The 57,671-nt window shown below is 52.9% G+C and carries 48 protein-coding genes and 3 tRNA genes (2 of these 51 only partly in view); 32 read left to right on the top strand and 19 right to left on the bottom strand.

All coding sequences use genetic code 11. The features are described from left to right. Positions 1-817, top strand: partial view of an exodeoxyribonuclease V subunit beta gene (recB, locus tag HV352_RS04440; protein WP_181635226.1) — the final stretch only. Its footprint begins 2,729 nt before the window's first position; the window shows 817 of its 3,546 coding nt (coding positions 2,730-3,546); the start codon falls outside the window, past its left edge; it ends in the stop codon at positions 815-817. Beyond that, positions 814-2,634 carry an exodeoxyribonuclease V subunit alpha gene (gene recD, locus HV352_RS04445; RefSeq protein ID WP_181635227.1) on the top strand — a complete coding sequence of 607 codons (1,821 nt, stop codon included), beginning with the start codon at positions 814-816 and terminating at the stop codon, positions 2,632-2,634. The genes recB and recD overlap by 4 nt, the downstream gene beginning before the upstream one ends. A gap of 46 nt (positions 2,635-2,680) precedes the next feature. Here the strand turns inward: recD and argA are convergent, their stop codons facing one another. Beyond that, entirely contained in the window at positions 2,681-4,012 is a 1,332-nt protein-coding gene (gene argA / locus HV352_RS04450; RefSeq protein ID WP_008785703.1) for an amino-acid N-acetyltransferase, read from the bottom strand. Positions 4,013-4,247: 235 nt separating this feature from the next. On the opposite strand from argA, the gene amiC reads away from it, so the two are divergent. Beyond that, positions 4,248-5,501: an N-acetylmuramoyl-L-alanine amidase AmiC gene (gene amiC / locus HV352_RS04455; protein ID WP_016154266.1), complete on the top strand. Its 1,254-nt coding sequence runs from the start codon at positions 4,248-4,250 to the stop codon at positions 5,499-5,501. A gap of 74 nt (positions 5,502-5,575) precedes the next feature. On the opposite strand, the gene HV352_RS04460 is transcribed toward amiC, so the two are convergent. From HV352_RS04460 to HV352_RS04470, 3 genes are all read right to left on the bottom strand, one after another. Continuing rightward, positions 5,576-5,652: transfer RNA gene (locus HV352_RS04460), tRNA-Met, on the bottom strand. 34 nt (positions 5,653-5,686) lie between these two features. Continuing rightward, positions 5,687-5,763, bottom strand: a tRNA-Met gene (locus tag HV352_RS04465). A gap of 34 nt (positions 5,764-5,797) precedes the next feature. After that, a tRNA-Met gene (locus HV352_RS04470) sits at positions 5,798-5,874 on the bottom strand. 205 nt (positions 5,875-6,079) lie between these two features. On the opposite strand from HV352_RS04470, the gene mltA reads away from it, so the two are divergent. Continuing rightward, complete coding sequence (gene mltA, locus HV352_RS04475; RefSeq protein ID WP_019077597.1) at positions 6,080-7,177, top strand: murein transglycosylase A; 1,098 nt, start codon at positions 6,080-6,082, stop codon at positions 7,175-7,177. Between the two features lie 39 nt (positions 7,178-7,216). Next, the gene (tcdA, locus tag HV352_RS04480) at positions 7,217-8,023 is read left to right on the top strand and encodes a tRNA cyclic N6-threonylcarbamoyladenosine(37) synthase TcdA (protein WP_019077596.1); all 807 of its coding nucleotides are present in this window, start codon (positions 7,217-7,219) and stop codon (positions 8,021-8,023) included. Between the two features lie 47 nt (positions 8,024-8,070). Here tcdA and csdE read toward each other — a convergent pair whose 3' ends face one another. Beyond that, positions 8,071-8,514, bottom strand: a complete 444-nt coding sequence (csdE, locus tag HV352_RS04485; protein WP_016154263.1) for a cysteine desulfurase sulfur acceptor subunit CsdE — start codon at positions 8,512-8,514, stop codon at positions 8,071-8,073. After that, positions 8,514-9,719, bottom strand: a complete 1,206-nt coding sequence (gene csdA / locus HV352_RS04490; RefSeq protein WP_047414363.1) for a cysteine desulfurase CsdA — start codon at positions 9,717-9,719, stop codon at positions 8,514-8,516. Before csdA ends, csdE begins: the two co-directional genes overlap by 1 nt. Positions 9,720-9,911: 192 nt before the next feature. On the opposite strand from csdA, the gene HV352_RS04495 reads away from it, so the two are divergent. The 4 genes from HV352_RS04495 to rlmM all read left to right on the top strand — a co-directional run bounded on the left by HV352_RS04495 (position 9,912) and on the right by rlmM (position 12,927). Next, entirely contained in the window at positions 9,912-10,139 is a 228-nt protein-coding gene (locus HV352_RS04495; protein ID WP_016154261.1) for a YgdI/YgdR family lipoprotein, read from the top strand. A 363-nt stretch (positions 10,140-10,502) separates the two neighbouring features. Then, positions 10,503-11,420, top strand: coding sequence for a glycine cleavage system transcriptional regulator GcvA (gene gcvA, locus HV352_RS04500; RefSeq protein ID WP_016154260.1), 918 nt, complete (start codon positions 10,503-10,505; stop codon positions 11,418-11,420). A gap of 18 nt (positions 11,421-11,438) precedes the next feature. Further along, complete coding sequence (locus HV352_RS04505) at positions 11,439-11,834, top strand: DUF423 domain-containing protein (protein ID WP_003034037.1); 396 nt, start codon at positions 11,439-11,441, stop codon at positions 11,832-11,834. Next, on the top strand, positions 11,827-12,927 hold the full coding sequence (gene rlmM / locus HV352_RS04510) for a 23S rRNA (cytidine(2498)-2'-O)-methyltransferase RlmM (RefSeq protein WP_003034040.1): 1,101 nt from the start codon (positions 11,827-11,829) through the stop codon (positions 12,925-12,927). Before HV352_RS04505 ends, rlmM begins: the two co-directional genes overlap by 8 nt. Positions 12,928-12,962: 35 nt before the next feature. On the opposite strand, the gene fucR is transcribed toward rlmM, so the two are convergent. The 4 genes from fucR to fucI all read right to left on the bottom strand — a co-directional run bounded on the left by fucR (position 12,963) and on the right by fucI (position 17,466). After that, positions 12,963-13,691, bottom strand: a complete 729-nt coding sequence (gene fucR, locus HV352_RS04515; protein WP_016157366.1) for an L-fucose operon activator — start codon at positions 13,689-13,691, stop codon at positions 12,963-12,965. Between the two features lie 57 nt (positions 13,692-13,748). Further along, positions 13,749-14,171, bottom strand: coding sequence for an L-fucose mutarotase (gene fucU, locus HV352_RS04520; RefSeq protein WP_019077593.1), 423 nt, complete (start codon positions 14,169-14,171; stop codon positions 13,749-13,751). Position 14,172: 1 nt separating this feature from the next. Further along, positions 14,173-15,591, bottom strand: a complete 1,419-nt coding sequence (gene fucK, locus HV352_RS04525) for an L-fuculokinase (RefSeq protein WP_155574338.1) — start codon at positions 15,589-15,591, stop codon at positions 14,173-14,175. 99 nt (positions 15,592-15,690) lie between these two features. Then, positions 15,691-17,466 (bottom strand): L-fucose isomerase, encoded by a 1,776-nt coding sequence (gene fucI / locus HV352_RS04530; protein WP_047357907.1) that lies wholly within the window; start codon positions 17,464-17,466, stop codon positions 15,691-15,693. Positions 17,467-17,929: 463 nt separating this feature from the next. Here fucI and HV352_RS04535 point away from each other — a divergent pair, with 463 nt between their 5' ends. From HV352_RS04535 to fucO, 7 genes are all read left to right on the top strand, one after another. Next, a complete protein-coding gene (locus HV352_RS04535) occupies positions 17,930-19,429 on the top strand; it encodes a sugar ABC transporter ATP-binding protein (protein ID WP_046276142.1) in 1,500 nt (499 codons plus the stop codon). Positions 19,430-19,432: 3 nt separating this feature from the next. Further along, on the top strand, positions 19,433-20,416 hold the full coding sequence (locus HV352_RS04540) for an ABC transporter permease (protein WP_003034055.1): 984 nt from the start codon (positions 19,433-19,435) through the stop codon (positions 20,414-20,416). A 73-nt stretch (positions 20,417-20,489) separates the two neighbouring features. Continuing rightward, the gene (locus tag HV352_RS04545) at positions 20,490-21,440 is read left to right on the top strand and encodes an ABC transporter substrate-binding protein (RefSeq protein ID WP_016157361.1); all 951 of its coding nucleotides are present in this window, start codon (positions 20,490-20,492) and stop codon (positions 21,438-21,440) included. A 53-nt stretch (positions 21,441-21,493) separates the two neighbouring features. Continuing rightward, positions 21,494-23,074, top strand: a complete 1,581-nt coding sequence (locus HV352_RS04550) for an FGGY-family carbohydrate kinase (RefSeq protein WP_181635228.1) — start codon at positions 21,494-21,496, stop codon at positions 23,072-23,074. A gap of 66 nt (positions 23,075-23,140) precedes the next feature. Continuing rightward, positions 23,141-24,139, top strand: a complete 999-nt coding sequence (locus HV352_RS04555) for a LacI family DNA-binding transcriptional regulator (protein WP_016154251.1) — start codon at positions 23,141-23,143, stop codon at positions 24,137-24,139. A 141-nt stretch (positions 24,140-24,280) separates the two neighbouring features. Next, a complete protein-coding gene (fucA, locus tag HV352_RS04560) occupies positions 24,281-24,928 on the top strand; it encodes an L-fuculose-phosphate aldolase (protein WP_003034062.1) in 648 nt (215 codons plus the stop codon). 27 nt (positions 24,929-24,955) lie between these two features. Further along, positions 24,956-26,104 (top strand): lactaldehyde reductase, encoded by a 1,149-nt coding sequence (gene fucO / locus HV352_RS04565; protein WP_103928541.1) that lies wholly within the window; start codon positions 24,956-24,958, stop codon positions 26,102-26,104. Between the two features lie 91 nt (positions 26,105-26,195). Here fucO and xni read toward each other — a convergent pair whose 3' ends face one another. The 5 genes from xni to queF form a co-directional block, all read right to left on the bottom strand. Further along, positions 26,196-26,951 (bottom strand): flap endonuclease Xni, encoded by a 756-nt coding sequence (gene xni, locus HV352_RS04570; RefSeq protein ID WP_016154249.1) that lies wholly within the window; start codon positions 26,949-26,951, stop codon positions 26,196-26,198. Between the two features lie 137 nt (positions 26,952-27,088). After that, entirely contained in the window at positions 27,089-28,456 is a 1,368-nt protein-coding gene (locus tag HV352_RS04575) for an L-serine ammonia-lyase (RefSeq protein ID WP_016154248.1), read from the bottom strand. Between the two features lie 53 nt (positions 28,457-28,509). After that, positions 28,510-29,799: an HAAAP family serine/threonine permease gene (locus HV352_RS04580; protein WP_016154247.1), complete on the bottom strand. Its 1,290-nt coding sequence runs from the start codon at positions 29,797-29,799 to the stop codon at positions 28,510-28,512. Positions 29,800-30,361: 562 nt separating this feature from the next. Further along, entirely contained in the window at positions 30,362-31,726 is a 1,365-nt protein-coding gene (gene ppnN, locus HV352_RS04585; RefSeq protein WP_003840366.1) for a nucleotide 5'-monophosphate nucleosidase PpnN, read from the bottom strand. Between the two features lie 113 nt (positions 31,727-31,839). Continuing rightward, positions 31,840-32,688, bottom strand: coding sequence for an NADPH-dependent 7-cyano-7-deazaguanine reductase QueF (gene queF, locus HV352_RS04590; RefSeq protein WP_016154246.1), 849 nt, complete (start codon positions 32,686-32,688; stop codon positions 31,840-31,842). A 68-nt stretch (positions 32,689-32,756) separates the two neighbouring features. On the opposite strand from queF, the gene syd reads away from it, so the two are divergent. The 8 genes from syd (at position 32,757) to HV352_RS04630 (ending at position 41,160) form a co-directional block, all read left to right on the top strand. After that, entirely contained in the window at positions 32,757-33,302 is a 546-nt protein-coding gene (gene syd, locus HV352_RS04595; RefSeq protein ID WP_181635229.1) for a SecY-interacting protein, read from the top strand. Positions 33,303-33,933: 631 nt separating this feature from the next. Continuing rightward, the gene (locus HV352_RS04600) at positions 33,934-34,263 is read left to right on the top strand and encodes a YqcC family protein (RefSeq protein WP_016154244.1); all 330 of its coding nucleotides are present in this window, start codon (positions 33,934-33,936) and stop codon (positions 34,261-34,263) included. Beyond that, positions 34,263-35,045, top strand: a complete 783-nt coding sequence (gene truC, locus HV352_RS04605; protein ID WP_016157356.1) for a tRNA pseudouridine(65) synthase TruC — start codon at positions 34,263-34,265, stop codon at positions 35,043-35,045. Before HV352_RS04600 ends, truC begins: the two co-directional genes overlap by 1 nt. Before the next feature lie 19 nt (positions 35,046-35,064). Continuing rightward, the gene (locus tag HV352_RS04610) at positions 35,065-35,514 is read left to right on the top strand and encodes a flavodoxin (RefSeq protein ID WP_109017665.1); all 450 of its coding nucleotides are present in this window, start codon (positions 35,065-35,067) and stop codon (positions 35,512-35,514) included. A 365-nt stretch (positions 35,515-35,879) separates the two neighbouring features. Next, positions 35,880-37,235: a galactarate/glucarate/glycerate transporter GudP gene (gudP, locus tag HV352_RS04615; protein WP_049040362.1), complete on the top strand. Its 1,356-nt coding sequence runs from the start codon at positions 35,880-35,882 to the stop codon at positions 37,233-37,235. Continuing rightward, positions 37,235-38,575, top strand: coding sequence for an enolase C-terminal domain-like protein (locus HV352_RS04620; RefSeq protein ID WP_181635469.1), 1,341 nt, complete (start codon positions 37,235-37,237; stop codon positions 38,573-38,575). The genes gudP and HV352_RS04620 overlap by 1 nt, the downstream gene beginning before the upstream one ends. A 20-nt stretch (positions 38,576-38,595) precedes the next feature. Further along, a complete protein-coding gene (gene gudD, locus HV352_RS04625; RefSeq protein WP_016154239.1) occupies positions 38,596-39,936 on the top strand; it encodes a glucarate dehydratase in 1,341 nt (446 codons plus the stop codon). A gap of 81 nt (positions 39,937-40,017) precedes the next feature. Further along, positions 40,018-41,160 (top strand): glycerate kinase, encoded by a 1,143-nt coding sequence (locus tag HV352_RS04630; protein WP_094168804.1) that lies wholly within the window; start codon positions 40,018-40,020, stop codon positions 41,158-41,160. A gap of 59 nt (positions 41,161-41,219) precedes the next feature. Here HV352_RS04630 and barA read toward each other — a convergent pair whose 3' ends face one another. After that, positions 41,220-43,967, bottom strand: a complete 2,748-nt coding sequence (gene barA, locus HV352_RS04635; RefSeq protein WP_181635230.1) for a two-component sensor histidine kinase BarA — start codon at positions 43,965-43,967, stop codon at positions 41,220-41,222. A 57-nt stretch (positions 43,968-44,024) separates the two neighbouring features. On the opposite strand from barA, the gene rlmD reads away from it, so the two are divergent. From rlmD to eno, 5 genes are all read left to right on the top strand, one after another. Next, on the top strand, positions 44,025-45,323 hold the full coding sequence (rlmD, locus tag HV352_RS04640; RefSeq protein WP_016157350.1) for a 23S rRNA (uracil(1939)-C(5))-methyltransferase RlmD: 1,299 nt from the start codon (positions 44,025-44,027) through the stop codon (positions 45,321-45,323). A gap of 100 nt (positions 45,324-45,423) precedes the next feature. After that, positions 45,424-47,658, top strand: coding sequence for a GTP diphosphokinase (gene relA, locus HV352_RS04645; RefSeq protein ID WP_016154235.1), 2,235 nt, complete (start codon positions 45,424-45,426; stop codon positions 47,656-47,658). Between the two features lie 130 nt (positions 47,659-47,788). Further along, positions 47,789-48,580: a nucleoside triphosphate pyrophosphohydrolase gene (gene mazG / locus HV352_RS04650; RefSeq protein WP_016154234.1), complete on the top strand. Its 792-nt coding sequence runs from the start codon at positions 47,789-47,791 to the stop codon at positions 48,578-48,580. Positions 48,581-48,804: 224 nt separating this feature from the next. Continuing rightward, a complete protein-coding gene (gene pyrG / locus HV352_RS04655) occupies positions 48,805-50,442 on the top strand; it encodes a CTP synthase (glutamine hydrolyzing) (protein WP_016154233.1) in 1,638 nt (545 codons plus the stop codon). A gap of 87 nt (positions 50,443-50,529) precedes the next feature. Then, a complete protein-coding gene (eno, locus tag HV352_RS04660; RefSeq protein ID WP_003034129.1) occupies positions 50,530-51,828 on the top strand; it encodes a phosphopyruvate hydratase in 1,299 nt (432 codons plus the stop codon). A 60-nt stretch (positions 51,829-51,888) separates the two neighbouring features. Here eno and HV352_RS04665 read toward each other — a convergent pair whose 3' ends face one another. Next, on the bottom strand, positions 51,889-52,713 hold the full coding sequence (locus tag HV352_RS04665; RefSeq protein WP_049040365.1) for a MurR/RpiR family transcriptional regulator: 825 nt from the start codon (positions 52,711-52,713) through the stop codon (positions 51,889-51,891). Positions 52,714-52,878: 165 nt separating this feature from the next. Here HV352_RS04665 and HV352_RS04670 point away from each other — a divergent pair, with 165 nt between their 5' ends. The 3 genes from HV352_RS04670 (at position 52,879) to queE (ending at position 55,867) form a co-directional block, all read left to right on the top strand. Continuing rightward, complete coding sequence (locus HV352_RS04670) at positions 52,879-54,435, top strand: maltose/glucose-specific PTS transporter subunit IIC (RefSeq protein WP_181635231.1); 1,557 nt, start codon at positions 52,879-52,881, stop codon at positions 54,433-54,435. Next, positions 54,435-55,124 (top strand): N-acetylmannosamine-6-phosphate 2-epimerase, encoded by a 690-nt coding sequence (locus HV352_RS04675; RefSeq protein WP_016154230.1) that lies wholly within the window; start codon positions 54,435-54,437, stop codon positions 55,122-55,124. Before HV352_RS04670 ends, HV352_RS04675 begins: the two co-directional genes overlap by 1 nt. Before the next feature lie 71 nt (positions 55,125-55,195). Then, positions 55,196-55,867, top strand: a complete 672-nt coding sequence (gene queE, locus HV352_RS04680) for a 7-carboxy-7-deazaguanine synthase QueE (protein WP_016154229.1) — start codon at positions 55,196-55,198, stop codon at positions 55,865-55,867. 52 nt (positions 55,868-55,919) lie between these two features. Here the strand turns inward: queE and HV352_RS04685 are convergent, their stop codons facing one another. Then, positions 55,920-57,398: an FGGY-family carbohydrate kinase gene (locus HV352_RS04685; RefSeq protein ID WP_181635232.1), complete on the bottom strand. Its 1,479-nt coding sequence runs from the start codon at positions 57,396-57,398 to the stop codon at positions 55,920-55,922. Positions 57,399-57,424: 26 nt separating this feature from the next. Further along, positions 57,425-57,671, bottom strand: partial view of an MFS transporter gene (locus HV352_RS04690; RefSeq protein WP_103284164.1) — the end only. It continues 1,052 nt past the right edge of the window; 247 of the gene's 1,299 nt are visible here — the last part of the coding sequence; the start codon falls outside the window, past its right edge; it ends in the stop codon at positions 57,425-57,427.

Consider the following 57,671-nt stretch of genomic DNA (forward strand, 5'->3'; position numbering starts at 1 on the left):
ACAGCGTGGGCATGGAATCGCGCAGGATCTGATCCCGCGACTGGATATTGATGCCGCAGGCGTTGGTGAGGTTATTGAAGAGTCAGGGCTTACACCGCATCAGTTCCCGCGCGGCGCTTCGCCAGGTACATTCTTGCATAGCCTGTTTGAAGATCTCGACTTTACTCAACCGGTAGATCCGAGTTGGGTCGAGGAAAAACTGGCGTTGGGCGGTTATGACGCGCACTGGACGCCGGTTTTGACCGAATGGCTGGATGCCATTTTGCAGGCGCCTCTCAACGAGACGGGCGTAAGTTTGAGCCATCTTTCCGCGGGTGAAAAACAGGTGGAGATGGAGTTTTACCTGCCGATTTCGCAGCCGCTGATGGCCAGCCAACTTGATGCGTTAATTCGCCAATACGATCCGCTCTCCGCGGGGTGCCCTGCGTTGGAATTTATGCAGGTACGCGGCATGCTGAAAGGATTTATTGACCTGGTTTTCCGCCACCAGGGGCGTTATTACCTTCTCGATTACAAATCGAACTGGCTGGGGGAAGACAGCTCAGCGTATACGCAGCAGGCGATGGCCTCTGCCATGCAGGCGCATCGCTACGACCTGCAGTATCAACTTTATACCCTGGCGCTGCATCGCTACTTGCGCCATCGCATTGCTGATTACGATTATGAACGCCATTTTGGCGGCGTTATTTATCTCTTCTTGCGTGGCATTGACAGTGAAAATCCGCAACAGGGAATTTACGCGACCCGACCAGACGGGGAGTTAATCGCCTTGATGGACGAGATGTTTGTCGGTGCGCCACTGGAGGAGATGTCATGACAATCCAGAAACGATTACTGGAAGCTGTGGAGCAAAAACAGCTCCGGCCTCTGGATGCCCAGTTTGCGCTGGCGGTTGCCGGAAATGACAACCCTGCCGTTGCGCTGGCGGCGGCGTTGCTCAGTCGTGAAGCAGGAGAAGGGCACGTCTGCTTACCACTTTCGCGGTTATCCCTGAGCGAGGACGCCCATCCCCTTTTAAGCGCCTGGCTCGCTGAAGTAGGGGAGCCAGAAGACTGGACGGAATGTCTGCTGGCCTCCGGGGCGGTAAGCCGTGGTGAGCAACCCACGCCGCTGGTGCTGCACGGCGATCGCTTGTATCTGAACCGGATGTGGCATAACGAACGGGCGGTGGCTCGCTTTTTCAGTGAAGTTAACCACGCCATTGAGGTGGATGAACAACGGCTTACCCACACGCTGGCGGCGTTGTTTCCACCAGCGGAAGGTGTTAACTGGCAAAAAGTGGCCGCTGCGGTGGCGTTGACCCGTCGTATATCGGTGATCTCCGGCGGGCCGGGGACCGGAAAAACGACAACAGTTGCGAGGCTTCTGGCGGCGTTGATTCAGATGGCGGAGGGAGAACGCTGCCGTATTCGCCTGGCGGCTCCTACTGGAAAGGCGGCAGCGCGCCTGACTGCCTCGCTGGGCGCAGCGCTACGAGAACTGCCGTTAACCGAAGAGCAAAAGAAACGCATTCCCGATGACGCCAGTACGGTGCATCGATTATTAGGCGCTCAGCCAGGCAGTCAGCGCCTGCGCCATCATGCGGGAAACCCGCTGCATCTGGATGTGCTGGTGGTGGATGAAGCCTCGATGATTGATTTGCCGATGATGTCTCGCCTTATCGATGCGCTGCCGCCACACGGGCGGGTGATTTTTCTTGGCGATCGTGACCAGCTCGCTTCCGTCGAAGCGGGGGCGGTGCTGGGGGATATCTGTGCTTTCGTCGGTGACGGGTTTACCCCGGAACGCGCCCGCCAGCTCAGTCGTCTGACCGGAAGCGCTATTCCGGCAGGTCCGGGAACTCAGGCCGCCGCTTTGCGCGACAGTTTGTGTCTGCTGCAAAAGAGTTACCGTTTCGGTAGCGATTCGGGAATCGGTCAGTTGGCTGCTGCGATTAATCGTGGTGACAAAGCCGCGCTCAAAACGGTCTTCCAGCAGGGGTTTAGCGACATCGAAAAACGCACGCTACATAGCAGCGAAGATTACGCCGCGATGTTGGATGAGGCGCTGGCGGGTTATGGGCACTATCTGGATTTACTGCGCGAGGGCGCTGAGCCGGATGCCGTCATTCAGGCCTTCAATGAGTATCAGCTGTTGTGTGCCCTGCGTGAAGGCCCGTTTGGCGTGGGTGGTTTGAATGAACGCCTTGAGCAGGTGATGGCGCAAAAACGTAAAATTCATCGTTCGACGCATAGCCGCTGGTATGAGGGAAGGCCGGTGATGATCGCGCGCAATGACAGTTCGCTGGGATTATTTAACGGTGATATCGGCATTGCCCTCGATCGTGGACAGGGCCTGAGGGTGTGGTTTGCGCTGCCGGACGGTTCTATCAAATCAGTCCAGCCCAGTCGCTTACCTGAACATGAAACCACCTGGGCGATGACCGTGCACAAATCGCAGGGATCTGAGTTTGACCATGCGGCGTTGATTTTACCCAGCCAGCATTCACCCGTGGTTACCCGCGAGCTGGTCTATACCGCCGTCACCCGCGCGCGCCGGCGTCTGTCACTGTATGCCGATGAGCGGATATTAAGTAACGCCATTGCCACCCGCACTGAACGTCGCAGCGGATTGTCGGCGTTGTTTAATCAATAAAATTCGTCGCCGGATAAGGCATTTATACCGCATCCGGCAACGACCACTACCCCAAATCCGCCATCAGCACCTTTGACCGCCGCTGATAGTTGTACATCTCTTTCTTGCTTTCCGGCAGCAGGTCGATATCCACCGGCGTGAAACCACGTTCCTGGAACCAGTGGATGCTGCGCGTGGTCAGCACGAACAGCTTGCTCAGTCCCATTTGCCGGGCCTGCGCGGCGATCCGCTCCAGCAATACTTCCCCGCGCGATGAGCTACGGTAGTCCGGATGCACCGCCACGCACGCCATTTCGCCAATTCTCTCCTCCGGGAAAGGGTACAGAGCGGCGCAGGCGATGGTCAGGTTATCGCGCTGAATAATCGTGAATTTGTCGATCTCCATTTCCAGTTGTTCGCGGGAGCGACGTACCAGAATGCCTTGCTGCTCCAGCGGGCGGATCAGCTCCAGAATCCCGCCGATATCGTTAATGGTAGCGCGGCGGATCTGCTCGGCGCTTTCCATTACGATCTGCGTACCGATCCCGTCACGGGAGAACAGTTCCTGCAGCAATGCGCCATCTTCCTGATAGCTGATCAGATGGCAGCGCCGTACCCCACTGCGACAGGCTTTCACTGCCCCGCGCAGGAAGCGCACTGTGCCGGAGCTGTAATCGCCTTTCTCTTCCTGCAGCTCAACGCGCGCCTGGGCTTCGTTAGGAAACAGCTCGGAAATAATATCGCCATCATCGTTGGTGACGCCCTGAGAGGAGCAAAAGCCGATCATTTTCTCTGCCTTCAGTTTGATAGCCAACTGCGTGGCGACCTCTTCTGAAGTCAGGTTAAAGCTCTCACCGGTGACGGAAACGGCGACCGGACCCATCAGCACAATCGCGCCACTGTCTAACTGGCGGTGAATGGCATCTTCATCAATACGACGAATACGTCCGCTATGGCAGTAATCCACGCCGTCATCAACGCCCAGCGGCTGGGAGATAATAAAATTACCGCTGACCACATTGATGTGCGCCCCCTGCAATGGCGTATTATTCAGGCTCATTGACAGGCGGGCGGTAATATCAAGCTGAAGTAACCCTGCCGCCTGTTTGACCAGCTCCAGGGTTTTAGCGTCGGTAACGCGCGTATTCTTGTGGTACACCGGTTCATGATGATGCGCCGCAAGATTGGCATCAATCTGCGGTCGTGCGCCATAGACCACGACAAGGCGGATGCCGAGGCTATGAAGAAGGCCAATGTCATTGACGATACTGGAAAAGTTTTCATGCTCGATGGCTTCGCCGCCCAGCATAATGACAAACGTCTTTCCCCGATGGGTATTGATATAGGGAACAGAATGGCGGAATCCCTGTACCAGTTCGGTTCTACGCTCCTTCACCACGGCACACCCTCATTGCATGATTATTCGTAATTTATGTATTTTTATTCTGTTTTGACGCTGTGCGCAAGCGTAATTTTTACCCATGCCGAAGATTTTTCTCAGTAATGCCGTGAATATAAAAAGAATGTTTACCCTTTTATAGATGACAGATTATGCGTCATTCGCTAAAGTTTCCGGTCAATTCAGACGTTTTACGTATTACCTCAATAAAGATTTCTTTTTGCTCGGGAGAAGCATGTCGGGATCCAATTCAGCAATCAGTCGCCGCCGTTTACTGAAAGGTGCGGGTGCTATGTGGCTTTTGAGCGTCAGCCAAGTTGGTCTGGCTGCCATGAGTCAGGTCGTTGCCGTACGTGTCTGGCCAGCGTCCAGCTACACCCGCGTCACGGTAGAATCTAACCGTCTGCTGAAATACAAACAGTTTGCCCTGAGTAATCCTGAGCGTGTGGTTGTGGATATTGAAGGCGTTAATTTGAACTCGGTGCTCAAGGGCATGGGTGCGCAGATCCGTCCTGACGATCCGTATATTAAATCGGCGCGCGTCGGGCAGTTTGACCCACAGACCGTGCGGATGGTGTTCGAGCTGAAACAGAATGTGAAGCCGCAACTTTTTGCGCTGGCTCCGGTGGCAGGCTTTAAAGAACGTCTGGTGATGGATCTCTATCCCGCGAATGCCCAGGATGTTCAGGATCCGCTGCTGGCGTTGCTGGAAGAATACAACAAGGGCGATCTGGACAAACAGGTGCCGCCTGCGCAAAGTGGCCCGCAGCCGGGTAAAGCGGGGCGCGATCGTCCCATTGTCATTATGCTCGACCCAGGACATGGCGGAGAGGACTCCGGTGCGGTGGGGAAATACAAGACGCGTGAAAAAGATGTGGTGCTGCAGATTGCCCGACGCCTGCGAGCCCTCATAGAGAAAGAGGGCAACATGAAGGTCTTTATGACGCGGAATGAAGATATCTTCATTCCGCTTAAAGTCCGCGTGGCGAAAGCGCAGAAGCAGCGTGCAGACCTGTTTGTCTCTATTCACGCCGATGCATTTACCAGTCGACAGCCCAGAGGTTCGTCGGTGTTTGCGCTCTCGACCAAAGGGGCGACCAGCACCGCCGCGAAATATCTGGCGCAAACTCAGAACGCCTCGGATTTGATTGGCGGCGTCAGCAAGAGCGGCGATCGCTACGTCGACCATACCATGTTTGATATGGTGCAATCGCTGACCATTGCCGACAGCCTGAAGTTTGGTAAAGCGGTATTGAATAAGCTCGGTAAAGTCAACAATCTGCATAAGAACCAGGTTGAACAAGCCGGGTTTGCGGTACTAAAAGCGCCGGATATTCCGTCTATTCTGGTGGAAACCGCATTTATCAGTAACGTTGAGGAAGAGCGCAAGCTCAAAACTGCGACCTTCCAGCAGGAAGTGGCAGAGTCGATTCTGGCGGGGATCAAAGCCTACTTTGCCGATGGCGCGACGCTGGCGAGAAGGGGATAACAAAAAAGCGCTGAAAAGCGCTTTTTTTATGGACCGCAGATACAAAAAAACACCCTTTAGGGTGTTTATAATGTTGGTTGCGGGGGCCGGATTTGAACCGACGACCTTCGGGTTATGAGCCCGACGAGCTACCAGGCTGCTCCACCCCGCGTCACCGTACTGCTTTATATTTTATCAAATTTGATTGGTTGCGGGGGCCGGATTTGAACCGACGACCTTCGGGTTATGAGCCCGACGAGCTACCAGGCTGCTCCACCCCGCGTCACCGTACTGCTTTTATTTCATCAAATTTTAATTGGTTGCGGGGGCCAGATTTGAACTGACGACCTTCGGGTTATGAGCCCGACGAGCTACCAAGCTGCTCCACCCCGCGTCCGTGGATGCGCACTATACTCTGCTCGCATTTTCATGCAACCCTTTTTTCACCTTGATCACGTTTTTAAGGTGAAAATGAACAAAAACAACGCATTCTGGATTGTTTTTTGCTCAAAATTTGCGTTCGGGTATGTATACGCATTTCATTAGGTTCGGGGGTTTGTTATCTTCGTCTCGCATTCAGGCAACATAAGACGAGAACAATGAAAGGACGTTGGGCAAAGTATCTTCTTGCGGGAGCAGTCGTCGCGATGCTCGCCGCGTGTTCCTCAAAACCCACCGATCGTGGGCAGCAGTATAAAGACGGGAAATTTACCCAGCCTTTCTCACTGGTGAACCAGCCTGATGCGGTTGGCGCACCAATCAATGCCGGTGATTTCGCCGAGCAGGTTAATCAAATTCGCAGCGCTTCGCCACGTTTGTACGGCAACCAGAGCAACGTTTACAACGCTATCCAGCAGTGGTTACGTGCGGGCGGTGATACGCGCAGTATGCGCCAGTTTGGTATTGATGCCTGGCAAATGGAAGGGGCGGACAACTACGGTAACGTCCAGTTTACCGGTTACTACACACCGGTTATTCAGGCGCGCCATACGCGCCAGGGCGAGTTTCAGTATCCTATCTATCGCATGCCGCCAAAACGTGGCCGCTTACCAAGCCGTGCCGAGATTTACGCGGGTGCGCTGAGCGACAACTACATTCTGGCATACAGCAACTCCCTGATGGATAACTTCATTATGGATGTGCAGGGCAGTGGTTACATCGATTTTGGTGATGGCAGTCCGCTTAACTTCTTTAGCTATTCCGGGAAAAACGGCCACGCCTATCGCAGCATCGGTAAAGTGCTTATCGACCGTGGCGAAGTGAAAAAAGAAGATATGTCGATGCAGGCTATTCGCCATTGGGGTGAAACGCACAGCGAAGCCGAAGTGCGCGAGCTGTTGGAGCAGAACCCATCGTTTGTCTTCTTTAAACCGCAATCTTTTGCACCGGTCAAAGGGGCCAGCGCGGTACCGTTGATTGGCCGCGCGTCTGTGGCTTCTGACCGCAGTATCATTCCGGCGGGCACAACATTGCTGGCGGAAGTCCCGTTACTGGACAATAACGGCAAGTTTACCGGCCAGTACGAACTGCGCCTGATGGTGGCGTTAGATGTGGGTGGCGCTATTAAAGGGCAACACTTCGATATCTATCAGGGCATTGGTGCTGACGCCGGACACCGTGCGGGGTGGTATAATCACTACGGTCGCGTGTGGGTACTGAAAACAGCGCCGGGTACGGGTAACGTGTTCAGCGGTTAATAGCCGGATGGCGCTCGATATTAATGAATTTGAGGTGTTATGTCTGTGGTTATCAGTGATGCCTGGCGCCAGCGTTTTGGCGGTACGGCGCGTCTGTATGGCGAAAATGCGCTGCAGTTGTTTGCCCAATCGCACGTTTGCGTGGTCGGGATTGGCGGGGTAGGGTCGTGGGCGGCGGAAGCGCTGGCGCGTACCGGTATTGGCGCCATCACGCTCATCGATATGGATGATGTGTGCGTCACCAATACTAACCGCCAGATCCATGCTCTGCGCGATAACGTCGGCCTGGCAAAAGCTGAAGTGATGGCTGAACGTATCCGTCAGATTAACCCGGAGTGCCGGGTGAACGTGGTCGATGATTTTGTCACGCCGGATAATGTTGCTGAGTATATGAGTGCGGGTTATTCGTATGTCATTGATGCGATTGATAGCGTGCGCCCAAAAGCGGCACTGATCGCCTGGTGTCGGCGTAACAAAATTCCGCTGGTGACCACCGGTGGTGCGGGAGGGCAGATCGACCCGACGCAGATACAGGTCGTTGATTTGGCAAAAACTATCCAGGATCCGCTGGCAGCCAAGCTACGCGAGCGGCTGAAAAGCGATTTTGGCGTGGTGAAAAACAGCAAAGGCAAGCTGGGCGTGGACTGTGTGTTCTCGACCGAAGCGCTGGTTTACCCGCAGGCAGATGGCTCGGTATGTGCGATGAAGGCGACGGCGGAAGGGCCGAAGCGAATGGATTGCGCATCCGGTTTTGGCGCGGCCACTATGGTGACCGCCACCTTTGGCTTTGTTGCCGTCTCACACGCGCTGAAGAAGATGATGGCGAAAGCGGCGCGCCAGAGTTGAGTGTGTTGTGCCGGATAAGGCGCGTTCGCGTCGCCATCCGGCAACCATCAAACCTGTCGGGCAGCCTCAAGAATCGCCTCGTTCAGAGCATGCAGCCCCTGGGTACGCGAGGCGCTGAGCTGCGCGCGTAAACCTAGCTCGTCAAATAATGCCATAGGCGAATGCGCCAGTAACTCGGCTGCAGTTTTACCTTCAACCGCCGTGAGTAATACCGCCAGCAGCCCGCGTACAATGCGACCTTCGCTGTCGCCGAAGAAATGCAAAGTACCATTCTCATGAAGGGTATGCCCCAGCCAAACGCGGTTTTCGCAGCCCGCGATCTCTTTGGCCTGTGCCTTTAGCGAATCCGGAAGCGCTGGCAACTGCTTACCCAGCAGAATCAGCTGGCGATATTTATCTTCCCACTGGGTGAGCGGGGTAAAGGTATTGCGTAACGTCTCTTCCGTTACGGTTGTGCCAAACGGGTGTCCGGCGAACAGAGGGCTTGTCATTAATCCACCAATATTTCCAGCGCGCGGTCAACGGCTGCGACCAACGCATCTACATCACTTTGCGTATTATAAGGTGCAAATGAGGCGCGTAGCGTCCCGGATACGCCCAGTTCTGCCAGCAGCGGTTGCGCACAGTGTTGTCCTGCACGCAGTGCAATGCCATATTCGGCCAGCAACGTCACCATGTCGCTGTGATGAACCCCTGCGAAATCAAAGGCTAACAGACTGGAGTCCTGGCAGCGGAAGGAGCGAAAGCCGGGGCGTTTCGCCAGTGCATCTTCTGCCAGCGTCGCCAGACCCCGGCTCCAGTTTTCGGCCTGCACCACGTCAATGTCCGCCAGCCATTCGAGCGCCGCGCTTAGTCCGATAACGCCAGCAACGTTAGGCGTACCGGCCTCCAGCTTCCATGGAGCAGCCTGGGTGGTAAAACCGTCAAAACTGACTTCGCTAATCATTTTACCGCCACCGAGCCAGGGAGACATGGCATCCAGCAGTTCCGGTTTACCGTACAGCACGCCAATGCCGGTGGGGCCATACAGCTTGTGGCCCGAGAACGCATAGAAATCAATGTCTAATTGCTGTACGTCGGCGGGGAAATGGACAATCCCCTGTGCACCATCCACCATCACCACCATGCCAGCCGCATGGGCGAGCGTAATGGCGCGGGCCAGATCCGGGCAACCGCCGGTAACGTTCGACATCTGCCCAAGCGCCAGAATGCGGCTGCGTGGAGTGATGAGTTGCGCGAGGCTTTCAACGTCTGGCAATAAATGGGCGTTAAGCGGCAGCCTGACGACCTTCGCCCCCGTTTGCTCTGCCACCATCAGCCAGGGCACGAGGTTGGCATGATGTTCTGCTGCGCTAACGATAATCTCATCACCCGGTTGTAAGCGCGGTCGCGCATAGCTTTGGGCAACCATGTTGATCGCTTCCGTCGTACCGCGGGTCCAGACGATTGTTTTGTCATCCGGCGCATTAATCAGGCTTGCGACTTTTTCCCGTGCGGCTTCATAGCGTGCGGTCAGGCGCTGTGCTTCGGCAAACTGGCTGCGGTGGACGTTCCCGGCGCTCAGGCTATAAAACTGATGGGTGGCCTCAATCACTGCCTGCGGCTTCAGTGCGGTAGCAGCGCTGTCGAGATAGACGCCAGCATCGTTGAGTGCGGGAAATTGCGCGCGAAACTGCGCGGGGTTAAAAGCGTTCATGGTATTCCTCAGTTCAGTAAACCGATCGTGGCGCAAAAAGGGCGCTGATACAAGGGGGGGGCTAACCATCGGAATACTCTGGATATCCTGGCAAAGTCCACGCAGTGTCTTATGCTATATACCGTTAGGCGAGCAATTTAGCCTGTTACGGAGTGTGTTTTTAATAGCATAAATCGCTTTAAGGAGAAAAAGATGAAAAAGACTGCCGCAATTATCTCTGCTTGTATGCTGACTTTTGCCCTGAGCGCCTGTTCTGGTTCGAATTACGTGATGCACACCAATGATGGTCGATCAATCGTATCTGATGGTAAGCCACAGACCGACAATGAAACGGGGATGATTTCGTATAAAGACGCTAACGGCAACAAACAGCAGATTAACCGTACCGATGTGAAAGAGATGGTAGAACTGGATAACTAACCGGTCGTCCATCGACAAAGAGTCGGACAAAAAAAAGCACCGCAATTTGGCGGTGCTACATTAATCACTATGGACAGACAGGGTAAATGTACAGGAAGTGAAAAAGGGTAGCTTTGCTACCATGGTCTGAATCGCAGACCAATTGCAAACACAACAACACAACATCACAACCGTAAGCCAAAAGCCCACCAGAACACGCATTCCGATAAAACTTTTCGTTCCGGCTTCAGGAAGTGCCGCCACTATAGGTATTTGCTGGTAGAACCTCAACGGACAATTTATAATGGCTCAGATAAAAAAAACTAATAGGTTACAACCTGTTGGTTAATTGTTAAATTCATTTAACATCAAAGCCTAAAAGTCATGTCAAAACGATTACCACCCCTAAATGCGTTGCGTGTTTTTGATGCTGCAGCGCGTCATTTGAGCTTTACTCGCGCAGCAGAAGAGCTTTTTGTGACGCAGGCCGCAGTAAGTCATCAAATCAAGTCACTTGAGGATTTCCTGGGGCTGAAGCTGTTTCGTCGACGCAATCGATCTTTGCTGTTAACGGAAGAAGGCCAAAGCTACTTTCTCGACATCAAAGAGATTTTTTCGCAATTAACCGACGCGACGCGTAAACTTCAGGCACGCAGTGCAAAAGGTGCGCTCACTGTGAGTTTATTGCCCAGTTTTGCAATCCAATGGATGGTTCCCAGACTCTCTAGCTTTAACTCAGCTTATCCGGGAATCGATGTCAGGATCCAGGCGGTGGACCGTCAGGAAGACAAACTGGCTGACGACGTTGATGTGGCGATTTTCTACGGACGTGGCAACTGGCCGGGTCTGCGTGTTGAAAAATTGTACGCAGAATATCTATTGCCGGTCTGCTCGCCGCTATTACTCACCGGTGATAAACCGCTAAAGACGCCCGAAGATCTGGCGAAACACACATTATTGCACGATGCGTCGCGCCGTGACTGGCAAGCCTATACGCGCCAGCTTGGCCTGAATCATATCAACGTACAGCAGGGACCCATCTTCAGCCATAGCGCCATGGTGCTCCAGGCTGCTATCCATGGACAGGGAATTGCGTTGGCTAATAACGTCATGGCGCAATCCGAAATAGAAGCCGGACGTCTGGTCTGTCCGTTTAATGATGTTCTGGTCAGCAAAAACGCATTTTATCTGGTTTGTCATGACAGTCAGGCAGAACTGGGTAAAATAGCCGCCTTCCGTCAGTGGATTCTGGCGAAAGCGGCCACGGAACAAGAAAAATTCCGCTTTCGTTATGAACAATAATTTACGTAGGGTATTCACATGACCAGCCGTTTTATGCTGATTTTTGCCGCCGTAAGTGGCTTTATCTTTGTGGCGTTGGGCGCCTTTGGGGCACATGTTCTGAGTAAAACCCTCGGTGTCGTTGAGATGGGGTGGATCCAGACTGGCCTCGAGTATCAGGCGTTCCATACGCTGGCTATATTTGGCCTGGCCGTCGCCATGCAGCGGCGCATTAGCATTTGGTTTTACTGGAGTAGCGTGTTTTTGGCATTAGGAACGGTGCTGTTTAGCGGCAGCCTGTATTGCCTCGCGCTCTCGCATTTACGCCTGTGGGCGTTTGTTACCCCCGTCGGCGGTTTCAGCTTCCTTGTGGGCTGGGCGCTGATGTTAGTGGGCGCTATTCGATTGAAACGTAAGGGCGTTAGCCATGAATAAGGTTGTATTGTTGTGTCGCCCAGGTTTTGAAAAAGAGTGCGCCGCAGAAATTACGGATAAAGCAGGACGCCGGGAAATCTTCGGTTTTGCCCGCGTGAAAGACAATGCGGGTTACGTCATCTTCGAATGCTATCAGCAGGACGATGCCGAAAAGTTAGTGAAAGAATTGCCGTTTAGCTCGCTGATTTTTGCCCGTCAAATGTTTGTGGTGGGCGAACTGCTGCAATATTTACCGCCGGAAGACCGCATTACGCCGATTGTCGGCATGTTGCAGGGCGTGGTAGAGAAAGGCGGCGATCTGCGCGTTGAAGTTGCTGATACCAATGAAAGCAAAGAGTTGGTTAAATTTTGCCGTAAATTTACCGTACCACTGCGCGCGGCGCTGCGGGAAGCGGGCGTGCTGGCAAAATATGAAACGCCAAAACGTCCGGTGGTTCATGTGTTCTTTATCGCACCAGGCTGTTGCTATACCGGCTATTCCTGGCCCGACAATAACTCCCCGTTCTACATGGGCATTCCGCGTCTGAAGTTCCCGGCCGATGCGCCGAGCCGTTCAACACTGAAGCTGGAAGAAGCGCTGCACGTGTTTATTCCTGCCGATGAGTGGGATGAACGTCTGGCTAACGGAATGTATGCGGTGGATTTAGGGGCATGCCCGGGCGGTTGGACCTATCAACTGGTTAAACGCAACATGTGGGTTTACTCCGTGGATAATGGTCCGATGGCGCAAAGCCTGATGGATACCGGACAAGTTACCTGGCTGCGCGAAGACGGATTTAAGTACCGGCCAAATCGCAATAATATTTCGTGGATGGTTTGCGACATGGTGGAAAAGCCCGCGAAGGTTGCCGCCCTGATGGCGCAATGGCTGGTCAACGGCTGGTGTCGAGAGACTATCTTCAACCTCAAGCTGCCGATGAAAAAACGCTACGAAGAGGTGTCGCAAAACCTGGCTTATATTCAGGCACAGCTTGACGAGCATGGCGTAAATGCCCAGATTCAGGCGCGTCAGCTGTATCATGACCGTGAAGAAGTCACCGTGCACGTCCGTCGCCTGTGGGCTGCTGTTGGTGGTCGTCGCGACGAGCGATAAGGTAAAATTGCAGGCCGGATGAAGGCGTAAATGTCTCATCCGGCCTGCATTGTTTCAATCAGCGGCGTATCTGAAATAATATGCGTCACATCATCCAGATGCCCAATCCGGGCCTCTCCCGAACGATTAAATTTACTTTTATCGATCAGCAATAATGACTGCGCTGCGCGCTTAAGCAGAATGGACTTGAAGTCGGCATTGGTCGCGTTAGAGTCCCAGAGTGCGCCGTCGCTGTCGATCCCTACGCAGGAAAAAATAAACAGATCGATCTCGAGTGGTTTGAGCTGCGAGATGAGCGAGGGGTTAACATAGCAACCGTATTTACGCTCAAGGCGACCGCCGGAGCTGATGAGCTGAAGGTGTTCGCGTTTAGCCAATTCCTGGCAAATGGGCTGGCTGTTGGTAAAGACGTGAATGTTGATGTCCGGTAACTGTCGCGCCAGGTACCAGCACGTTGAGCTGGCGTCCAGGGCTATCACCATACCTTCTTCGATCCATGCCAGCGCTTCGCGGGCAATATTCGCTTTGTGGGCATAGTGGCTTTTGAGTCGCATATGAAACGGGTCGCCGCTGTCCTGATTTTGCCGATGAATCACTTTGGCCCGTCCGTGATTGCGCAGCACTTTTCCCTGGGCTTGTAGCTCGCTGAGATCGCGGCGGATGGTCTCTTTGCTGACCTTAAGTTGCAAAGCAAGGGTTTCGGTTGTCAGATTTTTGTGGTTGGTAAGCAGATCTACGATCGCCTGCTGGCGCGCCGCTTTCATGTTCTGATCCTCATTTTATGATGAATGCCCGTAGCTGACGGGCATTCAGACCAGAGATTACGGGGTTACTCCTTTTTTTAATAGAATATTCCCGTACTTTGCCCGCTCTCCTGTGATAACGATCGCAAACGCCTGTTGCGCGCGTTCATAGAAGGCATAGCGGTCAATACGCGTGATGTCCGGGCAGGGGGTTTGCAGTGAAAGCGCCTGACGATAGCGGGCCTCGACGTCAGGATCGAGGGCATCGCCTTCAACAGCCGCCATCATCACCAGCGGTGGGGCATAGCTGTCCAGTTCAAAGAGCGGAATAATTGCCTGTAGCAGGTCGCTGACCAATAGACCGTCGGCGCGGATAACCTGCGGTCCCATGCTGTGGGCCGGGAAGTGGGCATCGGAAAATATAATCTCATCGCCGTGCCCCATTTCAGCCAGTACCTTCAGCAGGTCGGGCGAAATTAAGGGAGATATTGTTTTGAGCATGTTACTCAACTCCTGTTAGTTCGGATTCGGTTTTCGGATAGAAGTAACGGTACTGGTAGCGTACCTGCCCGCGTGCCTGTTCCGGTGAGGCAAATTCCCCAATGCCCGACCACGCAAACATTGCGGCACCTGCCACGGTGGTTTCGGCGTCATCCAGCACTTTGACAGGTATCCCGAGAACATTCGCTTTGATCTGATTCCACAACGCGTTGCGGCTTCCCCCACCAACCAATAGCAGTTCTGTGGCCTGGAAATGACCGATTTTTTCCAGCGTATGGAGGTTTCGCTGCAGCTGTTCTGTCAGTCCTTCCAGCGCGGCGCGATAAAAGTGCCCACGGGTGGTATTGAGCGTAACCCCTTGCCAGCCCGCATTCTGACAGGCCAGCAGGTCGCAGTGCATCTTCACGCCTTCGGCGCCTGCCGGGATGGCCCTGGCTTCGTCGATCAGCGTCTGCCAGGGGGTGTCGGCAGTCCACAGCAGCTTACGCACCCACTCGAGTACACCGGAAGCCAGCCACTGCATGCCGGGGTTATTCAGTCCAGCCTGGCTATCCAGCTCACAAGTGGAACCCGCATATTGGCTGAGCTGGGAGGTATCCACCTGCGCACTGCGCACCATCAGAATTTCCCATGTGCCGGAAGAGAGCACCGGTTCATCTGGTTGGGCTCCAGCGCCAAATAGCGCAAACTGCGTGTCGTGTCCGGCAGAGATGACCGGAATTCCCGCCGTAAGCCCGAGCAAGCTGGCAGCCTCTGGTTGCAAAACCCCAATCTGTTCGCCTGCTTCAACCAGGCGCGGGAACAGACGGCGCGGTATGCCCGTAGCCTGCAAAATGTCATGACTAAAATCGCGCTGCCGGATGTCCAGCAGCTGACTGGTGCCCGCCATGGTGATATCTGTAGTGAACTCGCCGGTTAAACGGTGGTTGATAAGCGACGAGATAAACAACCAGGCGTGCGCCTGCTCCAGAAATTGCGGATGGTTTTCTTTCAGCCACACCAATTTATACAGCGTGTTGAAACTAAATGCGCCGACGCCGGAAATTTCCTGCAATTGCTGCGGTGATATGTAGCGGTTAATATTCTCCATCACCGCTGCGGTGCGTGGGCATTTCCAGCTAATCACCGGATACAGCTGCTTGCCGTTCTTATCAACCAGCGCGCCGTCTACGCCAAAAGTGGTGACGGCGATCCCGCGGACATGGAAGGCGGCCAGTTGCGTGCAGAGGCGCTGACAGCAGTCGGCGAAGCGTTGCAGAATGGCCTCCAGCGACCATTGATGCCAGGTACTGTTTTCTGTTGCGATGTCACTGGCGTTCGGGGTTGCTGCGCGGGCGACAATCTTTCCCTGTCGGTCAACGGCGATAGCCCGCACGTTGGTCGCGCCACAGTCGAGAACCAGGATAACGTCTTGTTTCATAATCGCTCCCCAAACGTAGCCGGATGGCGCAGCGCTTACCCGGCCTACAAAATTCACTGCGCAGGCCCGGTAAGCTTGCGCCACCGGGCCTGAGTCGCATTAACGCTTATACAGCGGGCCGTAGTTCTGGCAGGCGCGATAATCCTGGCCTTCCATATCCATACCATGGGCTGCCCAGGCTGAAGGGCGGTAAATTTTTTCGTCTTCCACGTTGTGCATACAAACCGGGATACGCAACATGGCGGCGAGCGTAATAAAGTCCGCGCCCACGTGACCAATCGTCAGTACGCCGTGGTTTGCGCCCCAGTTAGCCATGACGGAATAGACATCGCTGAACGGGCCTTTACCGGTTAAGCGCGGGGCGAACCAGGTGGTTGGCCAGGTGGAGTTGGTGCGCGCATCAAGCTGGTCGTGCATCTCTTTCGGCAATTCCACGCTCCAGCCTTCCGCGATTTGCAGCACCGGGCCCAGGCCTTTGATGATGTTGATGCGGGTCATGGTGAACGGCACGCCGCCCTCGGTCAGGAAGCGAGAAGAATAGCCGCCGCCGCGGAAGTATTCGTGAATAGCCGGACACCATTCGGTAGCCGCCAGGCAATCATCAGCCTCTTTCTGTGAGATTTCCCAGTGCGGCTTCATGGTCGGTTTCCCTTCGCCGTCGCGCTGTTTGCAGGAGCCATCCAGCGCTGCCGAGCCGGAGTTAATCAGGTGAATAATACCGTGCTCAGCAAGGCCGGTTAGCGGTTTACCCGTGACGCGTTCAACCGCCTCTGGCGACCAGTAGGTGCGCACATCGGCAAAGACCTGCGCTGTGCCGGTGAGTTGATGACCAAACAGCATCGCCACGCCGTTCAGGCTGTCGTTTTCGGTGGCGACAACGAACGGTTCGCGAATGCCGTTCCAGTCAAAGGAGCTGTTGAGCAGTGCTTCGGCGGTATCGCCATTCGGGTATTGATCGGTCCAGTGACGCTGGCCCTGGAAGCCTGCGGCAATCGCGTTGTACCCCAGCGACTCTTCAACCCGACCTTTGTCTGCCAGTTTCTGGTTACCCTGCATCATGTCGCGAATGCACATGGCCATCAGCAGGCTCTCTTTCAGCACCGCACGGCTCTGCTCTGCGTTACGCTTATATTGCTGTGCGTTCTGATCTTCACCGTAGCGGAAGTTTTTATCCGCCCACGCCAGCGCCATTTCCAGCTCAGCTTCGTCATAGATTTTTTGGTCGATGCGACGACGCAGTTCGGTCATATCAACGGGTTGAACCTTCATTCCCAGCCAGGATTCAAAGAAGTTATGATCGACAATCGAGCCAGCAATGCCCATTGAAACGCCGCCTACGGACAGGTAGCTTTTGCCTTTCATACTGGCAACCGCCAGGCCCGCACGGGCAAAGCGCAGCAATTTTTCTTCAACATCGGCAGGGATCGTGGTATCGCCGGCATCCTGTACGTCATGGCCGTAAATAGAGAAGGCGGGAAGTCCTTTTTGATTATGCGCAGCCAATGCTGCGGCCAGATAAACTGCGCCGGGACGTTCTGTTCCGTTAAAGCCCCAGATAGCTTTCGGGCGCATCGGATCCATGTCGATGGTTTCGCTACCGTAGCACCAGCATGGGGTCACAGTAATCGTCACGCCTACGTTCAGGCTGCTGAATTTTTCTTCACAGGCGGCAGATTCAGCCATCCCGGCAATGCAAGTGTCGGCAATCACACATTCAATTTGTGCGCCACAGGCGTGACGAAGTTTCTCTGTGATCAGCGCAGCAGTGGCTTTGGCCATATTCATGGTTTGCTCTTCGAGCGATTCACGAACACCCATACGGCGCCCATCAATCACCGGACGAATTCCAATTTTCGGTAAGCTATTTTTGTTCATTCGAGGTTCCTCATCTCACTTTATGCCGTGCTGCAAAAGCGGATGTTGAACACCACCGTCGCAGTTGGCTGAATAACCCATTTTTGCTAACTCGAGTTAGCTTAGGTATTGGAGAGTTTTTTGCACAACTTTTTTGTTGTGGAACTGTGAGAGGCTTCACGAGAAGTGGTTAAAATTCGATCTGCGTCAAATAAACCAGGACGGGTATTTTCAATAAATCCTTTTTAAATTAATTGGTTGTAATAAATTGTCTGTTCAGCGTCACAGTTTTAAACCAAATGATTTGGCTATTTTGAGTAGCTAAAATAGCTTTAAAAGGCACTTCGCTAACTCGAGTTAGCATAATTGATAAAACGCATATGAACTTATAGGTAGTATTCGCATTAACGGTGACGATGGCTTCCTGGCAACGTTTTGCGCCTGATTCACTGATTGCAGTTTCTGTATATTGAGGAAAGCAGCAATGTCTGAAACATTTTTACAGATGAGTCATATTACGAAACGTTTTCCCGGCGTATTAGCGTTGAGTAATGTGGATTTTGCTTTACGCAAAGGAGAGGTTCATGCGCTGCTGGGTGAGAATGGCGCAGGAAAGTCTACGTTGATGAAGATTTTATCCGGTGTTTATCAGCCTGATGAAGGGGATATTATTTTTGAGGGACAACCTGTTACTTTTGCGAATCCGTTGAGTGCACAAAGCGCAGGTATCACCATCATTCACCAGGAGTTTAACCTTTTCCCTGAACTCACGGTGGAAGAAAATATATTTATTGGCAGGGAGTTTTGCAAAAATAATCGCTGGCGTCTGGATGAAAAACAACAGCGACAGGCAGCTATCGATATTTTGCAAAAATTAAACCTGAATATCTCTCCAGAAACGCTGGTGGCCGATCTGACCGTCGCGCAACAACAAATGGTTGAGATTGCTAAAGCGATATCGGTGAATGCCAAGATTCTTATTATGGATGAACCGACGGCAGCGCTGACCGAAACGGAAATTGACAGCTTATTTCAGGTAACTCGTTTGCTGAAAGAACAGGGAACGGGCATTGTTTATATCTCGCACAGATTAGAGGAACTGGCGCTGATCGCCGATCGCGCGACGGTGATGCGGGATGGTCAGTTTATTGCCACTGTGGATTATGATGCGGTTAAAATTAGCGATCTGATTGCCATGATGGTTGGGCGCGATCTTGGCAATATCTATCCTCGCCGCGAACCTTTGGCTCAACGCAAACCGGTGTTGGAAGTAAGCGGTCTGACGCGCAATGGCGTATTAAACAATATTGATTTCACTCTGTATCAGGGCGAAATTTTGGGCTTCGCCGGTCTGATGGGGGCAGGACGTACTGAGCTGGCGCGGGCGATTTTTGGTGCGGATCCCATTGATGGCGGAACCCTCAAGCTGAACGGTAACGTGACGGTAATTAAAGATATTCCTGATGCTATCAAACAGGGTATCAGCTATTTAACCGAGGACAGGAAAAAAGAGGGGCTGGCATTAGGACTGTCCGTTGAGCGCAATATTATGTTGGGCAATTATCCTGAGTATTCCGATCGTTATGGCAACGTGGACAGCAAACGTTGTCAGAAAACCAGCGAAGAACAGGTGAAAGCCCTACGCATTAAAACACCACATTTAGAACAGGCTGCTCTGAATTTAAGTGGTGGTAATCAGCAGAAAATTATTATTGCCAGATGGGTGTGTAAAGACACCGATATTCTCATCTTTGATGAACCCACTCGCGGTATTGATGTGGGTGCCAAACTTGAAATTTATGAATTAATGAATCGACTGGTGGCAAAAGGGAAGTCAATTATCATGATCTCCTCTGAATTACCGGAAGTGCTGGGTATGTGCGATCGCATTTTAGTGATGCGTAATGGACGTATTACCGGGGAGTTAGCTTCTGATGACGCCACACAAGAAAAAATCATGCAATATGCGACGTTAGAGGACTAATTTATGACTATCTCTGTAACCTCTTCAGACAGCAATAATAAGAAAATAAAAATTAACAAAGAACTTTTAATGCGCCTTGCGCCGCTTTTGAGTCTGATTATTTTAGTAATATTTTTTAGCTTTGGTTCGCCATTTTTCTTTAACACTGAAAACATCATGACAATCGCTCTGCAAACTTCAGTGATTGGCATTATGGCGATTGGCGTTACCTTCGTCATTATCACGTCAGGAATCGACCTTTCTCTTGGCTCGGTGGTGGCCTTTTCGGGTGTTGCGGTAGGCATCAGCGCCACGCTGGGATTGCCTCTGCCCGTATGTATTCTGGCCGGGGTGCTGGCCGGTGGATTATGCGGCTATATCAATGGTCTGCTGGTCACCAAAATGACTATCCCGCCTTTTATCGCCACGCTGGGCCTGATGATGTCCGTCAGAGGCATCAATATGGTGATGACAGATGGTCGTGCGATTTATTTCGCTGATTACCCCACCTTCAAAATGCTGGCCCAGGGACGTCTGTTCGATGTGTTGCCTTATCCCGTTTTTTACCTGGTGGTGGTGGCGCTAATCGCCGCCTACATCCTGAAGAAAACGGTGATTGGTCGCTATGTTTACGCTGTGGGTAGCAATGAGGTGGCCGCACACCTTTCCGGTATTAAAGTTCAACGCGTCAAAATTTTCGTCTACGCCTTTTGTGGTCTGCTGACCGGGATCGCCGGGGTTATTCTGGCCTCACGTTTGAACTCTGGTCAGCCAACGGTTGGCGTGGGTTATGAACTGGAAGCCATCGCGGCGGTTGTTATTGGCGGTACGAGCCTGATGGGAGGAATTGGCACCATCGGCGGGACTATCATCGGCGCATTCATTATGAGCGTGTTGAAAAACGGTCTGAACCTGATGGGGGTTTCCCAGTTCTGGCAAATGGTGGCCATGGGCGTGGTGGTCATTGCTGCGGTTTATCTCGATACATTACGCAAAAAAATTCGTTGATTTACGCTCCCGGAAGTCACGGGGCATCATAACCCTGACGTTTAGGGTGACTCACTCAGAACGGAGTAAAACAATGAGAACCAGGAATTTTGTCTATGCGTTATCCCTGCTGGCCTGTATGACATCCAGCGTATTGGCTAAAGATATGAACCTTCCGGTGGTCAGTAAAGGTTTCCAGCATGAATTCTGGCAAACCGTAAAAATGGGGACGGAAGCGGCAGCAAAAGAGTCGGGTGATAAAACCAGCTATGTTGGCCCGGCGGATGAAACTCAGATTGCCGAGCAGATTCAGCTAGTTGAAAACGCGATGGCGCAAAAACCCAATGGGCTATTGCTGGCAGCGTTAGATGCCAATGCGCTGGCGCCATTAGTTGAGACCGCAAATTCACGCGGCATTAAAGTTGTGACGTTTGACTCCGGCGTGAATTCCGATATTCCAGTGAGCTTTGTCGCCACGAATAACCGTAAAGCCGGTGCTGAAGCGGCGGATGCACTGGCAGCGGAAGTGGGCAGCAAAGGTAAAGTGGGCATTATTGCGCACGTAGCGGGGACCTCCTCAGCGATTGAGCGTTCGGAAGGGTTTATTGCCCGCATGAAGGAGAAATACCCGGAAATCCAGGTGCTACCGGTCCAGTACAGCGATGGCGATCCGCAAAAAGCGATGGATAAAACCATCGATATGATCCAGGCCAACCCTGATATTGCAGGGATTTATGGCACCAATGAAGGCTCAACGCTGGGCGTAGCAAACGCCATTGATAGTCAAAACCTGAAAGGCAAAGTGAAAGTGATTGGTTTTGATAGCACCGAGGCAATCATTGCTTTCCTGAAGTCTGGGGTCATTCAGGGCTTTGTCGTGCAGGACGCTTATCAGATTGGCTACCAGGGTATCAAGACACTAAATGCAGCGGTATCGGGTCAGTCTGTACCGAAAGAAATTGATATTCCGGTTAAATTCGTTAATGCGAAGAACATTGACACCCCGGAAATTGACAAGCTGTTACACCCATTCGGTAAAAAATAACACCGTTGGGGCGACGTGCTCGCCCCATCATTCGCCAGCGTCAGGGAGTTACTATGGGCAGTGGATATTTCCTCGGTGTGGATGTCGGTTCCGCCAGCGTCAGGGCTGGTGTCTTTGATGCCAGTGGCAAACGGCTGGCTTTTGCGACACACGCCATCTCGCAGTTTCGACCCGGTCCTGAGCGGGTTGAGCAGTCATCTGCAGAAATCTGGCAGCAGGTTTGCCATGCAGTGAAGGAGGCGGTGTCGTCATCCGGGGTTCGCATTGAGGAGATCCGCGCATTGGGATTTGATGCCACCTGTTCATTGGTGGCACTGGATGAACAGGGGCGGGGTCTGGCAGTTTCGCCAGGCGAGCCATCAGACCATAACATCATCATGTGGATGGATCATCGTGCGGCGCAGGAGACGCAACGTATAAACGCCACGCAGGATCCGGCTCTGCGCTACGTTGGCGGTGAAGTCAGCGTCGAAATGGAGCTTCCTAAAGTACTGTGGCTGAAAAACCATTTTCCAGCCACCTGGCAGAGTGCGTATCGCTTCTACGATCTGGCGGACTTTCTGGTCTCTAAAGCTACCGCCTGTGATGTTGCTGGTCTGTGCACGCTGACGTGTAAATGGAACTATCTGGCACATGAACAACGCTTTAGCCACTCCCTGCTTGACGCTGTTGAGCTAACGGATTTGTTGGGAAAAATCCCGTCGCGGATCCTGCCGCCAGGCGCTGCCGTTGGAACGCTTAGCGCCGATGCGGCCCAGGCGCTGGGGCTGACGACTGCAGTGGTCGTCGCCAGCGGAATGATTGATGCCCATGCGGGCGGAGTAGCGCTTGCCGGTGTTGAGCCTGAGGGGACGTTGGCGTTGATCAGCGGAACGTCAAATTGCCATATGCTGTGCAGTGAGCAGGAGATTCATACACCTGGTGTATGGGGGCCGTACTGGTCAGCCATGCTGCCAGGCTACTGGCTGACAGAAGGGGGGCAAAGTGCCGCTGGGGCGTTAGTCGACTGGACACTTCAGGAGTCAGGAGCCAGCGCGGCACTATTTCACAAGGCTGAGGCGCGGGGTTGCCATCCCATCGTTTTAGTTAATGAATGGGTTGCCGCACTTGAGGCGCTGGAGCCAGAGCCTGGTCGTTATTTGCATGTGCTGGCCGATCACCACGGCAATCGTTCACCGCGCGCGCGACCCGATGCCCGGGGGAGTGTTTGCGGTTTGACTCTTGAGCGAGGCGAGATGCAGGTTGCTCGTCTGTACCTGGCGACATTACAGGCGATCGCCTGCGGTACGCGGCATATTATGGAAGTGATGCGCGAAAACGGTCACACCATTTCCCGACTGACGCTGTGCGGCGGCGCAACGCATAACCCACTGTGGTTGCGAGAATATGCCGATGCCACCGGATGCGATATTCATCTGATGCAGGAAGAGGATGCGGTGACGTTAGGGGCGGCCATCACTGGCGCGGTTGCCTGCGGCGCGTGGGAAAATATTCCATCTGCATGCCAGGCGATGGTTCGATCAGGCGAGGTGATTAAGACTAACCTGGCACGGCGGAACTTCTATGACCGCAAATATCAGGCTTATCTGATGATGTGGGATCAGCAGCAGGCGATTAACCAACTTATGCAGTAAGACAAAAGTTTAAAATACTTTTATGATTGTAGATTGACGTTTTTGGATGTGAACTGGGGCATATAAATGGCTAAAACAGTAGAACAGATAGCCAGCGATCTGAATTTATCGGTTACGACCGTACGACTGGTGCTGAACGGGAAAGCAGAGCAATATCGAATCAGTGTCAAAACCCAAACGCGTATTAATGAATATGTCGAGCGCTATGGTTACGTCATTAACCATTCAGCACGCAGCCTGAAATTGAATAAAACGGATACGTTGGGATTGATTGTGCCCAATATTTCCAACGTGTTTTTTGCCACACTCGCAGAAAAACTTGAGCAACGCTGTCGTCGTTCCGGTTATCAGCTAACGATTAGCTGTACCTATGACGATGTTGATTACGAAAATAAACTGACCAAAGCGTTAATAGCTCGCAATGTCGATGGCCTTTTTATTGTTCCCTCAACATTAGAGAATCAGCAGCACCATTTACGTCAGGTCAGAAAACCGATGGTGTTACTTGACCGTGATTTTAAGTATACCGATAACGCTCTGGTAGAAAGCCATAACATTTTGGGCGGCGAAAAATTGACGCAAAGTTTGTTTGACGCTGGAAAGTCGCCGATCTGGTTTTTGGTGGGAGATACCGGATTACCCAGCATCGGCGACCGTTTGCAAGGTTATCTTAATGCATTGAACAATAATGGTATTTTGCATAGCGATTGGGTGCGCGAAGGGCCGGACAACACGCCCGAGGGGGGTTATCGACTGATGGATGAGTTGATCGGCGAACAGGGCTGCCCACAGGCATTTATCGCCTCATCATTACCCGTACTGGAGGGGGCCATTAACGCTATTCGTAATCGTTTTGGCACAATTCCACCTGAAATTAATATTGGGACATTCGATGAACACCCAATGCTGGGATTCCTCGCCAATAATGTCTGGTCAATGCAGCAGGATGAAAATGTTTGGGCGGAAAAAGCGTTCGATATGATGATGAGTGCTATTGATGACCAGCCAATTAAAGAAACTGTAAAAGTTGAGATGAAACTTATTAAGCGCGTAAGACAACCTTAATACGCCGCTATAAATAAATCGGCCTACTGAACCTGAATATATACGTTCAGTGGCTGCCTGTATCTGAAACCTGACCCGTCTTACTCTGCGGCTGCATTTTTCGCAATAAAGACGAGGGGAAACTGTACCCGGAGAATCATTATGGAAAGAATGCGTTTGTCGCGAGAAATCATTGAAACCTGCCTTGAAATGACCAGCCTTGGATTGAATCAGGGGACGGCGGGAAATGTGAGTGCGCGTTATGAAAATGGGATGCTGATCACGCCCAGCGGTATTCCTTACGAAAGACTTACTGAAAATATGATCGTGTATGTAGATAACGACGGGAAATATGATAAAGGACAATTACCCTCCAGTGAATGGCGTTTTCACCTGGCGGCATACCAGACGCGTCCCGATGCCAATGCGGTTGTCCATAACCATGCCGTACATTGCACGGCCGTTTCTATTCTTAATCGCCCTATCCCGGCAATTCACTACATGATTGCGGCGGCTGGGGGGAACTCTATTCCGTGTGCGCCTTATGCGACGTTTGGTACACGAGAGCTGTCAGAGCATGTGAGCGTCGCCCTGAAAAACCGTAAGGCAACGCTTTTACAGCACCATGGGTTGATTGCTTGTGAAGCGAATTTGGAAAAAGCACTGTGGTTGGCGCATGAAGTGGAAGTTCTGGCCCGCCTTTATCTGAGCACGCTGGCGATTGTTGACCCGGTGCCGGTGCTGGATGACGAGGAGATCGCCATTGTGCTGGAGAAATTCAAATCTTACGGATTACGCATTGAAGAGTAATTTCGCATAGCGAAAAGGAGAAATACGATGGCGAACAGAATGATTCTGAACGAAACGGCATGGTTTGGCCGGGGAGCTGTTGGTGCATTAACCGATGAAGTCATCCGTCGTGGTTATCGCAAAGCGTTGATTGTGACTGATAAAAATCTGGTGCAGTGCGGCGTTGTCGATAAGGTGACTTCCCGAATGGATGCTGCTGGTCTGGCATGGGAAATCTATTCAGGCGTTATTCCTAACCCAACCATTGCGGTGGTGCAGGAAGGGTTGGGTGTCTTTCAGCAAAGCGGCGCAGACTATCTGATCGCCATCGGCGGAGGCTCCCCTCAGGATACCTGTAAAGCGATTGGCATTATCAATAATAACCCTGAGTTTGCGGATGTACGCAGCCTTGAAGGGTTATCGCCAACGCGCAACCCGAGCGTGCCGGTTATGGCTATCCCCACCACCGCGGGAACGGCAGCGGAAGTGACCATTAACTACGTGATCACTGACGAAGAAAATCGGCGTAAGTTTGTTTGTGTCGACCCCCATGACATCCCACAGGTAGCGTTCATCGATGCAGACATGATGGACGGCATGCCAGCGGCGCTAAAAGCTGCCACCGGAGTGGATGCCCTGACCCATGCTATTGAGGGGTACATTACGCGGGCTGCATGGGCGCTTACCGATGCGCTGCACATTAAAGCCATTGAAATGATAGCCGGGGCATTACGTGGTTCCGTTGCGGGCGATACCCAGGCCGGGGAAGCGATGGCGCTGGGCCAGTACGTGGCAGGGATGGGCTTTTCCAACGTTGGTCTGGGATTAGTGCATGGAATGGCACACCCGTTAGGCGCGTTTTATAACACGCCGCACGGCGTAGCAAATGCCATTTTGCTGCCGCACGTGATGCGCTATAACGCCGAATTCACCGGGGAAAAATTTCGCGATATCGCCCGGGTGATGGGAGTTAAGGTTGAAGGACTGACGCTGGCTGAGGCACGTAAAGCGGCAGTGGATGCCGTCTTCGCCCTTAACCGCGATGTAGGGATCCCACTGCATTTACGCGATGTTGGCGTACGTAAAGAGGATATTCCTGCGCTGGCGCAGGCGGCATTTGACGATGTTTGTACCGGGGGAAATCCCCGTGAAGCGAATCTTGGGGATATCGTTGAGCTGTACCACACCGCCTGGTAATTTTTCAGCGTGACGGCGTGAAAGCCTTATCCGGCCTACCGGGGTGTTCGACGTGTAGGCCAGATAAGCACAGCGCCATTCGGCAACAGACCTATCGCACCAACCGTAATTGCTGCAGGTTTCCGTCGATATGTAAGTCCGTTTGCAGCCGTGCGATATCGCGACACAGAAACGCCATCTCCTGGTGCATCTCTAGTTTTTTGCGCCACTTGTCCGGTACTTCATCAAGATGCGCGTAAATGCCTTCTAGATGTTGAAACTGTACGAGCAGCTGCGTGGCGCTTTTGGGACCAATACCTGCAACCCCCGGTACTTTCGAACTGCTGATCCCGGCCAGTCCCCAGTAATCAGGCAACTGCTGCGGCAGCACGCCAAACTCTTTCTCAATAAACGGTGCATCCAGCCAGCGTTTTTGGAAGTAGTCACGAATACGCAGCGTCGGGGAGAGCAACTGACAATAGCCTTTATCGGTTGAGACGATGGTAGCCTGATGTCCCGCCTGGCTCACTTTAACCGCCAGGGTTGCGGCTAAATCATCGGCTTCATTCCCGCTGGAGACCCAACAGCAGACGCCGCGCTGTTCAAAAGCGGCGCGTAAGGCGGGCATTTCCTGGTGCAATTCATCAGGCATCGGGGGGCGACCTGCTTTGTAGTCAGGCAACCGTTGGTGACGCCAGCCGCTGTTGCGCGCTTCATCATCGAATACCGCCACGGCGTGCGTAGGCTGACTGTGCACAATCAACTGATCGAGCGCGTGCTGGCACGTCTCTACGCAGGGTGAGCCCTGTACGGCGTGAATGCGGCGGATAAGGTTCAGTGCATCGACAATGAGCAGGTGGACGGCCACGGTGTTCTCCCTAACAAATAAGTTTGTAGGGTAACATTCACGGCGAGGGGAGGCGAGTGTTGCGAAATAGCGTTATCCGTAGACCGGATGGCGGCGAGCGCCTTATCCGGCCTACAGACTCTGAAACGTGGTGGGACTTAATCGCAGGTGACAATCTTCATCGCCAGACCGCCGCGAGATGTTTCACGGTATTTGGCGTTCATGTCTTTACCGGTTTCGTACATGGTCTCGATGACTTTATCAAGGCACACGCGCGGTTCGCTGGTACGGCGCAGCGCCATACGTGCGGCGTTCACTGCTTTAACCGAAGCAATGGCGTTACGCTCAATGCACGGTACCTGCACCTGACCGGCAACCGGATCGCAGGTCAGACCCAGGTTATGTTCCATACCGATTTCCGCCGCGATGCACACCTGCATTGGGCTACCGCCCAGCAGTTCAGCCAGACCGGCCGCAGCCATGGAGCAGGCAACGCCGACTTCACCCTGACAGCCCACTTCGGCGCCAGAGATAGAGGCGTTCATCTTGTACAGCGAACCAATGGCGCTCGCGACCAGCATGTAGCGTGCCAGCGAGTTAGCGTTCACTTCGCGGATAAACTTGTCGTAGTACGCCAGCACGGCAGGAACAATCCCGCATGCGCCATTAGTTGGCGCCGTAACCACGCGTCCACCGGCAGCGTTTTCTTCGTTCACGGCCAGCGCGAACATGTTGATCCAGTCAACAACCGCCATCGGATCAGTGGTGGTTTTGTCGCTGCTGACTAGCATACGACGCAGCGCCGCCGCGCGACGTGGAACGCGCAGTTTGCCCGGCAATACACCTTCGGTGGTGATGCCGCGCTCAATCCCGCTGCGCATGACGTCCCAGACGTTGGCGAAGTGTTGTTCCAGCTCTTCTTTGCTGTGCAGCGCCAGTTCGTTTTGCATCATCAGACCGGAAAGTGACAGGCCGGTTTCCTGGCAATGACGTTGCAAATCAGCCGCAGATTTATACGGATACGGCACGTTTACCGGAGAGTTGTTCGGTAAACCAAAATGTTCTTCATCAACGATGAACCCACCGCCAATGGAATAGTAAGTCTGGCTGTAAATGGCTTTTTCGCCCGCCAGTGCGGTAATACGCATCCCGTTTTCGTGCAGGGACAGATTGTCCGCATGGAAATTCATGCACTTGTCGACCGGGAACTCGACCTCATGTTGACCGTCCGCCAGCAGCAAACGTCCATGAGTATTCACATCCTGGATAAAGGCCGGGATGGCATCAATGTCTACGGTATCCGGCAGATTACCCGCCAGGCCCATAATAATCGCGATGTCGGTATGGTGACCTTTCCCCGTCAGAGACAAAGAGCCATAGACATCAACCACTACGCGGGTTACGTCAGTGAGAATTCCGCGTGCAATCAGGTCATCCGTGAATTGTTTGCCTGCTTTCATCGGGCCAACAGTGTGGGAGCTGGAAGGGCCAATGCCGATTTTGAAAATATCGAATACGCTAATCATGAGGCGTCCATTGTGTATCGAGGTGCGCCGCCCCGAGGAGCGGCGCAGGGGAATTAACTGAACAGAGAGTAGAAAATAGCGGAGATAGCGATCAGGCCCATAATCACAACGAAGACGTTGCTGATATGGCCGCTGTATTTACGCATTGCCGGTACTTTCTGAATTGCATACATCGGCATCAGGAACAGAATCATCGCGATGATTGGGCCACCCAGGGTTTCAATCATACCGAGGATACTTGGGTTCAGCGTCGCCACAATCCAGGTGGTTACCAGCATGAACAGCGCAGTGATTTTGTTCAGTTTGTTGATTTCGATGGTTTTGCCTTTGCCGCGCAGAGACTTAATCACCATGCCGTTGAAACCTTCACGTGCGCCCAGGTAGTGGCCGAGGAAGGATTTGGTGATAGCGATAATCGCGATGATCGGTGCCATCCAGGCAATGATCGGCGCGTTAAAGTGGTTTGCCAGGTAAGACAGGATAGAGATGTTCTGCTCTTTCGCTGCAGCCAGATCCGCTGGGGTCAGGCTAAATACGCAGCTGAAGACGAAGAACATAACGGTCAGCACCATCATGATGTGAGCGAATGCCAGAATCTTAGAGCATTTCTTCTCAGCTTCATCACCGTATTCTTCACGCTTCGCCACGGCGAAGGAGGAGATGATCGGTGAGTGGTTGAAGGAGAACACCATTACCGGAATTGCCAGCCACAGGGTCAACAGCAGTCCGTTGCCGGTGGTTGCTGCAGAGTCAAAGGACAGGGTTTCCAGAACGGCACCGCTCCACTGAGGGATCAGGTACAGCGCCAGCAGCATCAGGGCGGCAACAAACGGGAATACCAGGATGCTCATTGCCTTCACGATCATCTGCTCACCGAAACGCACGATGGTCATCATGCCGACAATCAGGATCAGAGACAGGATTGCGCGCGGCGGCGGCGTAATTGCCAGCTGGTGGGTCAGGAAGCTTTCGACGGTGTTGGTGATTGCTACGCTGTAGACCAACAGAATTGGGTAGATAGCGAAGAAGTAGAGCAGGGTAATCAGTTTACCTGCGCCTACACCAAAGTGTTCTTCTACAACTTCAGTAATGTCTTCACCCGGATTTTTACCGGACAGCACGAAGCGAGTCAGGCCGCGGTGTGCAAAGAAGGTCATTGGGAAAGCAAGGATCGCCATGATGATCAGCGGAATCATACCGCCTACGCCTGCGTTAATCGGCAGGAACAATACACCCGCGCCAATCGCCGTGCCGTAAAGGCCCAGCATCCACATGGTATCTGTCTTGCGCCATGCGCTGCGGGTCTGGCCCGTAACGATAGTGCTGGTTTGAGTGTTTTCCATCTATTTCTCCTGGAGGAAGCTTAAAAAGTCGGGTTTGGGGTCAATCCAATGAGAAAATACCCGACTGTAAATCGAAATTCGTTGAGCGATTTTTTATATAATTTTTCGCCGTAATAATTTGCGGGCGGAAAGATACATTTTAGTAATGAATGTATCAGTGATCGCGATCCCAAATGCAATAATCCACCTTTTATGTGGATAAATTTGGACCATTAATCTGTTAAAAAATAGTCAAAGCGAATTTACGGGCGCGAAGGCTAACATTAACGACATATATCATGAAAGCGAAGGCGCGAAGATACGAGCGTTACGCTGTAAAAACTGTTGTTTTTAGAGGATTTTGGCGACTAATAATAATTTCCTAAGATAAATCACGGTTGGGTTTTAAAGGTAATCGTTTGCGTAGCGCGCTATTTTTAATGAAACATCATCGGTATTTATATGATTGTCTGAGCTATGTGACTGGTATCACTAAAAAAAGCCGGGAGGCTGATGCGCCAAACCCGGCTTTGATATGGACAAAACTGTCACCGCGATAGCGTCTGCTGGCGGCTGTTGGAGGTTAGGCGCAAATCTCGTAGCAAGGGATATACGCGGAGCCAGGTAACTTCATACGATGCTGTGCAACAAAGCCCTGCAGGAGATCGTCCATGCGGCGCATCATTTCGCGGTCACCGTGGATTTTGTACGGGCCAAACTCTTCGATGGCGCGGATCCCGACTTCCTTCACGTTACCGGCTACAATCCCCGAGAACGCACGGCGCAGGTCTGCCGCCAGTACTTCCACGGGTTGATCCGGGTACAGCTTCAGGTTAGCCATGTTTTCATGGGACGGCTCGAACGGCATCTGCAAATCAGGTGCAATACGAATCGACCAGTTAAAGCTGTAGGCATCACCGGTGTCACGGCGGTTCTCTTTCACCAGCGGCATCGCTTTTTTCATCAGACGAGCCACTTCTGCTGCATCGTCTATGATAATGCGATAGTGGCGACGCGCATCTTCCCCCAGCGTGTGCACGATAAATTCGTCCAGCACGCGGAAGTAATCGGCGCTCTCTTTTGGTCCAGTCAGGATCAGCGGTAAAACCTGATCTTTGTTGGCCGGGTTCATCAGGATCCCCAGCAGATACAGCAGCTCTTCTGCTGTCCCTACGCCGCCTGGGAAGATGATTATACCGTGGGCGATACGTACGAACGCTTCCAGACGTTTTTCAATGTCTGGCATGATTATCAGTTCGTTAACCAGCGGGTTAGGCGGCTCAGCGGCAATGATTGACGGTTCGGTCATACCGATAAAGCGGCTGTCTTTGTATCGTTGCTGGGCGTGACCGACCGCAGCGCCTTTCATTGGCGCTTCCATCGCCCCCGGACCACAGCCGGTACAGATGTTCAGTTCGCGCAGGCCCAACTGGGTACCAACGCGACGGGCGTACAGGTACTCGTTTTCGTTGATTGAGTGACCCCCCCAGCAGACGACCATGTTCGGCGCTTCACCCACGTGTAGCGCCCGGGCATTGCGCAGGATCGAGAATACCAGGTTGGTAATATGCACCGAGCTTTCAAGATCCAGATGCTGAAAGCGACCGGCGTTATGGATCTGGCCATTAACGAACAGAATGTCGCGCAGCACGGCAAACAGGTTGGCCTGCAGTGCGCGAATAATGCGTCCATCAACAAACGCATCTTCAGGTGGGTTGATCAGTTCCAGCTTCACGCCCCGTTCGCGGCGCAGCACGTTAATGTCGAAACTTTCAAAGCGTGACAGCAGCTCTTTGCTGTTGTCGGTCAAACTGCCGGAGTTCAGAACGGCAAGCGAACAGTTACGAAACAGTTGATACAGGTCGCTGCTGGCCGTGCGTTTAAGCATATCGACTTCCAGTTGCGACAACATGTCCATTGAGCCAAGCGGGCTAATATGTGTAATCAAGTAAACTCCTTATGGGACGCAACACGTCATTCCCTGTTGATTACAATAGCCCTGGCTTATGACCTTTCACAACCTTGCGCGCGGAATCCGGCACGCAAAATTGAGAAAAAAGATTACTGACGTACCAGGCGCCCCGTTGCTGGGGTGAAATCGGTGTTGGTGCGCCATGGGTTAATGTCCAGGCCGCCACGTCGCGTGTAGCGCGCGTAAACGCTCAGTTTCTCCGGTTGGCAGAAGCGCAGAATGTCATTGAAAATGCGTTCCACGCACTGCTCGTGAAACTCATTATGGTGACGGAAGGAGACCAGATAACGCAGCAGCTTCTCGCGATCGATTTTCCGTCCGCGATACTGAATCTGTATGGAGCCCCAGTCCGGCTGGTGGGTGATCAAGCAGTTAGACTTCAGCAGATGGCTGACCAGCGTCTCTTCCACCGCTTTTTCACCGCCAACGGCATTTTCCAGATACTCTGTGCTGAACTGGTAGTTATCGATGACGATATCCTGATTGTCGATACAGGTGCCGTTAAAGTGGGCTATCGGTTGTCCTTCCAGTTCGTCAAGACGGTACAGCGCTACGCTGACATCACCCTGAGCACAAGCGCGCAGATCGTTTTCCAGCGTCTGGCGTACCGCATCCCAGGAATCAAAACGCGTCTGGTTAAAACTGTTCAGGTAAAGCTTAAAGCTTTTCGATTCAATCAGATTTACGCTGGTGTAATCCAGTTCTACATGACCGACCGCTACCTGCGGTAAACCGTTGGCATTCAGCCATGACAGTTCATATAGCGTCCAGATATCGGCACCGTGAAAAGGCAGATTATCGGCCTGTAAATCCAGCGGGTCGCGGTTCAGGCTGCGTGGAACGCCCTGCAGCAGGCTGGCATCGTAATTGTCACGGTAATCTGTTGATTTACCAAGAGTCAGGCCGTCAAGCGCCTGATGATTTTCATAAGAGGACATGTTTCACCGTCATAAACCAGATACACTATGTGACAAGTGTATCCTGGCTTTTGTGAAGAGAGAAATCAGTGGACGAATTGACAGCGCAGGCGTTGACAGCCTTTACGACACGTTATTGCGACGCATGGTACGAAAAAAACAACAGCTGGCCCCTCAGCGAAGAGCTGTATGGCGTACCTTCTCCGTGCATCATTTCTTCCACAGACGATGCGGTATTCTGGCAACCTCAGCCTTTTGTCGGCGAAAAAAACCTCAATGCGGTTGAACGCGCCTTTGATATCGTGATACAACCAGCCGTTCACGCTTTTTACACCACCCAGTTTGCCGGGGACATGCACGCGCTGTTTGCGGATGAAAAACTAACGCTGCTGCAAACCTGGAGCGAAGACGACTTCAGGCGCGTTCAGGAAAACCTGATTGGTCACCTGGTTACGCAAAAGCGCCTCAAGCTGTCGCCTACGCTTTTTATTGCCACCCAGGACAATGAGCTTGACGTCATTTCGGTGTGCAATCTCTCCGGTGAAGTGTGCAAAGAAACGCTGGGAACCCGTAAACGAACGGTGCTGGCGGACTCACTTGCGGAATTTCTCACTCAGCTTAAGCCAGTTCTGTAATCCAGATTGCCCTGAACCTTGTGAGAGATCTCTTACAAACCCTGTAGGACATTGCCAGGTAATAAGTAAAGACTTAATGAACGGATAAAATAATTATTCCTTATTATTCATAAAGTTAATGTTTTATTGTCAACTTTCATACGAAAATAATCTTAAGGGAGTGTCTGTAAGCATCTTGTAAGACAAGGCGAAACAGGCGATTCTATATCTGTCGACAAGGAGTCGCACAACGAAGAGAACATCAGGATGATGGCTCTTCGGCAGGACACACCAGGACGGTGTTACAAGGACAGGCTTCAGGATGAAGCAAAGCGGAAAGCGCTGGATGCGTTAAGGGACACCTCCAGGATGGAGAATGAGAGCCGGTCAGGATGTTCGGCGGGTCAGGATGGCCAGGACACTTCAGGATGAAGTTTTCACATCGGGGTGATGTGAGCAGGATGCACAAGTTCAGGATGAACAAGGTCGCAAGACCACAGGAAAAGTTGTCACGGATGAGCAGGGAGCACTAAAAGTAGCTGGAACGCTGCGAAACGAACCGGGAGCACTGTTTTTACAGTGCTCCCTTTTTTTATTTCCCTTCACTAGTGCTATTCTTCGCGCCAGATTTTTCATCATTGAGGTTAATTTCATGACGACTCATGACCGTGTGCGCCAGCAGTTACACGCGCTTGAAGCGCTACTGCGTGAACATAATCACTGGCGGTTGGATGAGCCTGCAGAGCATCTGTTTACCAGCACGCAGCCTTTTTGTATGGATACCATGGAGCCGGTTGAGTGGCTGCAATGGGTATTGATTCCCCGCATGCATACGCTGATTGATAACGCTCAGCCGCTTCCGCAGGCTTTTGCCGTCGCACCGTATTACGAAATGGCGTTGGCAGCCGATCACCCGCAACGCGAAATTCTGCTGACGGCATTGCAGGAATTGGATGCTCTGTTTACAAGTGATAACGCCTGATGCTGGAGATTCTGTATCAGGACGAATGGCTGGTCGCAGTTAACAAACCTTCGGGCTGGTTGGTTCACCGCAGTTGGCTCGACCGGGATGAGAAAGTGGTGGTGATGCAAACGGTACGCGACCAGATTGGTCAGCACGTTTTTACCGCCCACCGACTCGACAGACCGACTTCCGGGGTACTGCTGATGGGACTGTCCAGCGAAGCCGGGCGGTTGCTGTCCCAGCAATTTGAACATCATCAAATTCAGAAACGCTATCATGCGATTGTGCGTGGCTGGCTGATGGATGATGCCGTGCTGGATTACCCGCTGGTCGAAGAACTGGATAAGATCGCTGATAAGTTTGCCCGTGATGATAAAGGCCCGCAGCCTGCCGTCACCCATTATCGCGGTTTGGCGACGGTTGAGATGCCGGTAGCGACCGGACGTTATCCGACGACCCGTTACGGATTGGTGGAACTGGATCCTAAAACCGGTCGAAAACACCAGCTCAGGCGCCATCTGGCGCACTTACGCCATCCAATTATCGGCGACAGTAAGCACGGTGATTTGCGGCAAAACCGCAGCGCCGCTGAGCACTTTGGCTGTCAGCGTTTGATGCTTCATGCAAGCCAGCTTGCGCTGACTCATCCTTTCACCGGCGAACCGCTGGTTATTCGCGCCGGGCTGGATGATGTCTGGATGCAGGCGCTATCACAGTTTGGCTGGCGTGGACTTCTCCCTGACAATGAAAGGGTTGAGTTCAGCGGGCTGTCAGGTCAGGATGAGCAGATAGATTCTTAAGTCCCAGGAGATTACGGTTATGGCGGAAATTGGAATTTTTGTCGGCACGATGTACGGAAACGCGTTGCTGGTTGCCGAAGAGGCCGAAGCTATTTTGACGGCGCAGGGTCATAAAGCCACGGTGTTCGAAGATCCCGAGCTCTGCGACTGGCAGGCATATCAGGAAAAATATGTGCTGGTGGTGACCTCAACGACCGGGCAGGGCGATCTGCCGGATAGCATCGTGCCGCTGTTTCAGGGGATCAAAGATAATCTCGGTTTCCAGCCAAATCTGCATTACGGAGTAATTGCGCTGGGTGACAGTAGCTATGTTAATTTCTGCAATGGCGGCAAGCAGTTCGATGCACTGTTGCAGGAACAAAGCGCCCACCGTGTTGGGGAAATGCTGCTGATAGACGCCAGCGAGCATCCTGAACCGGAAAGCGAATCCAATCCCTGGGTAGAAAACTGGGGAACCTTGCTTAAATAACCTTGCGCCCGGCAGCGCTTTGTTTGCACGGGCCTGTTACTCTCTTTTGGATCGTAGGCCGGGTAAGGCGTTGCTACCCGGCAACAAAACGCCCACCAAACGCCAATTTCGTGAAGCATCTTCCATTCCCTTAGGCTTATGCCATAAACAACCTCATTCACCTCCCGCAATGTTGTGTTTTTGCACGGTGAGGGTAAGAGGCACTCCTTCATATACTTTTCCCGTCAGTTCCCGAAAAGGCAGCGAGTCAGAATAAAACGGCCCTGAGCTGTACCAAAACTGCCACACACTAACCTCTCATTCTGATCACCCTACAGGTGCTGTACAGAATGAACTGGCGAAAGCCAAGATTCAGGAGTGCAACAATGAGTTCATTAAGTCAGGCGGCGAGCAGCGCGGAAAAACGCACTAACGCTCGCTACTGGATAGTGGTGATGCTGTTTATCGTCACATCCTTCAACTACGGCGATCGCGCCACCTTATCCATTGCCGGCTCGGAGATGGCCAAAGATATTGGTCTGGATGCGGTAGGGATGGGGTATGTATTCTCCGCTTTTTCATGGGCCTATGTTATCGGTCAGATCCCCGGCGGCTGGCTGCTCGACCGCTTCGGTTCAAAACGTGTTTACTTCTGGTCCATTTTTATCTGGTCCATGTTTACCCTGCTGCAGGGCTTCGTCGATATCTTCAGCGGCTTCGGCATTATCGTTGCGCTGTTTACCCTGCGCTTCCTCGTGGGGTTAGCCGAAGCGCCATCCTTCCCTGGCAACAGTCGTATTGTGGCGGCGTGGTTCCCGGCGCAGGAAAGGGGCACGGCGGTCGCTATTTTTAACTCGGCGCAGTACTTTGCCACCGTGATCTTCGCGCCAATCATGGGCTGGTTGACCCACGAAGTGGGCTGGTCGCATGTGTTCTTCTTTATGGGCGGTCTCGGGATTGTTATCAGCTTTATCTGGCTGAAGGTGATTCATGAACCGAACCAGCATCCGGGCGTAAACCAAAAAGAGCTGGACTACATTGCCGAAGGCGGAGCGCTGATCAATATGGATCAGGCGGCAGCCAAAGCCAAAGTGCCGTTCAGCGTGAAGTGGGGGCAGATCAAGCAACTGCTGGGCTCACGGATGATGATCGGTATTTACATCGGGCAATACTGCATTAACGCGCTGACCTACTTCTTTATCACCTGGTTCCCGGTTTATCTGGTACAGGCACGCGGTATGTCGATTTTGAAAGCCGGTTTTGTTGCGTCGGTCCCGGCCATTTGCGGATTCGCAGGCGGCGTGCTCGGCGGCATTATTTCCGACTGGCTGATGCGCCGTACCGGTTCGCTGAATATCGCCCGTAAAACGCCAATCGTACTGGGTATGCTGTTGTCGATGGTGATGGTGTTCTGTAACTACGTCAACGTAGAGTGGATGATCATCGGCTTTATGGCGCTGGCCTTCTTCGGCAAAGGTATCGGTGCGTTGGGATGGGCGGTGATGGCCGATACTGCGCCAAAAGAGATCAGCGGTTTGAGCGGCGGTCTGTTCAATATGTTTGGCAACATCTCCGGTATCGTTACGCCAATTGCTATCGGCTACATCGTAGGTACCACTGGCTCGTTTAACGGTGCGTTGATTTACGTCGGGGTGCATGCGCTGATTGCTGTAGTGAGCTATCTGGTGCTGGTGGGTGATATTAAACGTATCGAACTGAAACCTGTCGCAGGGCAACGATGATGACAACACAATCGAGTCCCATTATTACTGATATGAAGGTCATCCCGGTGGCCGGTCATGACAGCATGCTGCTCAATATTGGCGGGGCGCATAACGCATACTTTACCCGCAATATCGTCGTGCTTACCGATAACGCCGGAAATACCGGCGTCGGTGAAGCGCCGGGCGGCGAAGTGATTTATCAGACGCTGGTGGACGCGATTCCACAAGTGTTGGGCCAGGAAGTCGCGCGCCTGAATAAGGTGGTTCAGCAGGTGCATAAAGGCAACCAGGCCGCTGATTTTGACACCTTTGGCAAAGGTGCCTGGACCTTTGAACTGCGGGTTAATGCGGTGGCTGCGCTGGAAGCCGCACTGCTCGACCTGCTGGGCAAGGCGCTGAACGTGCCGGTCTGCGAACTGTTAGGGCCAGGCAAGCAGCGCGATGCAGTCACCGTGCTCGGCTATCTGTTCTACGTGGGAGATCGCAGCAAAACCGATCTGCCGTATCTGGACAGCACGCCGGGTAACCATGAGTGGTATCACCTGCGTCACCAGCAGGCGATGAACAGTGAGGCGGTGGTGCGTCTGGCTCAGGCTTCGCAGGATCGCTACGGCTTTAAAGATTTCAAACTCAAAGGCGGTGTGCTGCCTGGCGAGCAGGAAATCGACACCGCTCGCGCGTTGAAACAATGCTTCCCGGATGCGCGTATTACGGTTGACCCTAACGGTGCCTGGCTGCTGGATGAAGCTATTTCCTTGTGTAAAGGGCTGAACGATGTTCTGACTTACGCCGAAGATCCGTGCGGCGCAGAACAGGGTTTTTCTGGCCGCGAAGTGATGGCCGAGTTCCGCCGTGCAACCTGTCTGCCGGTAGCAACGAATATGATAGCCACCAACTGGCGTGAGATGGGCCATGCGGTGATGCTCAACTCGGTAGATATTCCACTGGCCGATCCGCACTTCTGGACCCTTTCCGGCGCGGTGCGCGTGGCACAGCTATGCGATGACTGGGGACTGACCTGGGGCTGCCACTCTAACAATCATTTTGATATTTCCCTGGCGATGTTCACCCACGTCGGTGCCGCTGCGCCGGGCAACCCAACGGCGATCGACACCCACTGGATCTGGCAGGAGGGCGATTGCCGCCTGACCAAAAATCCGCTGGAGATTAAACACGGAAAAATTGCGGTACCCGACGCGCCCGGCCTGGGCGTGGAACTGGACTGGGATCAGGTACAGAAAGCGCATGAAGCCTATAAGGCGCTGCCCGGCGGCGCGCGTAATGACGCAGGCCCGATGCAGTATCTGATCCCTGGATGGACTTTTGACCGTAAACGTCCCGTTTTCGGCCGCCACTAATTTTGAATAAGGACTTAATTATGAGCGCACAATTTACTACCCCAGTCGTAACCGCGATGCAGGTGATCCCGGTTGCGGGCCATGACAGCATGCTGATGAATCTGAGCGGCGCACATGCCCCGTTCTTCACGCGTAATATTGTGATTATCAAAGATAACTCCGGTCATACCGGCGTGGGTGAGATTCCCGGCGGCGAAAAAATTCGTCAGACCCTGGAAGATGCCATTCCGCTGGTGGTGGGCAAAACGTTAGGTGAATACAAAAACGTACTGAATGCGGTCCGCAATACCTTTGCCGATCGTGATGCCGGTGGGCGTGGTTTGCAGACCTTCGATTTACGTACCACTATTCATGTGGTTACCGGGATCGAAGCGGCCATGTTGGATCTGCTGGGTCAGCATCTGGGCGTTAACGTCGCATCTCTGCTGGGCGACGGTCAGCAGCGTAGCGAAGTTGAAATGCTGGGTTACCTGTTCTTCGTCGGTAACCGTAACGCGACGCCGCTGCCGTATCAGAGCCAGCCGGATGAGAAGTGCGACTGGTATCGCCTGCGTCATGAAGAGGCGATGACCCCGGATGCAGTGGTGCGCCTGGCGGAAGCCGCATATGAGAAATATGGTTTCAACGATTTCAAACTGAAAGGCGGGGTGTTGGCCGGGGAAGAAGAAGCGGAATCTATTGTGGCGCTGGCGAAACGCTTTCCACAGGCACGCGTCACGCTCGATCCCAATGGTGCGTGGTCGCTGAATGAAGCGATTAAAATTGGTAAATACCTGAAAGGATCACTGGCTTATGCGGAAGATCCGTGCGGTGCCGAGCAGGGGTTCTCAGGCCGTGAAGTCATGGCGGAATTCCGTCGTGCTACCGGTCTGCCGACCGCCACTAATATGATCGCCACCGACTGGCGTCAGATGGGACATACGCTGTCGTTGCAGTCCGTGGATATCCCGCTGGCGGATCCGCACTTCTGGACTATGCAGGGTTCTGTCCGCGTTGCGCAGATGTGTCATGAGTTTGGGCTGACCTGGGGCTCGCACTCTAACAACCACTTTGATATTTCGCTGGCGATGTTTACTCATGTTGCGGCGGCGGCGCCGGGCAAAATTACCGCTATCGATACCCACTGGATCTGGCAGGAAGGCAATCAACGCCTGACCAAAGAGCCGTTTGAAATCAAAGGCGGCATGGTGCAGGTACCGGCGAAGCCGGGTCTGGGTGTGGAGCTGGATATGGATCAGGTTATGAAAGCTCATGAGCTGTATCAGCAACATGGACTGGGAGCGCGCGATGATGCCATGGGAATGCAGTATCTGATCCCGAACTGGACGTTTGATAATAAGCGTCCGTGCATGGTACGCTAAGCGAGCTGGGACCGCTCCCATTGAGGGGCGGTTTTTCTCCTGGTGTATGCTTAACACAGTCAACATGCGTAAGGATGCTTTATGAAAATAGTAATCGCACCGGATTCCTATAAGGAAAGTTTGAGTGCGCTTGAAGTGGCAACGGCTATTGAACTGGGATTTCGTGAGATCTGGCCTGAGGCGAATTACGTGAAGATCCCGGTCGCGGATGGCGGTGAGGGAACGGTCGAAGCGATGGTTGCCGCAACGCAAGGCCACCTTGTGCATGTTGATGTTACCGGCCCTCTGGGTAAAACGATTCAGGCATTTTATGGTTTATCCGGGGATGAGCGTTCGGCGTTTATCGAAATGGCGGCCGCCAGCGGACTGGAGCAGGTTCCCGCAGGTTTACGCGATCCGCTGAAAACGACCTCCTGGGGAACCGGGGAGCTAATCCGTCATGCGCTGGACGCGGGCGTTGAACATATCATTATCGGGATTGGCGGCAGCGCCACCAATGATGGCGGTGCCGGGATGGTGCAAGCGCTGGGAGCAAAATTACTGGATGCGCAAAATAACGATATTGCTCATGGCGGGACAGGCCTTGAATCACTCGCCCGGATTGATATTTCTCAGCTAGACCCGCGTCTTGCCGCGTGCCGTATTGAAGTGGCCTGCGATGTGACTAATCCGTTGACCGGTGAAGAGGGGGCCTCTGCGGTCTTCGGTCCGCAAAAGGGGGCGACGCCGGAGATGATTCTTCGTCTTGATCGGGCGCTCACGCATTATGCGCAACTCATTGCCCGCGATCTGGACGTCAACGTGCTGGAACTGGCGGGTGGTGGCGCGGCTGGTGGTATGGGGGCGGCACTGTATGCGTTTTGCGGTGCGCAGTTACGCTGCGGTATTGAGGTCGTGACGGATGCGTTACACCTCGACGACTGCGTTGCGGATGCGGATTTAGTGGTCACGGGCGAAGGACGTATCGACAGCCAGACCATTCACGGTAAGGTTCCGGTTGGCGTGGCGAAGGTGGCAAAGCGTTACAACAAACCGGTTATCGGCATTGCCGGCAGCCTGACGGCTGATGTCGGTGTTGTACATGAACATGGGCTGGATGCGGTTTTTAGCGTTATTTATACCGTTTGCACACTGGAAGAGGCGCTGAAGAACGCGAGTGAGAACGTGCGAATGACGGCGCGAAACGTGGCCGCGACCCTGAAAGCGGGTCAGCAATTACGTTGAATGATGTGGCATGAAGGCCGGATAAGACGCGTGAGCGTCGTCATCCGGCAATCAGATCTTTACCCTAACAACTTCTTCGCTTCGCGCGCAACGTTATCCATTTCATCCAGAAGCTCTAAAAACTCAGGCTCCAGCTCTTCTTCTTTGCTCCCGCTACGTAATTGCTGCTCAATCAGCTGACACAGGTTTTTCATGCGGGGAACGCCGCTATAACCGCAACTGCCATGCAGTTTATGGATCATATCCACCAGTCCTTCAGGGTTTTCACCGACCAGCTGTTCTTCAATTTTATTACGCACTTCGGGCAGAAAATCGAGCAGCATTTGCAGCATATCCCGCGCCAGATCGTTTTTACCGGCGGCTTGCCTTAACGCCAGTTGCCAGTCGAGTGTGGTATTCGGATTGACGACCGGTTCAACAGCGAGCGTCCTCAGCGATGTGCTCGCGCCGGGTTTGTAGCGTAACAGCAGATTATGCAGCTTATCTTCTTCGATAGGCTTCGCCAGGTAATCGTTCATCCCGGCGCTGAGCAGCTTCTCTTTTTGCCCGGCCATGGCATGCGCGGTGACCGCAATGACCGGCGTCTGTTGTTGATGAGGAAGCTGGTGGATCAGTTCGCAGGCGCGAATACCGTCCATGTCTGGCATCTGAATATCCATCAGGATGAGATCAAACTGCATCTGTTTGGCGCGATCCACAGCCTGATGTCCGCTGTCGCAGAGCACGACGTGCTGCACTTTATCTTCCAGCAGTGCGCCAATCAGCTTGAGGTTCGCCGGGTTGTCGTCCACCGCCATGACGGTCATCGCAATTTTGCTCTCGTTTAACAGCAGCGGAGCCGCGCTGTGGTTCAGTTGACAATACTCTGTCAACGCTGGCAGTAAGCGGGTTGAGGTAAGAGGTTTCAACAGGCACGCCGCCGCGCCGCCCTGCTTTAATTTCTCAGCGTTGATCTGCGCATGGCAAGGCAGAGCCAGTAACAAAAAGTCGGTCATCGCCGCTGCGCTTGCCAGCCGCTCATGCTGCATAGTGAGCGGTTCGCGTAAAGTGACCGGTATGCCAAGCAGCAGAATATCGTAATGATCCTTCGGCAGCCCGGAGAATGAAGGGCTGTAAATCACCTCTAGCGGCGTTTCACTCAAGATATCTAACGTGCATTGCGCGGCTGTGGCGTTAGGTTCAACGTAGGCCAGTCGCTTACCAGCCAGACAGTGCGTGGTTGAGCGATCCACGAGAACGTTAGGGTTGAGATCGAGGCTGATATGGAACCAGAACGTGGAGCCCCGGTTCGGCTGGCTGTGGAAGGAGATATCCCCGCCCATTTCATTGACCAGCTTTTGCGTAATGACCAGGCCCAGTCCGGTCCCGCCGTGGCGGCGGGAAATACTGGCATCGGCCTGGCGGAAGGCCTGGAACAGGCGTGACTGATCGCGCTCAGGGATGCCAATTCCGGTATCGCGGATTTGCACTTCAATTTGCACTTTCGTGTTACTGAGGGCGCGTTTCTCGACCAGAATGTCGATATTGCCGCCTTCGGTAAATTTGATGGCATTGCCAACCAGATTAGTGATTACCTGCTGTAAGCGCAGCGGGTCCCCGATGACGTTGTCCGGCACGTCATTCTTAATATTTAGCGTCAGCTCAAGCCCTTTATCATGGGATGAGTGCGCTAACAGCGTGACGACGTCATCCAGCGTGCTACGTAGCGGGAATGGGATGCTTTCCAGAATCAGTTTGCCCGCCTCAAGTTTGGAGAAGTCGAGCACATCATTGATGATGGCCAACAGATTGTTGGCCGAGCGTTCAATCGTATTCAGGTGATCGCGCTGCGTCGTGTTGAGCTCGGTTTTAAGCGTCAGGCGGGTGAAGCCAATCACGCCATTCAGCGGCGTACGCAGCTCATGCGACATGTTAGCCAGAAACTCAGACTTAATACGCGCCGCTTCCTGGGCGCGTTTCTTCGCCAGATCCAGTTCGACGTTCTGGATTTCCATCTGCTCCAACGTTTCGCGCAGGTCAGAGGTGGCCTGGTCGATGTTGTGCTGCATCTCTTCATGGTAGGCCGCAAGTGACATCGCCATCGAGTTGATGCCATTTTTGAGCATATCCAGCTCGCCCAACATGAAACCTTCGACGCGGCTGTCGAGCTGTCCTCTACGTATTCGGTCAACGGTATTTACCATATTGCGAATCGGGCCAGTCACGTCGCGCATCAGACGCCAGCCAAAAATTAACGCAATACCGATACAAAACAACATCATTACGCTGGAGATAAAGATCTCTTTATACTGCTGCAATCTTACTGACTTGAGGTCCAGCTCAAGCGCCACATACCCCAGCATATTTTCCGTATTTTTGGCGTCGCTGACGGCAGATTCATCCGGCGAATAGCTTTCCGATATAATTGGCGTTCGCAGGATCATGATATCCCCGAGCCGGGTGACGCTCAGCTTACGGGGAAATGGTGAACCGGTTGCCAGCTGCATTTCAGACGGATCGAGATGAAAATTGGATGTGACAAACAGCCGGTTATTCTCGTCATAGACAGAAATTGCCCGCACGATATCGGAATGGCGACGATGCAGCACGCTGATAAGTTGGCCGATGGATTCTCTGTTTTGCAGATTCATGCCATATTCGCTGGAGACCGCGAGTGGCTCAATGATGCTGGCGCCAGCATCTTCCAGTTGACGCTGCAAGTCGTTATAGCGATGCACAACAAAAAAGATACTGAGCAGCAAACCAATCAGGACGGTCGGGGCCAGGATCAGAATCATCATGCGTGCGCGCAGGCTGTAGTTGGTCATGGAGTTCCGTTATGGGACAATTAGGGTCACACTGTTAAATAGAGAAATATCTCGTCGATGGCGCAATTCTACTCTGCAAAACGACGCGTGACGACGCGTCAGATCATAACCGTTACCGTCAATGACCTTGATCCTTTCGGCCAGGGCGTTGCTCGCCATAACGGAAAGGCGTTGTTTATACCGGAATTGCTACCTCAGGAAAGCGCCGAGGTGGTGATTACCGAAGATAAAAAACAGTTCGCCCGCGCGCAAGTAAAACGACGTTTAAACGACAGTCCGCAGCGTGAAGTGCCACGTTGCCCGCATTTTGGCGTGTGCGGCGGCTGCCAGCAGCAGCATGCCAGCATCTCGTTGCAGCAGCGTAGCAAAAGCGCGGCGTTGTCGCGTTTAATGAAATGTGAAGTGTCGGATGTTATAGCTGATACCCCGTGGGGCTATCGTCGTCGCGCCAGGTTGAGCCTGAATTATCGGCCAAAAGAACAAAAATTGCAGATGGGGTTTCGCAAATCCGCATCCAGCGACATTATCGATGTTAAACAATGCCCTATTTTGGTGCCCCAGCTTGAAGCGCTCTTGCCCCACATCCGGGCGTGTCTGGAAAGTCTGCAAGGGTTACGCCATCTTGGTCATGTCGAGCTGGTGCAGGCGGGGAGCGGAACCCTGATGATTTTGCGCCACACGGCGCCATTAAGTGTTCAGGATAAAGAAAAACTGGAATGCTTTTCGCATTCTCAGGGGCTGTCTTTGTTTCTGGCCCCGCAAAGCGAGATACTGGAATCAATATCAGAAGAGTCGCCCTGGTATGACTCAAATGGACTACGGTTAACCTTCAGCCCGCGTGATTTTATTCAGGTCAATGAAGGGGTAAACCAACAAATGGTGGCCCGTGCGCTCGAATGGCTGGATGTGCAACCTGAAGATCGCGTTCTCGATCTGTTCTGTGGAATGGGTAATTTTACCCTGCCGTTGGCAACCCGGGCTGCAAACGTGGTGGGGGTGGAAGGGGTACCGGCGCTGGTGGAAAAAGGCCGGGAAAACGCGCTGAATAACGGATTACACAATGTGACATTCTTTCATGAAAACCTTGAGGAAGATGTTACCCGGCAGCCGTGGGCGAAAAACGGATTCGACAAAGTATTGCTCGATCCTGCGCGTGCGGGGGCTGCAGGTGTGATGCAACATATTATAAAATTAGAACCTATACGCGTTGTTTATGTATCCTGTAACCCGGCAACGCTGGCTCGTGACAGCGACGCTTTGCTCAACGCGGGATATGCCATACGGCGACTGGCGATGCTTGATATGTTCCCGCACACTGGACACCTGGAATCAATGGTCCTGTTTGAGCGTATGTAATAAATTTTGTACCCATTGGATTTCGGGTGGTAATGCAGCGTGAAAGACAATGGGTATGGCTTGTCGACTTCGACAGGCCAGGCCCCTTAAGGAGAGGACAATGGTTGCGGTAAGAAGTGCACATATAAATAAAGCTGGTGAGTTTGATCCAAAGAAATGGATCGCGAGTCTGGGGATCTCCAGCCAGCAGTCGTGTGAACGCTTAGCCGAAACCTGGGCGTACTGCCAGCAGCAGACACAGGGGCATCCGGATGCGGATCTGCTGTTATGGCGTGGCGTGGAGATGGTTGAAATACTCTCCATGTTGAGCATGGATATCGACACGCTGCGCGCAGCAATGCTGTTCCCTCTGGCAGATGCCAACGTGGTCAGTGAAGACATCCTGCGCGAGAGCGTGGGCAAATCCATTGTTCATCTTATCCACGGCGTGCGGGATATGGCGGCAATACGCCAGCTTAAGGCCACTCATACCGATTCAGTCTCATCCGAACAGGTCGATAACGTTCGCCGCATGCTGCTGGCTATGGTGGATGATTTCCGCTGTGTGGTCATCAAGCTGGCGGAGCGGATTGCACATCTGCGTGAAGTGAAGGACGCACCGGAAGATGAACGCGTTCTGGCGGCAAAAGAGTGCACCAATATCTATGCGCCGCTGGCCAACCGTTTGGGTATCGGGCAATTAAAATGGGAACTGGAAGATTACTGCTTCCGTTACCTGCACCCGGCTGAATACAAACGTATTGCCAAGCTGCTGCACGAACGTCGCATCGATCGCGAGCATTACATTGATGAGTTCGTCGGTCATTTGCGCTCAGAGATGAAAACGGAAGGCGTCAAAGCCGAAGTGTACGGACGCCCGAAACACATCTACAGCATCTGGCGCAAAATGCAGAAAAAGCAGCTGGCCTTCGATGAACTTTTCGACGTGCGCGCGGTGCGTATCGTGGCGGAGCGTTTACAGGACTGCTATGCCGCGCTCGGGATAGTGCATACTCACTATCGCCATCTGCCGGATGAGTTCGATGACTATGTCGCTAACCCGAAACCCAACGGCTATCAGTCAATTCATACGGTTGTGCTGGGACCGGGCGGCAAAACCATTGAAATTCAGATCCGTACGAAACAGATGCATGAAGATGCCGAACTGGGCGTTGCGGCACACTGGAAGTATAAAGAGGGCACCGCTTCAGGCGTGGCGCGTTCTGGTCATGAAGATCGTATTGCATGGCTGCGTAAGCTGATCGCCTGGCAGGAAGAGATGGCGGACTCTGGTGAAATGCTGGATGAAGTCCGTAGCCAGGTCTTTGATGACCGAGTGTACGTCTTTACGCCAAAAGGCGACGTTGTGGACTTACCTGCAGGCTCCACACCGCTCGATTTTGCTTATCATATTCACAGTGATGTGGGGCATCGTTGCATTGGCGCGAAAATTGGCGGGCGCATCGTACCGTTTACCTACCAGCTGCAAATGGGCGATCAAATTGAAATTATCACCCAGAAACAGCCCAACCCAAGCCGCGACTGGCTGAACCCTAACCTCGGCTATGTCACCACCAGTCGGGGGCGTTCGAAGATCCACGCCTGGTTCCGTAAACAGGACCGCGACAAAAACATCCTTGCTGGCCGCCAGATCCTCGACGATGAACTGGCGCATTTAGGCATTAGCCTGAAAGAAGCGGAAAAGCACCTGCTGCCGCGCTACAGCTTCAATGAGCTGGATGAGCTGCTGGCGGCGATTGGTGGGGGGGACATTCGCCTCAACCAGATGGTGAACTTCCTGCAGGCGCAGTTTAATAAGCCAAGCGCAGCCGAACAGGATGCCGCCGCGCTGAAACAGCTTCAGCAGAAAACGCAGGCGCCGCAGAGTCGCCGTAAAGACGACGGTCGCGTGGTGGTGGAAGGGGTGGGTAACTTGATGCACCACATCGCGCGCTGCTGCCAGCCGATTCCAGGCGATGAAATTGTCGGGTTTATCACTCAGGGCCGCGGTATTTCCGTGCACCGGGCGGATTGCGAACAGTTGACCGAGCTGCGCTCTCATGCGCCGGAACGAATTGTTGATGCGGTTTGGGGCGAAAGCTACTCGGCAGGATATTCGCTGGTGGTTCGCGTCCAGGCTAACGATCGCAGCGGCTTATTACGTGATATCACCACGATTCTTGCCAACGAGAAGGTGAACGTGCTGGGGGTTGCCAGCCGGAGTGATACCAAACAGCAACTGGCTACCATCGATATGACCATCGAAATCTATAACCTGCAGGTGCTCGGGCGCGTGCTTGGCAAGCTGAACCAGGTGCCGGATGTGATCGACGCACGTCGTCTGCACGGTAATTAATTATTTAATAGGCCAGATAAGTTTGCATGCCTGGTGAGGCGCGTTAGCGTTGCCATCAGGCATTGCCATGTTGCCGGATATCGGCTGTCGTCTTATCGGGCTTCGCGTATTGAAATTTCAGGATATTCCAATGAATCAAATCGACCGACTGCTCGGTATTATGCAGCGCCTGCGCGACCCGGAAAACGGTTGTCCCTGGGATAAAGAGCAGACATTCGCCACTATTGCCCCTTACACCCTCGAAGAAACCTATGAAGTGCTGGACGCAATTGCGCGGGAAGACTTCGACGACCTGCGTGGAGAGCTGGGTGACTTGCTGTTCCAGGTGGTGTTTTACGCCCAGATGGCGCAGGAAGAAGGACGTTTCGATTTCAATGATATTTGCGCCGCCATCAGCGATAAGCTTGAGCGTCGCCACCCACATGTTTTTGCTGATGTTTCTGCCAGTAACAGCACTGAGGTGTTGACCCGCTGGGAGCAAATCAAAAGCGAAGAACGCGCCCAGAAGGCGCAGCATTCCGCGCTCGACGATATTCCCCGTAGTTTACCGGCGTTAATGCGCGCCCAAAAAATCCAGAAACGCTGCTCTAATGTTGGCTTCGACTGGAAAACATTAGGACCGGTTGTCGACAAGGTTTACGAAGAGATCGATGAAGTCATGTTTGAGGCGAAGCAGGCTGTTGTCGACCAGGCTAAACTGGAGGAGGAAATGGGCGACCTGCTGTTTGCGACGGTCAATATGGCTCGGCATTTAGGTACTAAAGCAGAGACCGCATTGCAAAAAGCGAACGAGAAATTTGAGCGCCGTTTTCGTGAGGTTGAGCGAATTGTAGCGGCTCGGGGTCTGGAAATGACTGGTGTTGATCTGGAAACTATGGAAGAAGTCTGGCAACAGGTAAAACGGCAGGAAATTGATCTCTAAGGGATTTCGTCGGTCAAGGGCGATTTGTGTGATTTTTTAAATAACAAGCGCTTGATTTACGTCAAAAACATTTACCCCAAAGGGGCTATTTTCTCACTCCCGATGTTTATGTGAGCCTGGTGAAGAGGAGGAATAATGAAAGTTTGTGGCGCTCGTCATGTTCGGGTATACTACTTTCCCGTCTTGGTAATTCCATCGTTTCACCCTAACTTCTCAGGTCCAGCATGACAACGAACTATATTTTTGTGACCGGCGGGGTCGTATCCTCTCTGGGTAAAGGCATTGCCGCAGCCTCCCTGGCAGCCATTCTTGAGGCTCGTGGCCTCAACGTGACCATGATGAAACTGGATCCGTACATCAACGTCGATCCAGGTACTATGAGTCCAATCCAACACGGGGAAGTGTTCGTTACTGAAGACGGCGCTGAAACCGACCTGGACCTGGGTCACTATGAGCGTTTCATTCGTACCAAAATGACTCGCCGCAATAACTTCACTACCGGTCGAATTTACTCCGATGTCCTGCGCAAAGAGCGCCGTGGCGACTATCTGGGTGCAACCGTACAGGTTATCCCGCACATCACCAACGCGATTAAAGAGCGTGTCCTTGCCGGTGGCGAAGGTCATGACGTCGTTCTGGTTGAAATCGGCGGTACGGTCGGTGATATCGAATCCCTGCCATTCCTGGAAGCGATTCGCCAATTAGCGGTAGATATCGGTCGTGAACACGCGCTGTTCATGCACCTGACTCTGGTTCCTTACCTGGCCGCTGCCGGTGAAGTCAAAACTAAACCGACTCAGCACTCGGTAAAAGAGTTGCTGTCTATCGGTATCCAGCCTGACATTCTGATCTGTCGTTCCGATCGCGCGGTTCCGGCCAACGAACGTGCAAAAATTGCATTGTTCTGTAACGTGCCAGAAAAAGCCGTTATTTCAATGAAAGATGTCGATTCCATCTATAAAATTCCAGGCCTGTTGAAATCCCAGGGCCTTGACGATTATATTTGTAAACGATTCAGCTTGAACTGTCCGGAAGCTAATCTGTCAGAATGGGAACAGGTTATCTACGAAGAAGCGAATCCGGCAGGCGAAGTGACTATCGGTATGGTCGGCAAGTATATTGAACTGCCGGATGCCTATAAGTCAGTTATCGAAGCATTGAAGCACGGTGGTCTGAAGAATCGTGTCACCGTCAACATTAAGCTGATCGATTCGCAAGATGTCGAAACGCGCGGCGTTGAGATCCTGAAAGGTCTTGATGCAATCCTGATCCCTGGCGGCTTCGGCTACCGTGGTGTTGAAGGTAAGATCGCGACAGCGCGCTTTGCGCGTGAAAACAATGTTCCTTATCTGGGTATTTGCCTGGGTATGCAGGTTGCGTTGATTGAGTTTGCACGTAACGTAGTGGGTATGGATAACGCCAACTCCACGGAATTTGTGCCAGACTGTAAGTACCCGGTGGTGGCCCTGATTACCGAATGGCGCGATGAAGACGGCAACGTTGAAGTCCGTACCGAGAAGAGCGATCTGGGCGGCACAATGCGCCTTGGCGCCCAGCAGTGTCAGTTGAGCGACGATAGCCTGGTTCGTCAGCTGTACGGCGCGCCGACAATTGTTGAACGCCATCGCCACCGTTACGAAGTCAACAATATGCTGTTGAAACAGATTGAAGCTGCGGGTCTGCGTATTGCAGGCCGTTCCGGTGATGATCAGTTGGTCGAGATCATTGAGGTACCGAATCATCCGTGGTTCGTGGCCTGTCAGTTCCACCCGGAATTTACTTCCACGCCACGTGATGGGCACCCGCTGTTTGCCGGCTTTGTGAAAGCCGCCAGTGAACATCAGAAGCGTCAGGCGAAGTAAGAAGTAAAAAAGTTAGAACGGCAATGCACCCATCCGGGTGCATTGTTTGTCTGGAGTTTTAGTTTAACTTGTACTGAGGAAAATCTAATGTCCAAAATCGTTAAAATCATCGGTCGTGAAATCATCGACTCCCGTGGTAACCCGACTGTTGAAGCCGAAGTACACCTGGAAGGTGGTTTCGTTGGTATGGCAGCAGCTCCGTCAGGTGCTTCTACTGGTTCCCGCGAAGCACTGGAACTGCGCGACGGCGACAAATCCCGTTTCATGGGTAAAGGCGTACTGAAAGCTGTTGCAGCTGTTAACGGCCCAATTGCTCAGGCTCTGCTGGGTAAAGATGCTAAAGATCAGGCTGGCATCGACAAGATCATGATCGATCTGGACGGTACTGAAAACAAATCCAACTTCGGTGCAAACGCCATCCTGGCTGTGTCCCTGGCGAACGCCAAAGCAGCAGCTGCTGCTAAAGGCCTGCCGCTGTATGCACACATCGCTGAACTGAACGGTACTCCGGGCAAATACTCCATGCCGGTTCCGATGATGAACATCATCAACGGTGGTGAGCACGCTGACAACAACGTTGACATCCAGGAGTTCATGATTCAGCCGGTTGGCGCTAAAACCCTGAAAGAAGCCGTACGTATGGGTTCTGAAGTGTTCCATAACCTGGCTAAAGTTCTGAAAGCTAAAGGTATGAACACTGCAGTGGGTGACGAAGGCGGCTACGCGCCGAACCTGGGTTCCAACGCTGAAGCTCTGGCTGTAATCGCTGAAGCGGTTAAAGCAGCTGGCTACGAGCTGGGCAAAGACATCACCCTGGCGATGGACTGTGCAGCTTCTGAATTCTACAAAGACGGTAAATACGTTCTGGCTGGCGAAGGCAACAAAGCATTCACCTCCGAAGAATTCACTCACTTCCTGGAAGAACTGACCAAACAGTACCCGATCGTGTCCATCGAAGATGGTCTGGACGAGTCTGACTGGGACGGTTTCGCATACCAGACTAAAGTTCTGGGCGACAAAATCCAGCTGGTTGGTGACGATCTGTTCGTAACCAACACCAAGATCCTGAAAGAAGGTATCGAAAAAGGCATCGTTAACTCCATCCTGATCAAATTCAACCAGATCGGTTCTCTGACCGAAACTCTGGCTGCGATCAAAATGGCGAAAGACGCTGGCTACACCGCTGTCATCTCTCACCGTTCTGGCGAAACTGAAGACGCTACCATCGCTGACCTGGCTGTTGGTACCGCTGCAGGCCAGATCAAAACCGGTTCTATGAGCCGTTCTGACCGCGTTGCTAAGTACAACCAGCTGATTCGTATCGAAGAAGCTCTGGGTGAACAAGCGCCGTACAACGGTCGTAAAGAGATCAAAGGTCAGGCGTAATCCTGTTCTTTAACTCTTAACGTAAAAACCCGCTGCGGCGGGTTTTTTTATGCCGCTAAACTAAAGCAGTAGCGGTAAGGTCGCACTGGCGGTTTTCTGGCTCACATCACTGTACTTTTCATCCAGAGCAATCAGTGACGTGGTGAGCAGTTCTACCAACAGCATCACTCCCACCTTGGCGTTTAGCGCACCAGCACTCAACGGACCTTCTGGTTTGGCTGCGACCAGTTGAATATCACTCAGCGAAGCCAACGGACTGCGCGGCGTATTACTCAACGCCAGTACGCGCGCGCCTTGCTTACGCGCCAGTTTAACGACATGCAGCAGATCGCGCGTGGAGCCTGAGCTGGAAATCGCCACCACGAGCGTGTCTTTGCTTAGCGTTGTGGCGTTCATGGCTGCGCGATGCATATCGCTGAACATTTGTGCGGGTTTGCCCAAGCGCAGGAGTTTGTAATGTAAATACTCCCCCAGAATGGCGCTGGCCGCTACGCCATAAATCTGTACCGACTGCGCCTGATGCAGCGCAAGAGCGGCTGCTTCAAGTAATGCTCTGTCGAGTAATTTTGCGGTGTCCTGCAGTGCTTGCACGGATTCATTGACCACATTGTCAATTTCATCCCCGCTGTGCTCTACCGGCTGTTCTTGCTGGAGATCGAGTGCCAGCGCCATTTTGAACTCGTTATAGCCCTTACACCCCAGCGTACGGCACAGCCGTGTGACGCTAGCTTCGCTGGTGTCGCTTTCACGCGCCAGTTCGGTAATCGTCAGGTAGACAACTTTTGCCGGATCGCTTAGCACAAACTCTCCCAGCTTCTGTTGTGTTCGGCTATATCCGTCAACGCTCTGGCGCAATCTCAGCAGCAGGTTTTCATTTTCTGACATGCAAAATCCTTAATGCGTTTCTCTGCTGATAGTGTGGCGGAAAGCAGGGGAGAGATGCCAGTCATTTTAAAAAAGTATGATCGGCTTCTTGGTTTTTGATGATAATTTTCATTTATAAAAGTAATTATGGTAAAAATTTTCATCACTAGTCGGGGAGATGAAAAAATGATGCAAATGTTTAGCGGCGCCTCATCGGGTGCATGGTTTGAAAAAGCGCAGCGCTTCGGCAAATCCTTCATGCTGCCGATTGCGGTATTGCCCGCCGCGGGACTGTTGTTAGGGATTGGCGGCGCACTGTCGAATCCAAACACATTGACGGCTTATCCGTTTTTGGATGTCGACTGGTTGCAGGCAATCTTCACAATCATGACCAGCGCCGGTTCTATTGTGTTTGCCAATCTTTCGGTGTTGTTCGCAGTGGGTGTCGCTGTAGGACTGGCGAAAACGGATAAAGGTACCGCCGGGCTGGCGGCATTGCTGGCATTTTTGGTGATGAATGCCACTATCAATGCCTTATTGACCCTCAACGGGACACTGGCGCACGAGAACCCGGGTGCCGTTGGCCAGGGGATGACGCTGGGTATTCAGACGCTGGAAACGGGCGTGTTTGGTGGGGTGGTTATTGGTCTTGTCACCTGCGCGCTGCATAGCCGTTTCAATAAAGTCTCACTACCTCAGTTCCTTGGTTTCTTCAGCGGTTCGCGCTTTGTACCGATTATTAGCTCCCTTGCCGCGATTGTCGTGGGGGCTGTCATGACAGTGGTTTGGCCGTATTTCCAGAAACTCATTTTTGGGCTGGGTGGTCTGGTGGATGCGACGGGTTATCTGGGGACACTGTTGTACGGCTTCATCCTGCGTATGCTTGGCCCACTGGGTTTACACCATATCTTTTATTTGCCGTTCTGGACGACGGCGCTTGGCGGTAGCGAAATCGTCAACGGCCAGTTGGTTGAAGGTACGCAGCGGATTTTCTTTGCCCAACTTGCCGATCCGAATACGCAGCAGTTCTATGCGGGCACCTCGCGCTTTATGTCCGGGCGATTCATTACCATGATGTTTGGCCTGCTTGGCGCATGCCTGGCGATGTACCACACTGCCAAGCCGGAGAACAGAAAGCTTGTCGCCGGCCTGCTGTTGTCGGCAGCCCTGACCTCTTTCCTGACGGGGATCACTGAGCCTATCGAGTTCTCCTTCCTCTTTGTGGCTCCCGTGTTATATGTCATTCACGCCTTCTTCGATGGCCTGGCGTTTATGATGGCTCATATTTTACATATCACTATTGGGCAAACTTTTTCGGGTGGGCTTATCGATTTCCTCCTCTTCGGCGTCTTACAAGGGGAAGCTAAAACCAACTGGATGTACGTTCCCATGGTGGGGATACCGTGGTTCTTCCTTTACTACTTTACCTTCCGCTATTTGATTAACCGCTTTGGCTGGCTGACACCTGGGCGTGAAAACGTAACCCCAATTGAATCCGGTCTGCCTCAAAGTGAACGCGCAGCGGCAGTCATCTCTGGGCTGGGAGGCAAAGAGAATCTGGAAGAGGTGGACTGTTGCGCCACACGCTTACGCGTGACGGTGAAAGAGAGCAGCAAGGTAGATGAAGCGGCGCTGAAAGCGACCGGAGCACGTGGCGTTATTATTCGCGGTAAAGGTGTTCAGGTGATTTATGGCCCGCATGTCACCATCATTAAAAACGAAGTCGAAGAGATCTTATCGTAATGAAAACTGTACTGGATTGCCTGAAAGGTAAATTAATCGTCTCCTGTCAGGCGCTGGAAAATGAGCCTCTGCACAGTCCATTTATTATGTCGCGTATGGCGTTGGCGGCAGCACAGGGCGGTGCGGTAGGTATCCGTGCGAACAGCGTGGTGGATATTCGCGCTATCAAAGAGATCGTCTCACTGCCGGTGATTGGGATTATCAAGCGCGATTATCCGGGTAGTGATGTGTTTATCACGGCCACCCTGCAGGAAGTGGATGAGTTGATGACCGTTGAGCCGGAAATTATTGCTCTGGACGCGACAGCGCGCCCGCGCCCTGGTGGGCAAACGCTGGAAGAACTGGTCGCACAAGTCCGCGCTCGCTACCCGTCCGTACTGCTGATGGCGGATATCGCCACTGTAGACGAGGCGGTGACCGCCGAGCGTCTGGGGTTTGACTGCGTGGGCACTACGCTCTACGGCTATACCGCTGACACTGTCGGGCATGTGCTGGCGGAAAACGACTGCGGTTTTTTACGTGAGGTGTTGGCTGCGGTCAGCATACCGGTCGTGGCGGAAGGAAACGTCGATACCCCGGAACGTGCTGCACGTTGCCTGGCATTAGGTGCCCATACCGTGGTGGTTGGAGGGGCTATCACGCGTCCGCAGCAGATTACGGCACGCTTTGCCGCGGCGATCGCCGCGTAAAGCATCGATGGGGCATGATACTTTGGCGGGGATCTGCGATAATTATCGTTTATCCCCATATTGAGAGCGCTATGCAGTACCCGATTAACGAGATGTTCCAGACCCTGCAAGGTGAGGGTTACTTTACCGGCGTCCCCGCCATTTTTATTCGTTTACAGGGATGCCCGGTTGGCTGTGCCTGGTGCGATACCAAACACACCTGGGATAAGCTTGAGGATCGGGAAGTTTCCCTGTACAGCATCCTGGCTAAGACCAAAGAGAGCGATAAATGGGGCGCGGCGAGCAGCGAGGATCTGCTGGCGGTCATTGTGCGTCAGGGCTATACCGCCCGTCACGTGGTGATAACCGGTGGCGAGCCCTGCATTCATGACCTGATGCCGCTGACAGACCTGCTGGAAAAGAACGGCTTTAGCTGCCAGATTGAAACCAGCGGTACCCACGAAGTGCGCTGTACGCCGAATACCTGGGTGACCGTATCGCCGAAGGTGAATATGCGCGGCGGTTATGATGTGCTGTCGCAGGCGCTGGAGCGTGCGAATGAAATCAAACATCCGGTTGGTCGCGTTCGCGATATTGAAGCGCTGGATGAACTGCTGGCTACGTTGAGCGACGACAAACCGCGTATCATAGCCTTACAGCCAATCAGCCAGAAAGAAGATGCCACGCGTTTGTGTATTGATACCTGTATTGCGCGTAACTGGCGTCTGTCGATGCAGACCCATAAATATCTGAATATTGCCTGATGATAATGGGTTTATCGGCCTGCATTGAGTGCTACATGCAGGCCGGACAACCTTATGCGTTCGACCAGCTCTGAATCGAATTAACGTTATCCTGGCCGCCATGCAGTACTTCATACGACTTTTTCAGGATCACATCGGTGTGCTGGGTTAAATCGCGGAAAATCCCTTTGTTCAGCGCGTCATAGCGTCTGGCGTTGCTTTCTATTGGTGTGAATACATCTTTCACCCGCACCATTTTTTCTATCGCGGTCTCATAGTTCGGATAGAGACCAAGCCCTACCGCCGTGTTAATTGCCGCGCCCAGGCTGGCGCAACCGTTAATGGCATTCCGTCTTGCTGGAAGATTGAACACGTCGGCAAAAATTTGCATGAATAGATCGCTGTTTGAACCACCGCCCGTAATGATCACTTGTTTAGCGAAGTGATTCATTTCATTACACATATTGTCGTAATTGTTTTTCAGCGTCAGCGCAACGCTTTCCAGAATAGAGCGGTAAATCCATGCGTAGTCCATGCTGGAGTCAAAGCCAATCATGATCCCACGTTTGAACGGTTCCCACGGGTTGGTCAGCCAGTCCAGGACGGTCATCAGGCCATTGCAACCGGGTGGTACGCTGGCCGCTTTCTTGTTCAGCAAATCTTCCGGCGACAGATCCTGCGCTTTCGCATCCTGGATTAGTGATTCCCCCAACATGTCCCGCAGCCAACTGACCGTCCACATCCCTTTGCGAATGCCATAGCCTTCGTATAGCAACGTTTGCGGAATCGAAGACATAATTGGCCAATAAGCGACGGGATCTTTGGGCAGGGCTTTGCCGTTCATCATCAGGGCGATATAGGTGCCTAATGAGATAACCGCGGTTTCGTCGTCCAGCAATCCTGCGCCCAGGGCCTCTACCGGTTTGTCGCTGGTGGTGCAAACCACCGGTAATCCTGCCGGGAAGCTGGTCGCTTTCGCCGCTGCATCCGTCAGGTGCCCGAGCACGGTTCCCGGCATCTGCACCTCGAACAGCATCCTGCGCGGGATATTGAATTTCTTCACCACCTCCGGGTCGTCGCTCCATGTCCAGGTTTTGTAATCCACCGGCCACTGACCAAAGTAGTTGGCGATATTGTCTTTAAATTCACCGGTTAAGCGATGTGACAAATAACCTGAAAATGAGGTGACGTAAGCCACATCAGGATTGGCGTGCTCATAGGGGCGGGTGACGCGCGCGTCCTGCCAGCTGATCAATGGCGCAGCGGGCGTGCCGTCTGCTTTGAGCAATGCGCGACAGCAGCGAATGGAGCCCAGACCAATCCCGACAATGTCTTTTGGATCTCCCGCGAACTGGCTCATTAAGTCTTTGCCAGCAAAACACAATGAAGCCCATAAATCGTCTTCCGGATGCTCTGCCGTATCGGCGTCGGGAGTAAACATCGGTTGCAGGAGACCTTTTCCTTCACACACCACGTTACCTTCCAGATCGTACATCACAACCTTGGTACTTTGACTTCCGCCATCAATTCCAATGATGTATTTCTTTGACATTGTCATTCTCCTTTAATTTTCCATCTTCACTCGCCGGAGGTTTCTGCGGCCAGTGAGGTTATCTTTTCCGGTGCGGCGTTGTTGGTGCGAATTTTGCGAAACAATAAGAACGTGAAGAGGATGACCATGCACAGCGCCGCCAGTCCCATCAGCCACATATTGCGATAGGCTTGTGCCGCCGGGAGCGTATCCTGCCAGTGGCCGACAATCGGATAGACGAACACGTCGGGCAGAAAACCGATCACCGAGCAGATCCCTACGGTGGTTCCCATG

This window comes from Citrobacter sp. RHBSTW-01044, assembly GCF_013781945.1.
GTDB lineage: Bacteria > Pseudomonadota > Gammaproteobacteria > Enterobacterales > Enterobacteriaceae > Citrobacter > Citrobacter braakii.

Coding starts and splice junctions, on each gene's coding strand:
- amiC (WP_016154266.1), top strand. CDS start 4,248: ATGTCGGGATCCAATTCAGCAATCAGTCGCCGCCGTTTACTGAAAGGT.
- csdA (WP_047414363.1), bottom strand. CDS start 9,719: ATGAACGCTTTTAACCCCGCGCAGTTTCGCGCGCAATTTCCCGCACTC.
- queF (WP_016154246.1), bottom strand. CDS start 32,688: ATGTCCTCTTATGAAAATCATCAGGCGCTTGACGGCCTGACTCTTGGT.
- mltA (WP_019077597.1), top strand. CDS start 6,080: ATGAAAGGACGTTGGGCAAAGTATCTTCTTGCGGGAGCAGTCGTCGCG.
- HV352_RS04600 (WP_016154244.1), top strand. CDS start 33,934: ATGACGACTCATGACCGTGTGCGCCAGCAGTTACACGCGCTTGAAGCG.
- queE (WP_016154229.1), top strand. CDS start 55,196: ATGCAGTACCCGATTAACGAGATGTTCCAGACCCTGCAAGGTGAGGGT.
- gcvA (WP_016154260.1), top strand. CDS start 10,503: ATGTCAAAACGATTACCACCCCTAAATGCGTTGCGTGTTTTTGATGCT.
- fucA (WP_003034062.1), top strand. CDS start 24,281: ATGGAAAGAATGCGTTTGTCGCGAGAAATCATTGAAACCTGCCTTGAA.
- rlmM (WP_003034040.1), top strand. CDS start 11,827: ATGAATAAGGTTGTATTGTTGTGTCGCCCAGGTTTTGAAAAAGAGTGC.
- gudD (WP_016154239.1), top strand. CDS start 38,596: ATGAGCGCACAATTTACTACCCCAGTCGTAACCGCGATGCAGGTGATC.
- fucK (WP_155574338.1), bottom strand. CDS start 15,591: ATGAAACAAGACGTTATCCTGGTTCTCGACTGTGGCGCGACCAACGTG.
- recD (WP_181635227.1), top strand. CDS start 814: ATGACAATCCAGAAACGATTACTGGAAGCTGTGGAGCAAAAACAGCTC.
- mazG (WP_016154234.1), top strand. CDS start 47,789: ATGAATCAAATCGACCGACTGCTCGGTATTATGCAGCGCCTGCGCGAC.
- tcdA (WP_019077596.1), top strand. CDS start 7,217: ATGTCTGTGGTTATCAGTGATGCCTGGCGCCAGCGTTTTGGCGGTACG.
- HV352_RS04610 (WP_109017665.1), top strand. CDS start 35,065: ATGGCGGAAATTGGAATTTTTGTCGGCACGATGTACGGAAACGCGTTG.
- HV352_RS04670 (WP_181635231.1), top strand. CDS start 52,879: ATGATGCAAATGTTTAGCGGCGCCTCATCGGGTGCATGGTTTGAAAAA.
- HV352_RS04630 (WP_094168804.1), top strand. CDS start 40,018: ATGAAAATAGTAATCGCACCGGATTCCTATAAGGAAAGTTTGAGTGCG.
- HV352_RS04495 (WP_016154261.1), top strand. CDS start 9,912: ATGAAAAAGACTGCCGCAATTATCTCTGCTTGTATGCTGACTTTTGCC.
- HV352_RS04545 (WP_016157361.1), top strand. CDS start 20,490: ATGAGAACCAGGAATTTTGTCTATGCGTTATCCCTGCTGGCCTGTATG.
- HV352_RS04685 (WP_181635232.1), bottom strand. CDS start 57,398: ATGTCAAAGAAATACATCATTGGAATTGATGGCGGAAGTCAAAGTACC.
- truC (WP_016157356.1), top strand. CDS start 34,263: ATGCTGGAGATTCTGTATCAGGACGAATGGCTGGTCGCAGTTAACAAA.
- HV352_RS04535 (WP_046276142.1), top strand. CDS start 17,930: ATGTCTGAAACATTTTTACAGATGAGTCATATTACGAAACGTTTTCCC.
- relA (WP_016154235.1), top strand. CDS start 45,424: ATGGTTGCGGTAAGAAGTGCACATATAAATAAAGCTGGTGAGTTTGAT.
- HV352_RS04675 (WP_016154230.1), top strand. CDS start 54,435: ATGAAAACTGTACTGGATTGCCTGAAAGGTAAATTAATCGTCTCCTGT.
- HV352_RS04580 (WP_016154247.1), bottom strand. CDS start 29,799: ATGGAAAACACTCAAACCAGCACTATCGTTACGGGCCAGACCCGCAGC.
- HV352_RS04555 (WP_016154251.1), top strand. CDS start 23,141: ATGGCTAAAACAGTAGAACAGATAGCCAGCGATCTGAATTTATCGGTT.
- HV352_RS04505 (WP_003034037.1), top strand. CDS start 11,439: ATGACCAGCCGTTTTATGCTGATTTTTGCCGCCGTAAGTGGCTTTATC.
- fucU (WP_019077593.1), bottom strand. CDS start 14,171: ATGCTCAAAACAATATCTCCCTTAATTTCGCCCGACCTGCTGAAGGTA.
- rlmD (WP_016157350.1), top strand. CDS start 44,025: ATGGCGCAATTCTACTCTGCAAAACGACGCGTGACGACGCGTCAGATC.
- fucR (WP_016157366.1), bottom strand. CDS start 13,691: ATGAAAGCGGCGCGCCAGCAGGCGATCGTAGATCTGCTTACCAACCAC.
- fucO (WP_103928541.1), top strand. CDS start 24,956: ATGGCGAACAGAATGATTCTGAACGAAACGGCATGGTTTGGCCGGGGA.
- pyrG (WP_016154233.1), top strand. CDS start 48,805: ATGACAACGAACTATATTTTTGTGACCGGCGGGGTCGTATCCTCTCTG.
- barA (WP_181635230.1), bottom strand. CDS start 43,967: ATGACCAACTACAGCCTGCGCGCACGCATGATGATTCTGATCCTGGCC.
- eno (WP_003034129.1), top strand. CDS start 50,530: ATGTCCAAAATCGTTAAAATCATCGGTCGTGAAATCATCGACTCCCGT.
- HV352_RS04540 (WP_003034055.1), top strand. CDS start 19,433: ATGACTATCTCTGTAACCTCTTCAGACAGCAATAATAAGAAAATAAAA.
- gudP (WP_049040362.1), top strand. CDS start 35,880: ATGAGTTCATTAAGTCAGGCGGCGAGCAGCGCGGAAAAACGCACTAAC.
- csdE (WP_016154263.1), bottom strand. CDS start 8,514: ATGACAAGCCCTCTGTTCGCCGGACACCCGTTTGGCACAACCGTAACG.
- HV352_RS04575 (WP_016154248.1), bottom strand. CDS start 28,456: ATGATTAGCGTATTCGATATTTTCAAAATCGGCATTGGCCCTTCCAGC.
- HV352_RS04620 (WP_181635469.1), top strand. CDS start 37,235: ATGACAACACAATCGAGTCCCATTATTACTGATATGAAGGTCATCCCG.
- HV352_RS04665 (WP_049040365.1), bottom strand. CDS start 52,713: ATGTCAGAAAATGAAAACCTGCTGCTGAGATTGCGCCAGAGCGTTGAC.
- HV352_RS04550 (WP_181635228.1), top strand. CDS start 21,494: ATGGGCAGTGGATATTTCCTCGGTGTGGATGTCGGTTCCGCCAGCGTC.
- fucI (WP_047357907.1), bottom strand. CDS start 17,466: ATGAACAAAAATAGCTTACCGAAAATTGGAATTCGTCCGGTGATTGAT.